Annotated in this window: 48 protein-coding genes (1 of these 48 cut by a window edge); 25 read left to right on the forward strand and 23 right to left on the reverse strand. The window is 73.4% G+C overall.

Annotated elements, in window-relative coordinates; translation table 11 throughout:
- The 3 genes from BS73_RS32120 to BS73_RS32130 all read left to right on the forward strand — a co-directional run.
- Positions 1–1,036 carry the 3' portion of a cellulose binding domain-containing protein gene (locus BS73_RS32120; RefSeq protein WP_037577871.1) on the forward strand. Its footprint begins 716 nt before the window's first position, so the window shows 1,036 of its 1,752 coding nt (coding positions 717–1,752); its start codon lies beyond the left edge, outside the window; the stop codon is at positions 1,034–1,036.
- 112 nt (positions 1,037–1,148) lie between these two features.
- On the forward strand, positions 1,149–2,606 hold the full coding sequence (locus BS73_RS32125) for an endo-1,4-beta-xylanase (protein ID WP_235215601.1): 1,458 nt from the start codon (positions 1,149–1,151) through the stop codon (positions 2,604–2,606).
- A 38-nt stretch (positions 2,607–2,644) separates the two neighbouring features.
- Entirely contained in the window at positions 2,645–5,521 is a 2,877-nt protein-coding gene (locus BS73_RS32130) for a cellulose binding domain-containing protein (RefSeq protein ID WP_084704517.1), read from the forward strand.
- A 109-nt stretch (positions 5,522–5,630) separates the two neighbouring features.
- Here BS73_RS32130 and BS73_RS32135 read toward each other — a convergent pair whose 3' ends face one another.
- The 4 genes from BS73_RS32135 to BS73_RS32150 form a co-directional block, all read right to left on the reverse strand.
- A complete protein-coding gene (locus BS73_RS32135; protein WP_037577873.1) occupies positions 5,631–6,182 on the reverse strand; it encodes a hypothetical protein in 552 nt (183 codons plus the stop codon).
- A 35-nt stretch (positions 6,183–6,217) separates the two neighbouring features.
- On the reverse strand, positions 6,218–7,078 hold the full coding sequence (locus tag BS73_RS32140; RefSeq protein WP_051941239.1) for an SAM-dependent methyltransferase: 861 nt from the start codon (positions 7,076–7,078) through the stop codon (positions 6,218–6,220).
- 156 nt (positions 7,079–7,234) lie between these two features.
- Complete coding sequence (locus tag BS73_RS32145) at positions 7,235–7,921, reverse strand: TetR/AcrR family transcriptional regulator (protein ID WP_152617800.1); 687 nt, start codon at positions 7,919–7,921, stop codon at positions 7,235–7,237.
- 121 nt (positions 7,922–8,042) lie between these two features.
- Positions 8,043–8,681 carry a helix-turn-helix transcriptional regulator gene (locus tag BS73_RS32150; RefSeq protein WP_037577874.1) on the reverse strand — a complete coding sequence of 213 codons (639 nt, stop codon included), beginning with the start codon at positions 8,679–8,681 and terminating at the stop codon, positions 8,043–8,045.
- A 71-nt stretch (positions 8,682–8,752) separates the two neighbouring features.
- Between BS73_RS32150 and BS73_RS32155 the strand changes: the two genes are divergently transcribed.
- The 3 genes from BS73_RS32155 to BS73_RS32165 all read left to right on the forward strand — a co-directional run bounded on the left by BS73_RS32155 (position 8,753) and on the right by BS73_RS32165 (position 13,851).
- Positions 8,753–11,878 (forward strand): cytochrome P450, encoded by a 3,126-nt coding sequence (locus BS73_RS32155; protein WP_051941240.1) that lies wholly within the window; start codon positions 8,753–8,755, stop codon positions 11,876–11,878.
- Positions 11,879–12,075: 197 nt separating this feature from the next.
- Complete coding sequence (locus BS73_RS32160; RefSeq protein ID WP_084704518.1) at positions 12,076–12,744, forward strand: YceI family protein; 669 nt, start codon at positions 12,076–12,078, stop codon at positions 12,742–12,744.
- A gap of 138 nt (positions 12,745–12,882) precedes the next feature.
- Positions 12,883–13,851, forward strand: a complete 969-nt coding sequence (locus tag BS73_RS32165) for an aldo/keto reductase (RefSeq protein ID WP_037577878.1) — start codon at positions 12,883–12,885, stop codon at positions 13,849–13,851.
- Between the two features lie 186 nt (positions 13,852–14,037).
- Here BS73_RS32165 and BS73_RS32170 read toward each other — a convergent pair whose 3' ends face one another.
- From BS73_RS32170 to BS73_RS32185, 4 genes are all read right to left on the reverse strand, one after another.
- Positions 14,038–15,240: a beta-1,3-glucanase family protein gene (locus BS73_RS32170; RefSeq protein ID WP_037577880.1), complete on the reverse strand. Its 1,203-nt coding sequence runs from the start codon at positions 15,238–15,240 to the stop codon at positions 14,038–14,040.
- A gap of 238 nt (positions 15,241–15,478) precedes the next feature.
- The gene (locus tag BS73_RS32175; protein WP_037577882.1) at positions 15,479–16,618 is read right to left on the reverse strand and encodes a thiolase C-terminal domain-containing protein; all 1,140 of its coding nucleotides are present in this window, start codon (positions 16,616–16,618) and stop codon (positions 15,479–15,481) included.
- Positions 16,615–17,064 (reverse strand): Zn-ribbon domain-containing OB-fold protein, encoded by a 450-nt coding sequence (locus BS73_RS32180; protein ID WP_037577884.1) that lies wholly within the window; start codon positions 17,062–17,064, stop codon positions 16,615–16,617. Before BS73_RS32180 ends, BS73_RS32175 begins: the two co-directional genes overlap by 4 nt.
- Complete coding sequence (locus BS73_RS32185; protein WP_037577885.1) at positions 17,061–17,924, reverse strand: MaoC/PaaZ C-terminal domain-containing protein; 864 nt, start codon at positions 17,922–17,924, stop codon at positions 17,061–17,063. Before BS73_RS32185 ends, BS73_RS32180 begins: the two co-directional genes overlap by 4 nt.
- Before the next feature lie 170 nt (positions 17,925–18,094).
- Between BS73_RS32185 and BS73_RS32190 the strand changes: the two genes are divergently transcribed.
- Together BS73_RS32190 and BS73_RS32195 are read left to right on the forward strand one after the other, a co-directional pair.
- Positions 18,095–19,006, forward strand: a complete 912-nt coding sequence (locus BS73_RS32190) for a TrmH family RNA methyltransferase (RefSeq protein WP_051941241.1) — start codon at positions 18,095–18,097, stop codon at positions 19,004–19,006.
- Positions 19,007–19,180: 174 nt separating this feature from the next.
- Positions 19,181–19,816 (forward strand): LysE family transporter, encoded by a 636-nt coding sequence (locus BS73_RS32195; RefSeq protein WP_037577887.1) that lies wholly within the window; start codon positions 19,181–19,183, stop codon positions 19,814–19,816.
- A gap of 31 nt (positions 19,817–19,847) precedes the next feature.
- Here BS73_RS32195 and BS73_RS32200 read toward each other — a convergent pair whose 3' ends face one another.
- Entirely contained in the window at positions 19,848–20,915 is a 1,068-nt protein-coding gene (locus BS73_RS32200) for an aminoglycoside phosphotransferase family protein (RefSeq protein ID WP_037577888.1), read from the reverse strand.
- Between the two features lie 82 nt (positions 20,916–20,997).
- Between BS73_RS32200 and BS73_RS32205 the strand changes: the two genes are divergently transcribed.
- Together BS73_RS32205 and BS73_RS32210 are read left to right on the forward strand one after the other, a co-directional pair.
- Complete coding sequence (locus tag BS73_RS32205; RefSeq protein WP_152617801.1) at positions 20,998–21,495, forward strand: hypothetical protein; 498 nt, start codon at positions 20,998–21,000, stop codon at positions 21,493–21,495.
- Positions 21,496–21,527: 32 nt separating this feature from the next.
- Positions 21,528–22,148 (forward strand): cysteine hydrolase, encoded by a 621-nt coding sequence (locus BS73_RS32210; RefSeq protein ID WP_037577890.1) that lies wholly within the window; start codon positions 21,528–21,530, stop codon positions 22,146–22,148.
- A 36-nt stretch (positions 22,149–22,184) separates the two neighbouring features.
- Here BS73_RS32210 and BS73_RS32215 read toward each other — a convergent pair whose 3' ends face one another.
- From BS73_RS32215 to BS73_RS32235, 5 genes are read right to left on the reverse strand one after another with little or no spacing between them, the layout of a single operon-like run.
- Positions 22,185–22,889: a GntR family transcriptional regulator gene (locus BS73_RS32215; RefSeq protein WP_200886746.1), complete on the reverse strand. Its 705-nt coding sequence runs from the start codon at positions 22,887–22,889 to the stop codon at positions 22,185–22,187.
- A gap of 58 nt (positions 22,890–22,947) precedes the next feature.
- Positions 22,948–23,802: an enoyl-CoA hydratase/isomerase family protein gene (locus BS73_RS32220; protein WP_051941242.1), complete on the reverse strand. Its 855-nt coding sequence runs from the start codon at positions 23,800–23,802 to the stop codon at positions 22,948–22,950.
- A complete protein-coding gene (locus BS73_RS32225; RefSeq protein WP_051941243.1) occupies positions 23,799–25,088 on the reverse strand; it encodes a CaiB/BaiF CoA transferase family protein in 1,290 nt (429 codons plus the stop codon). Before BS73_RS32225 ends, BS73_RS32220 begins: the two co-directional genes overlap by 4 nt.
- Complete coding sequence (locus BS73_RS32230; protein WP_037577892.1) at positions 25,085–26,284, reverse strand: acetyl-CoA acetyltransferase; 1,200 nt, start codon at positions 26,282–26,284, stop codon at positions 25,085–25,087. The genes BS73_RS32225 and BS73_RS32230 overlap by 4 nt, the downstream gene beginning before the upstream one ends.
- Position 26,285: 1 nt before the next feature.
- Entirely contained in the window at positions 26,286–27,896 is a 1,611-nt protein-coding gene (locus BS73_RS32235; RefSeq protein WP_037577893.1) for an OB-fold domain-containing protein, read from the reverse strand.
- Positions 27,897–28,000: 104 nt separating this feature from the next.
- Between BS73_RS32235 and BS73_RS32240 the strand changes: the two genes are divergently transcribed.
- Positions 28,001–28,837, forward strand: a complete 837-nt coding sequence (locus BS73_RS32240; protein ID WP_037577894.1) for an enoyl-CoA hydratase/isomerase family protein — start codon at positions 28,001–28,003, stop codon at positions 28,835–28,837.
- 197 nt (positions 28,838–29,034) lie between these two features.
- A complete protein-coding gene (locus BS73_RS32245; protein ID WP_063837110.1) occupies positions 29,035–30,357 on the forward strand; it encodes a CaiB/BaiF CoA transferase family protein in 1,323 nt (440 codons plus the stop codon).
- Here the strand turns inward: BS73_RS32245 and BS73_RS32250 are convergent.
- Positions 30,350–31,150 carry a CPBP family intramembrane glutamic endopeptidase gene (locus tag BS73_RS32250; protein WP_037577895.1) on the reverse strand — a complete coding sequence of 267 codons (801 nt, stop codon included), beginning with the start codon at positions 31,148–31,150 and terminating at the stop codon, positions 30,350–30,352. The two genes, BS73_RS32245 and BS73_RS32250, sit on opposite strands and share 8 nt — an antisense overlap.
- A gap of 110 nt (positions 31,151–31,260) precedes the next feature.
- The gene (locus BS73_RS32255) at positions 31,261–33,579 is read right to left on the reverse strand and encodes an acyl-CoA dehydrogenase (RefSeq protein WP_037577896.1); all 2,319 of its coding nucleotides are present in this window, start codon (positions 33,577–33,579) and stop codon (positions 31,261–31,263) included.
- 449 nt (positions 33,580–34,028) lie between these two features.
- Here BS73_RS32255 and BS73_RS32260 point away from each other — a divergent pair, with 449 nt between their 5' ends.
- From BS73_RS32260 to BS73_RS32285, 6 genes are all read left to right on the forward strand, one after another.
- Positions 34,029–34,691 carry a TetR/AcrR family transcriptional regulator gene (locus BS73_RS32260; protein ID WP_084704519.1) on the forward strand — a complete coding sequence of 221 codons (663 nt, stop codon included), beginning with the start codon at positions 34,029–34,031 and terminating at the stop codon, positions 34,689–34,691.
- A gap of 187 nt (positions 34,692–34,878) precedes the next feature.
- The gene (gene cpt / locus BS73_RS32265; RefSeq protein WP_037577897.1) at positions 34,879–35,427 is read left to right on the forward strand and encodes a chloramphenicol phosphotransferase CPT; all 549 of its coding nucleotides are present in this window, start codon (positions 34,879–34,881) and stop codon (positions 35,425–35,427) included.
- A gap of 91 nt (positions 35,428–35,518) precedes the next feature.
- Positions 35,519–35,971, forward strand: a complete 453-nt coding sequence (locus BS73_RS32270) for a pyridoxamine 5'-phosphate oxidase family protein (protein ID WP_037577898.1) — start codon at positions 35,519–35,521, stop codon at positions 35,969–35,971.
- Positions 35,972–36,069: 98 nt separating this feature from the next.
- Positions 36,070–37,287, forward strand: a complete 1,218-nt coding sequence (locus BS73_RS32275; protein ID WP_037577900.1) for an acetyl-CoA C-acetyltransferase — start codon at positions 36,070–36,072, stop codon at positions 37,285–37,287.
- Positions 37,288–37,354: 67 nt separating this feature from the next.
- Positions 37,355–39,580 (forward strand): 3-hydroxyacyl-CoA dehydrogenase NAD-binding domain-containing protein, encoded by a 2,226-nt coding sequence (locus tag BS73_RS32280; RefSeq protein ID WP_037577901.1) that lies wholly within the window; start codon positions 37,355–37,357, stop codon positions 39,578–39,580.
- Between the two features lie 150 nt (positions 39,581–39,730).
- Positions 39,731–40,354 (forward strand): TetR/AcrR family transcriptional regulator, encoded by a 624-nt coding sequence (locus BS73_RS32285; protein WP_037577903.1) that lies wholly within the window; start codon positions 39,731–39,733, stop codon positions 40,352–40,354.
- A 48-nt stretch (positions 40,355–40,402) separates the two neighbouring features.
- Here BS73_RS32285 and BS73_RS32290 read toward each other — a convergent pair whose 3' ends face one another.
- The gene (locus BS73_RS32290) at positions 40,403–41,002 is read right to left on the reverse strand and encodes a dihydrofolate reductase family protein (RefSeq protein ID WP_037577905.1); all 600 of its coding nucleotides are present in this window, start codon (positions 41,000–41,002) and stop codon (positions 40,403–40,405) included.
- 195 nt (positions 41,003–41,197) lie between these two features.
- Here BS73_RS32290 and add point away from each other — a divergent pair, with 195 nt between their 5' ends.
- From add to trpS, 3 genes are all read left to right on the forward strand, one after another.
- Positions 41,198–42,145 (forward strand): adenosine deaminase, encoded by a 948-nt coding sequence (gene add / locus BS73_RS32295; protein WP_037577907.1) that lies wholly within the window; start codon positions 41,198–41,200, stop codon positions 42,143–42,145.
- A 102-nt stretch (positions 42,146–42,247) separates the two neighbouring features.
- Entirely contained in the window at positions 42,248–42,721 is a 474-nt protein-coding gene (locus BS73_RS32300) for a carboxymuconolactone decarboxylase family protein (protein ID WP_037577908.1), read from the forward strand.
- Positions 42,722–43,027: 306 nt separating this feature from the next.
- Positions 43,028–44,131, forward strand: a complete 1,104-nt coding sequence (gene trpS, locus BS73_RS32305; protein ID WP_084704521.1) for a tryptophan--tRNA ligase — start codon at positions 43,028–43,030, stop codon at positions 44,129–44,131.
- Between the two features lie 112 nt (positions 44,132–44,243).
- Here the strand turns inward: trpS and BS73_RS32310 are convergent, their stop codons facing one another.
- Positions 44,244–45,008, reverse strand: a complete 765-nt coding sequence (locus tag BS73_RS32310) for an SDR family oxidoreductase (RefSeq protein WP_037577910.1) — start codon at positions 45,006–45,008, stop codon at positions 44,244–44,246.
- A 160-nt stretch (positions 45,009–45,168) separates the two neighbouring features.
- On the opposite strand from BS73_RS32310, the gene BS73_RS32315 reads away from it, so the two are divergent.
- Complete coding sequence (locus BS73_RS32315) at positions 45,169–45,762, forward strand: TetR/AcrR family transcriptional regulator (RefSeq protein WP_037577912.1); 594 nt, start codon at positions 45,169–45,171, stop codon at positions 45,760–45,762.
- Here BS73_RS32315 and BS73_RS32320 read toward each other — a convergent pair.
- Together BS73_RS32320 and BS73_RS32325 are read right to left on the reverse strand one after the other, a co-directional pair.
- Entirely contained in the window at positions 45,741–46,289 is a 549-nt protein-coding gene (locus BS73_RS32320; protein ID WP_037577914.1) for an RNA 2'-phosphotransferase, read from the reverse strand. The genes BS73_RS32315 and BS73_RS32320 overlap by 22 nt on opposite strands.
- 37 nt (positions 46,290–46,326) lie before the next feature.
- A complete protein-coding gene (locus tag BS73_RS32325) occupies positions 46,327–47,316 on the reverse strand; it encodes an LLM class flavin-dependent oxidoreductase (RefSeq protein ID WP_037577916.1) in 990 nt (329 codons plus the stop codon).
- 201 nt (positions 47,317–47,517) lie between these two features.
- Here BS73_RS32325 and BS73_RS41065 point away from each other — a divergent pair, with 201 nt between their 5' ends.
- The 3 genes from BS73_RS41065 to BS73_RS32340 all read left to right on the forward strand — a co-directional run bounded on the left by BS73_RS41065 (position 47,518) and on the right by BS73_RS32340 (position 52,241).
- The gene (locus tag BS73_RS41065; protein ID WP_407675107.1) at positions 47,518–47,865 is read left to right on the forward strand and encodes an effector-associated constant component EACC1; all 348 of its coding nucleotides are present in this window, start codon (positions 47,518–47,520) and stop codon (positions 47,863–47,865) included.
- Complete coding sequence (locus BS73_RS36805) at positions 47,855–49,021, forward strand: caspase family protein (protein WP_084704522.1); 1,167 nt, start codon at positions 47,855–47,857, stop codon at positions 49,019–49,021. Before BS73_RS41065 ends, BS73_RS36805 begins: the two co-directional genes overlap by 11 nt.
- 64 nt (positions 49,022–49,085) lie before the next feature.
- Entirely contained in the window at positions 49,086–52,241 is a 3,156-nt protein-coding gene (locus BS73_RS32340) for a DUF3427 domain-containing protein (RefSeq protein WP_037577920.1), read from the forward strand.
- A gap of 8 nt (positions 52,242–52,249) precedes the next feature.
- Here BS73_RS32340 and BS73_RS32345 read toward each other — a convergent pair whose 3' ends face one another.
- From BS73_RS32345 to BS73_RS32355, 3 genes are all read right to left on the reverse strand, one after another.
- Entirely contained in the window at positions 52,250–53,641 is a 1,392-nt protein-coding gene (locus tag BS73_RS32345; RefSeq protein WP_037577924.1) for a hypothetical protein, read from the reverse strand.
- On the reverse strand, positions 53,631–55,778 hold the full coding sequence (locus tag BS73_RS32350; protein WP_051941244.1) for a hypothetical protein: 2,148 nt from the start codon (positions 55,776–55,778) through the stop codon (positions 53,631–53,633). The genes BS73_RS32345 and BS73_RS32350 overlap by 11 nt, the downstream gene beginning before the upstream one ends.
- 102 nt (positions 55,779–55,880) lie before the next feature.
- Positions 55,881–57,218 (reverse strand): molybdopterin molybdotransferase MoeA, encoded by a 1,338-nt coding sequence (locus BS73_RS32355; RefSeq protein WP_322987303.1) that lies wholly within the window; start codon positions 57,216–57,218, stop codon positions 55,881–55,883.
- Between the last annotated feature and the right edge of the window lie 73 nt (positions 57,219–57,291).

A 57,291-nucleotide genomic window follows, 5' to 3' on the forward strand; every position in this document is an offset into this window, starting at 1 on the left:
CGTCCACTGGTACCCGATCAACGGGACGCCGACCGAGAGCGTCCAGTCGATCATGCAGCTGGTGGACAGGGTCCCGGCCGCGGCCGCCGAGGTGCACACCGCGCTCTCCACGTACGACCCGAAGGCCGAGTTCGTGGTGGGCGAGACCAACATGTCCAACGCCGCCAACGCGTGGAACGAGGAGCCGGTGGGCGCCCTCTTCTCCGCGGCCAACGCGATGGAGTGGCTGGCCAACGGGGCGCAGAGCATCGACTGGTGGGACGTCCACAACTACGGCTCGCCCACCGCCGACTTCGGCATGTTCTCCTCCGGCGGCAACGGCGAGCCGAGCGGGGACACCCCCTACCCGCCGTACTACGGCTACCTGCTGGCCTCCAAGCTGGCCGTCCACGGGGCCACGGTGGGCACGCTGCCGCTCGGCACCGCGGACCTGTACAGCTACTACTCCCAGCTGCCGGACGGCTCCTACGCGGTGATGCTGGTCAACGCCGGCTCGGCGGCCACCTCGGTCGGCACGGCGGACCTGGGGATCACCAGCGCTTCGGAGACCTCGTCCAGCTACTCGGCCGCCGACCCGGGGGGCATCACCTCCGGGACCGCATCGGGCAGCACGATCAGCGTTCCCGCCCAGTCGGTGGTCGTCCTCAGCGGAGCCACCGGGGCGCCGCCGACGTCCGCGCCTCCGACGACCGCGCCGCCGACCACCGCGCCGCCGACCACGCCGCCGGGCGGTAGTGGCTGCAAGGCGAGCTATGCGGTGAGCAGTGACTGGGGGAGTGGGTTCACGGCGAACGTGACGGTGGCCAACACCGGTTCTGCGGACACCAAGTCCTGGAAGGTGTCCTGGAGTTGGCCGGGGAACCAGGCGGTGCTCAACATGTGGAACGCCGTCTACAGCCAGTCCGCTACCTCGGTGACGGCCGCCTCCCAGTCGTACAACGCGGACATCCCGCCCGGCGGCAGTACCAGCTTCGGCCTGCAGGCCACCTACTCCGGCGGCAACACCGCCCCGACGCTCAGCTGCACCCCCGGCTGAGCCGGCGGCCGCCCGGCCGGGCCCCCTTCCCCCCGAAGCCCGGCCGGGCGGCCGCACCCCTCGTCCGCACCCCACGAACCTCGTCGGCACCTCACCAGAAATGAGAACGACCATGCCCAGAACGCTCAGACCGGTATGGCTCGCGGCCCTCGCGGCGGGGGTCCTCCTCGCGATGCTGGGAGCACTCGGCGTGCTGGCTCCGCGCGCCGCCGCGCAGTCCACCCTCGGCCAGCTCGCCTCCGCGGCCGGCGGCCGCTACTTCGGCACGGCCGTCAGTAACTCCGCCCTCACCTCCGACACCACCTACACCTCGATCCTGGGCAGCCAGTTCAGCGCGGTCACCCCCGAGAACGCGATGAAGTGGGACACCGTCGAGCCCAACCAGGGGCAGTTCGACTTCTCCGGCGGCGACCAGCTGGTCTCCTACGCGAAGCAGCACAACCAGCTGGTCCGCGGCCACAACCTGGTGTGGCACAGCCAGCTGCCCGGCTGGGTGAGCGGCCTGCCGCTGAACCAGGTGCAGGCGGCCATGGAGAACCACATCACCCAGGAGGTCAGCCACTACAAGGGCTCGATCTACGCCTGGGACGTGGTCAACGAGCCCTTCAACGACGACGGTTCCTACCGCAGCGACGTCTTCTACCAGGCCATGGGCACCGGGTACATCGCCGACGCGCTGCGTACCGCGCACGCCGCCGACCCCAGCGCCAAGCTGTACCTCAACGACTACAACATCGAGGGCACGGGCGCGAAGGCCGACGCGATGTACAACCTGGTGAGCTCGCTGAAGGCGCAGGGGGTGCCGATCGACGGGGTCGGCTTCGAGACGCATCTGGCGATCCAGTACGGCTTCCCCACCGGAATGCAGCAGAACCTGCAGCGCTTCGCCGCCCTGGGCGTGGACGTGGCGATCACCGAGCTGGACGTCCGGATGACCCTGCCGGAGACCAGCGCCCAGGACACCACCCAGGCCGACTACTACAGCCAGGTCACCAACGCCTGCCTGGCGGTCTCGCGCTGCGTCGGCATCACGGTGTGGGAGTTCACCGACAAGTACTCCTGGGTGCCGGGCACCTTCTCCGGGCAGGGCGCGGCCGACCTCTACGACTCCAACTACCAGACCAAGCCGGCGTACACCGCCGTCGCCAACGACCTGACCGCGGCCGCCGGGGGCACCACCGCCCCGCCGACCACCGCCCCTCCGACGACCGCGCCTCCGACGACCGCGCCTCCGACCACTGCCCCGCCGACCACGCCGCCGGGCGGTAGCGGCTGCAAGGCGAGCTATGCGGTGAGCAGTGACTGGGGGAGTGGCTTCACGGCGAACGTGACGGTGGCCAACACCGGTTCGGCGGACACCAAGTCCTGGAAGGTGTCCTGGAGTTGGCCGGGGAACCAGGCGGTGGTCAACATGTGGAACGCCGTCTACAGCCAGTCGGGTACCGCGGTGACGGCCACCTCCCAGTCGTACAACGCGGACATCCCACCCGGCGGCAGCACCAGCTTCGGGCTGCAGGCCACCTACTCCGGCGGCAACACCGCCCCCACCCTCACCTGCACGGCGGGCTGAGCCGAGCGGCCCCGACGGAAGGGAAGGGAACGACAGCGATGTCCCCCCGAGAACACGGCATCTCCCGGCGGCGCTTCGTCTCCGCCACGGCCGGAGCGACCCTGCTCGCCGCGATCGGCGGGCCGCGGACGGCGAAGGCCTGGGCGGAGGCCCCCGCCGCAGGCGCCGCCGCCACCGCCACCACCGGCAGCTGGACCGGTGTCCGGATCGGCGGCGGAGGCTTCGTCGACGGCATCGTCTTCAACCAGAGCCGGGCGGGCCTCCTCTACGCCCGCACCGACATCGGCGGTGCCTACCGCTGGGACCCGGCCGCCGGCTCCTGGGTCCCGCTGCTGGACTGGGTGGGCTTCGACGACTGGGGCTACAACGGCGTGGTCAGCCTGGCCAGTGACCCCGTCGCCCCGGACAACCTCTACGCCGCCGTCGGGATGTACACCAACAGCTGGGACCCGAACAACGGGGCCGTCCTCCGCTCCGCCGACCAGGGTGCCACCTGGGCCGTCTCCCCCCTCCCGTTCAAGCTGGGCGGCAACATGCCCGGCCGCGGGATGGGGGAGCGGCTGGCCGTCGACCCCAACGACAACCGCATCCTCTATCTGGGCGCGCCCAGCGGCCACGGCCTGTGGCGGAGCACCGACTCCGGCGCCACCTGGTCGAAGGTGAGCAGCTTCCCCAACCCCGGCACCTACGTGGCCGATCCGAGCGACACCACCGGGTACCAGAGCGACCTCCAGGGCGTGGTCTGGGTGGTCTTCGACCCCTCCACGGGCAGTCCCGGCAAGCCCACGCAGGACGTCTACGTCGGCGTGGCGGACCTGGCGAACACCGTCTACCGCAGCACCGACGGCGGCTCCACCTGGGCCGCCGTCCCCGGCGCGCCCACCGGCTTCATCGCCCACAAGGGCGTCCTCGACCCGGTGAACCACCTCCTCTACCTCGCCACCAGCGACACCGGCGGCCCGTACGACGGCAGCTCCGGTGACGTCTGGAAGTTCGGTACGCAGAGCGGGAGTTGGACCCGGATCAGCCCCGTCCCCTCCACCGACACCGACAACGACTACTTCGGCTACTCCGGGCTCACGATCGACCGACAGCACCCGGGCACCCTGATGGTCGCCACCCAGGTCTCCTGGTGGCCGGACATCATCATCTTCCGCAGCACCGACAGCGGGGCCCACTGGACCCGGATCTGGGACTACACCAGCTATCCGGACCGCAGCCTCCGCTACACCCTGGACGCCTCCGCCGAACCCTGGCTGACCTTCGGGGAAGCCCCCGCGCCGCCGGTGCCCAGCCCGAAGCTGGGCTGGATGACCGAGGCCATGGAGATCGACCCCTTCGACTCCGACCGGATGCTCTACGGCACCGGTGCCACCCTCTACGCCACCACCGACCTCACCCGCTGGGACGCCGGGGGCACCATCACCCTCGCGCCCATGGTCGCCGGCCTGGAGGAGACCGCCGTCAACGACCTGATCAGTCCCCCCGCCGGTGCCCCTCTCCTCTCCGCGCTCGGCGACATCGGCGGCTTCCGCCACGACGACCTGGCCGCCGTCCCCGCCCTGATGTACACCGCGCCCAACCTGACCACGACCACCAGCCTGGACTACGCCGAACTCGCGCCCGCGGTGATCGTGCGGGCCGGGAACATCGACCGGAGCGGCAATCCGAACGTCAACCGGGCCGGCTTCTCCTCGGACGGCGGCGCCGACTGGTGGCAGGCGGGCAGCGAGCCCGGCGGGGTCACCGGCGGCGGAACGATCGCGGTCGCGGCCGACGGCTCGGCCGCGGTCTGGGCGCCCGCCGGAGCCTCCGTCAGCCGCTCGACGGACAGCGGGAGTTCGTGGACGGCGAGCTCGGGCGGTGTCCCGTCCGGTGCGGTGGTCCGGTCCGACCGCGTCAACCCGAAGAAGTTCTACGCCTTCTCGGGCGGCACCTTCTACCGCAGCACGGACGGCGGTGCCTCGTTCGCGGCGACGGCGACGGCGGCGAGCGGCCTGCCGTCCTCCGGCACGGTCGCCTTCCGCGCGCTGCCCGGCCGGGAGGGCGACATCTGGCTGGCCGGCGGGAGCAGCAGCGGCAACGCCTACGGGCTGTGGCACTCCACCGACTCCGGCGCCACCTTCGGCCGGGTCGCCGGGGTCGACGAGGCCGACAACATCGGGGCCGGGATGCCCGCCCCCGGGGGCTCGGGCTATCCGGCGCTCTACCTGATCGGCAAGGTGGCCGGGGTCCGCGGGGTCTTCCGCTCCGACGACGCCGGCGCCACCTGGCCGCGGGTCAACGACGACCGGCACCAGTACGGCGCCATCGGTGCCGCGATCACCGGCGACCCGCGCGTCTACGGCCGCGTCTACCTCGGCACCAACGGCCGCGGCATCCTGTACTGCGACACCGCGGGGAGCGGCGGCGGCACGGGCGGCACCGGCGGGGGCACCCCGCCGCCGGCGACCGGGACGGTCAGGGTCCAGTACCGCGACTACGCCACCGATCCGACGACCAACCAGATCCGGCCCGGACTCCAACTGGTGAACACCGGCAGCCGGCCGCTCCCGCTGTCGGCGGTGACCCTGCGGTACTGGTTCACCGCCGACGCCGGCGCGAGCACCTTCAGCACCTATGTCGACTACGCGGCCCTGGGCGCCTCGAACATCTCCAGCCGGGTGGTGGCGATGGCCGCCGCCAGGCCGGGCGCGGACCACTATCTGGAGGTCTCGTTCGGCTCGGCTGCGGGCTCGCTGGCGCCGGGCGCCTCGACAGGCGAGATCCAGAACCGCTTCAACAAGACCGACTGGTCCGCCTTCGACCAGGCGGACGACTACAGCTACGCCGCCGGCGGTACGGCCTACGCGGACACCGCCAAGGTCACCGCGTACGTCGGCGGCGCCCTCGGGTGGGGCACCGAACCCGCCTGATCTCCGCCCGGGCCGGTGCCGAACGCCCCCCGGCCCGGCCCGGGCGGTGCCCGTCGTATCGCCTGGGCGAGGCGGGTCGGCGAAGGCGGGCAGGCGAACTGACGTGCAGTCAGACAGCCGGCCAGACCACTTCGTCGAGGAAGAGCTCCACCGCCGTGGCGGTCTCGCCGAGGGCGCAGGCCGAGTCCTTCAGCGGGCCGGGCAGGAACATCCGGTGGTCCGCCCCGTCCACCTCCAGGACGTGCGGGGAGAGCGAGCGGGCCACCCCGCCGTCCCACCAGTCGTCCGCGGTGCCGCCGATCAGCAGGCAGGGGGCGGTGGCCCGGCGCAGCGCGGCGACCACCTCCGGTTCGGTCAGCAGCGGGGTGAACCAGACGGCGGGGAGGCCGCGTTCGGCCGCCACCGCGGCCGCGGCGGTGCCCAGGGACTTGCCGACGAGCAGCGGTGCCACCGCAGGGCCGAGCTCGTCGACGGCCGCCGCGACCGCCGCCTGGACCCGCGGGTAGAGGTCCTTCTGATCGCCCGGTCCGTACCCGACCGGGTAGGCCCCGGCCCCCCGCTGCTCGGCGGCGGCCGCCGCGAACATCAGCAGCGGCCCGTCCGGACCGTAGTTCCCGCCGGGTGCCAGCACCGCGGCCCGAGCGCGATCGTCAACCGTCATGGGCGCATGCTAGGTCGGACGGTTCCACCGCGTCCTCACTTCTCCGCGTCCTGTGCCGCGGCGGCCCGGCCGGCCTTCGGGCCGCCGGGCTTGCGGGCCACCCCGCCGTACAGCGCCACGTCCGCGAGGGAAGGGGCCGCGCCGTCGGCGGCCGTGCGGCGCCACTGGGAGACCGGCACCAGTCCGGGGTCGAGCGGTTCCAGCCCCTCGAAGAAGCCGGCGCACTCCGCCGGGGTGCGCATCCGCACCGGTATCCCGGTGTCCGCGTACCGCTCGGTGGCCTCCACCTGCTCGGCGGGCGGCCGGTCCTCGGCCCACAGCGAGATCATCAGCATGCTGCCCGGCGCCAGCGCGTCCATCAGCCGGCGGACGATCCCCCGCGCCTCGTCGTCGTCCGGGACGAAGTGGAGGATGGCCAGCAGCATCAGCGCCACCGGCCGGTCCAGGTCCAGGGCGGCCTTCAGCTCGGCGGAGGCCAGGATCGACTCCGGGGAGCGCAGGTCGGCGTCCAGGTAGCCGACGGTGCGGTCGCCCAGGTCGGTGAGCCGGGCCCGGGCGTGGGCCAGCACCATCGGGTCGTTGTCCACGTAGAGGACGCGGGACGAGGGGTCCACGGCCTGGGCGATCTCGTGGGTGCTGCCGGGGGAGGGCAGGCCGGTGCCGATGTCCAGGAACTGGCGGATCCCGTGCTCGCGGGCCATCGCGTCCACCCCGCGGCGGAGGAAGGCCCGGTTCTCCCGGACCGTGGCCAGCACGCCGGGGCGGGCCTCGGCGACCCGCTGGGCGGCCTCCCGGTCGACCGGGAAGTTGTCCTTGCCGCCGGCCCACCAGTCGTAGATCCGCGCCGAGTGCGGAGTCCCGGTGTCGAACTCCGGCGGTGACCAGTCAGCGCACACGGACGGCTCCTGTCCTCGAGGTCTCCGCTGCCACCGGTTGTGCGTCGCAACGGAGTTCGTATTCTTCCCGATCACGCCCGGAGGAATCCAGCGATCGCGCGACGAGGAGGGCGCCCCCGCCCACCCTTACGTCTGCGCCTGCGCCCGCGCCTGCGCCTACGCCGCTCGCCGCCCGCCCGGCGTCGCGCCGGAGATGCCGCCGAGGCAGAACCGCCAGACCTCCTCGGCGGTCAGCGGCTCCGCCGCGCTGCCGGCGCCCGGGGTCTGGGCGGCCAGCAGCGCGGTCTGGACGACCAGGGAGGCCGTCCGGTGCGGGTGTCCCGCCTCGATCGCGCCGGCGTCGGCCGCCTCCCGGATCAGGTCGGTGAAGAACCCCAGCAGCGGCTCGTGCGCCGTGGCCACCTGGTCCGGATGCCGGACCAGCAGGTGCAGCGCGAAGTCGGTGAAGAGCGGGCCCTGCCCGTCCGCCCGCGGCCGGGACCGCTCGTAGAGCGACTCGACCGCCGTCCTCAGGCGCTTGATCGGGTCCTGCTGCCGGGCGGCCGCCTCGCGCAGCTGGACCGCGGTCCTGGAGAGCGAGTCCTCGAAGAGCGCCAGCAGAAGCTCGTGCTTGCCGTCGAAGTGCTGGTAGAAGCTGCGCAGCGACTGCTTCGAGCGCTCGACGATCTCCTGCACGGTGAAGTCGATGGTGCCCTTCTCCGAGATGAGCTCCTGGGCCGCGTCCAGGAAGCGCTGGATGCGCTGCTCGGCGCGGCGCTTGGCGGCCGCGGTGGAGCGCTCGACGGCGCGCTTGCGCCACGCCGGCTCGGGGATCTGGGGCTGCTCTGCGGGGAGTGTGCTCACCTCCGGAACGATACTCCGCTGAGACGGAAAGACGCCCCGGGCCCTTTGCTGAACGCTGCATGTCAGAAGGGGTGAACAGCGTTCTCGCGGGAGGGGCTCGCGGGAGGGGGGAGCCCGCCCTTCAGGCCGGGCGGGGCGGCCAGCATCCGGGGGCGAGGGCGCCGCAGGCGTAGCCGCGGGCGACCAGCTCGGTGCGGTTGGCCGCGCCCCAGCGGGCGGAGAGCCGGCGGAGGTGGTAGGTGACGCCGTCCCGGGTGAGGCCGAGGGCGCGGGCCGCCTGGTCGGTGGTGGCGCCGCCGGCCAGCAGCGCCAGGGTCTGCGCCTCGATCGGGCTGACCTCGCCGCCACCGGCGGCGGCCCGCGCCGGCTCCGTCTTCCCGCCCTCCGCGAACCGGAGTTGGACCAGCAGCGAGGGCACCTCCTGCACGCTGTCGCTGACCGGGTCGACGCTCACCTCGGCCCGCCTGGCCGTGCCGTCCGCCGCCGTCCAGACCACCGTGACCGGGTAGCGGGAGCGCCGGCGCAGCCGGATCGCCTCCGTGATCCGGCGCAACTGCGCCCGGTCCACCGGTTCGAAGAGGGTGAGGAGGTCCACCCCGCGCAGGGCTCCCGGCACCGTCCCGCACTCGGCGGCCAGCGCGGCGTTGCAGGCCCGTACGGTGCCGTGGGCGTCGCAGATCGCGATCGGCTGCGGAAGCCGGTCCAGCAGCATGAGGAACCGGTTCCGCCACGTCACCGCGTCCTGGTGCAAGTCCGCCACGCCGATCGATACTACATGTTCGTGTAGTACGGGCGTCCGGACCGGGCCGCGGGCCGCCGGAGGATGGTGCCATGCACATCCCGGAGATCGACGTCACCGCAATGGGCCCGACCCGTACGCCCATCCAGCGCGCCATGGAGCTGATCCGCGAGCACGGACCGGTGCTGATCCGCCGTCAGGGGAACTGGCGGAACCTGCTGGTGAGCGACCTCGACCTGGTCGCCGAGCTCTCCGACGAGGACCGCTTCGCCAAGCATGTCGGCCCCGCCCTGGAGAACGTCCGCGAGTTCGCCGCCGACGGGCTCTTCACCGCCTACAACGACGAGCCCAACTGGGGGCGCGCGCACGACATCCTGATGCCCGCCTTCGCCATGGGCTCGATGCGCGCCTACCACCCGGTGATGCTGGACGTCGCCCGCCGGGTGATCGACTCCTGGGACCGGGCCGCGCGGGACGGCGCCCCGGTCGACGTCCCCGGGGACATGACCAGGATGACCCTGGACACCATCGGCCTGGCCGGCTTCGGCTACGACTTCGGCTCCTTCGACAGCCGGGAGCCCCACCCCTTCGTCGCGGCCATGGTGCGCTGCCTGGAGTGGAGCATGACCAGGCTCGGCCGCCGCCCCGACGCCTCCGCCGCCGAGTCGGCCGCCTACGCCGCCGCCGACCAGGCCTTCCGCGCCGACGCGGACTTCCTGGCCGGCGTCGTCGACGAGGTGATCGCCGCCCGCCGGGCCGCTGCCGGCACCGGGGCCGCCCGCCCGGAGCGGGAGGACCTCCTCGGCCTGATGCTCAGCGCCCCCCACCCCTCCGACGGCCGCCCGCTGGACGACGCCAACATCCGCAACCAGGTGATCACCTTCCTGATCGCCGGCCACGAGACCACCTCCGGCGCCCTCTCCTTCGCCCTCTACTACCTGGCCAAGCACCCGACCGCGGCCCGCCTGGTGGAGGAGGAGGCGGACGCCCTGTGGGGCGGCACCGCGGACCCCCTGCCGGGCTTCGAGGAGATCGGCCGGCTGCCCTACACCCGGCAGGTGCTCAACGAGGCCCTGCGGCTCTGGCCCACGGCGGCCGCCTTCAGCCGGGAGGCCCGCGAGGACACCGTGCTCGGCGCCGGCCGCTGGGGGGAGGACGGCCGGGGGATCCCGCTCCGCGCCGGCGAGGGCGTCACCGTCCTCAGCCCGATGCTCCACCGGCAGCCGGTCTGGGGCGACAACCCGGAGCTCTTCGACCCGGACCGGTTCACCCCGCAGGCCGAGGCGGCCCGCCCGGTGGACGCCTACAAGCCGTTCGGCACCGGCGAACGCGCCTGCATCGGCCGGCAGTTCGCCCTCCACGAGGCCACCATGCTGCTCGCCCTGCTGGCCCACCGCTACCGCTTCCTGGACCACGCCGACTACCGGCTGGACGTCAAGGAGACCCTCACCCTCAAGCCCGAGGGCTTCACCCTCCGGCTCAGGCCGCGCACCGAGCGCCACCGTGCCGGGACCGCCGCGGCGACCGCCGCCCGCCCCGAGAACGCCGCCACCGGACGCCTCCGTGCCGGCACCGGCGTCCTGCTGCTGCACGGCAGCAACTACGGCACCTGCCGCGAGCTGGCCCAGCAACTCGCCCTGGACATCGAGGAGCTGGGCGGGGAGACGGAGACCGCCGCACTGGACGCCTACCCGCCGGAGCGGCTGCCCGCCGACCGTCCTGTGGTCATCGTCGCCGCCTCCTACAACGGCCGCCCGACCGACGACGCCGCCGCGTTCGTCGCCGCGCTGGAGGCCGCGGACGGCGGATGCCGGGCCTCCTACGCCGTCCTCGGCGTCGGCGACCGCAACTGGGCCGCCACCTACCAGCGGATCCCCACCCTCATCGACGCCCGGCTCGCCGAACTCGGCGGCATCCGGCTGACCGACCGCGCCGCGGCCGACGCCTCCGGCGATCTGGGCGCCACGGTACGGGAGTTCGGCGGCGCGCTGCGCAACGCCCTGCTCGACCGGTACGGCGACCCGGACGCCGTCGCCGCCCCCGTCCCGGCGGAGAGCGGCCGCAGCGTCCGCGTCCTCCCCGCCGGCCCCCTGGACGCCCTCGCGGCCCGGCACCGGCTGGCCCCCTTGCGGGTCCTGGAGGCGCGCGACCTCACCGCCCCCGAGCATCCGCGCACCAAGCGCTTCCTGCGGCTGGCCCTCCCCGAGGGGGAGACCTACCGGACCGGCGACCACCTCGCCGTCCTCCCGGCCAACGACCCGGACGCGGTGGAGCGGCTGGCCAAGGGGCTCGACCTGGACCTGGACGCGGTGCTCGACGTCCGCGACCGCCGGCTGCCGGTGGACCGGCCGCTGACCGCCCGCGCGCTCCTCACCCGCCACCTGGAGCTCAACGCGCGGCTGAATCCCGGGCAGTTGGAGCTGCTCGCCGCCGCCGACCCCTGCCCGCCGGAGCGGGCCGCGCTGGCCGCGGGCTCCCCCTCCGGCACCCTCGCCCAGCTCGCCGAGCGGTACCCGGCCCTCCGCGGGGCCGTCGGCTGGGAGCTGCTGCTGGAGCTCCTCCCGCCGCTGCGCCCCCGCCACTACTCGATCTCCTCCGCCCCGGGCGACCGGCCCGGCGAGGTCGACCTGATGGTCTCGCTGCTGGAGCGCGCGGACGGCTGCGAGGGCACCGGCTCCGGCTACCTGGCCCGCCGGGTCCTGGCCGGCGACACCGTCCTGGCCGGGGTTCGGCCCGGCCGCGAGGCCTTCCGGATCCCCGCCGAGGAGGCGGCGGAGCGGCCGGTGGTGATGGTGGCGGCCGGCACCGGGCTGGCGCCGTTCCGCGGGGTGGTCGCCGAGCGGGCCGCCCTGGCCGCCCGGGGCGCCCGGCTGGCCCCTGCCCTCCTCTTCTTCGGCTGCGACCGCGAGGACCGGGACTTCCTCCACGCCGGGGAGCTGCGCGCGGCCGAGGCGGCCGGGGCGGTCGCGGTCCGCCCGGCCTTCAGCGAGGCCGGCGACCCGGTCCGGTTCGTCCAGCACCGCATCGCCGCCGAGGCCGAGGAGCTCTGGCCGCTGCTCGCGGCCGGCGCCCGGGTGCACGTCTGCGGCGACGGCTCCCGGATGGCCCCCGCGGTCCGCGCGGCCTTCCGCGACCTGGCCGCCCGGCACGGCCGGCCGGACTGGCTGGAGGCGGCCCTCGCCGCCGGCGACTACCAGGAGGACGTCTACACCGGCTGACCTCCGGCCGGGCGGCGGCGGTCTGGGCCACGACGGCCCGGGCCACGACGGCCCGGGAGCCGCCAAGTCACCTGCCGATGACGGAAGGTGACGCCACGACGGTTCCCGGGTGGGCGCCGTGGGGATTCGGGGAAGTCGGGTGAGGGGCTCGGGACCAAGATTGCGGGGAGCTGGCCGCGGGGTGTAGCTGTGTTGTCATGGTCAGTCTGTTTCACCGCAGGTCGGCGTCGCGAGTCGTCGCCGACCAGGGCGGATACGTGTCGCCGGGGAGCCCGTCGGCAACCCTGGAACGCCCCGGGGAACACCGGGGGCCGGCGCCCGCCGACCTCTCCGGCCTCACCGGGGAGTGGATGGTCGACCCCGGCCACAGCCGGATCGGCTTCTCCGTCCGCCACGCCATGGTGACTACTGTGCGTGGTGCCTTCACCCGCTTCGAGGGGCGGCTGCTGCTGGACGGCAGCCGGCCCGAGCGCTCCCGCGCCGAGGTCTCGGTGGAGATCGACAGCGTGGACACCGGCGTGGAGCAGCGGGACGCCCACATCACCGGCCCGGACTTCCTGGACGCCGCCGCCTACCCCCGGATGACCTTCGCCAGCACCGGCGTCGAGGTGTCCGGCCCGGACACCTACCGGATGGCCGGCGAGCTCACCCTCCGGGACGTCACCCGGCCCGTCGTCCTCGACCTGGCCTTCCTCGGCCACGTCATCGACCCCTTCGGCTACGAGCGGGCCGGCTTCGACGGCACCACCACCATCAACCGGGTGGACTGGGGCCTCACCTACAACAACCGGCTGGCCGACGGCGGAGCGCTGGTCAGCGAGCGGGTCCGGCTCCAGCTGGACCTGGCGGCGATCCGCAGCGCCTGACCCGGCGGCCGCGCGGGCGGTGGGGCCCCTTGGTCGGCGTCGCACCGGGCAAGTAGGTTGGCTGATCGAGCAGCAACCGCAGCGCTCCACCGCACCACCGCTCCCGCAGGAGGTCACGTGACGACGCCCAGCACTGAGATGGAGTACGTGAAGCTCGGCAGCACCGGGCTCGACGTCTCCCGGATCTGCCTCGGCTGCATGAGCTTCGGCGAGGCCGGCCGCGGTCCGCACGAGTGGACCCTGGACGAGGACGCCTCCCGGCCGATCATCCGCAGCGCCATCGAGGCCGGCATCAACTTCTTCGACACGGCCAACGTCTACTCGCACGGCTCCAGCGAGGAGATCGTCGGCCGCGCGCTGGCCGAGTTCGCCCGCCGCGACGAGATCGTCCTCGCCACCAAGGTGCACGGCCGGATGGCGCCGGGGCCGAACGGCGCGGGCCTCTCCCGCAAGGCGATCATGGCCGGCATCGACGCCAGCCTGGCCCGCCTCGGGACCGACTACGTCGACCTCTACCAGATCCACCGCTGGGACCCGGCGACTCCGATCGAGGAGACCATGGAGGCCCTCCACGACGTGGTCAAGGCGGGCAAGGCCCGGTACATCGGCGCCAGTTCGATGTACGCCTGGCAGTTCTCCAAGGCCCAGTACACCGCCGCCCTGCACGGCTGGACCCGCTTCGTCTCCATGCAGGACCACTACAACCTCCTCTACCGCGAGGAGGAGCGGGAGATGCTGCCGCTCTGCCAGGACCAGGGCGTCGGCGTGCTCCCCTGGAGCCCGCTGGCCCGCGGCCGGCTGACCCGCCCGTGGGGCGAGGACACCGAGCGCAGCCGCACCGACCGCTTCGGCAGCAGCCTCTACCACGAGGGCGACCGCCGGATCGTGGACGCGGTCGGCCGGGTCGCCGAGGAGCGCGGGGTGCCGCGCGCCCAGGTGGCGATGGCCTGGCTGCTCGGCCGGTCCGCGGTGACCGCGCCGATCGTCGGCGTCACCAAGCAGCGGCACCTGGACGACGCGGTCGCCGCGGTCGGCCTGGAGCTGAGCGACAAGGACGTGGAGCTGCTGGAGCAGCACTACGCCCCGCACCCGGTCGCCGGGCACTGAGCACTGCGCCGCGGGGCGCGCCCAGCGACCAACGGCGCCGCAGCCGGGTACGGAGTCCGGGTGGCAACCCAGGCGCCGTTACCGGGTGCGGCGCAGTGGTCGGCTGGGCGCGCGGTTCCCCGCGCCCCTGGGTTCGCGGCTCCGCCGCGACACCCCAGGGCCCGGCCTCGTTCGAACGGGTGGGGTTCAATCCGTGAACGAGGTCAGGTCGACCGTCATCGCCGTCGGCGCGGTGTCCTGGACGTAGGCGGCGAAGCTCTCCGCGTCGTCGAAGGGGAAGCCGTAGGCCTTGCCGTCCACCGTGTGCTGGTGCATCACCTGCGAGTAGACGTTGGTCGGCGCGGACAGGTAGAACTGCCCGGCGTCGGTGACCGGCTGGGTCGGGTGGGTGAGCAGGGTGGAGCGGTTGAAGGCCGCGCCCAGCTGCGCGGCCAGCGGTCCGGAGATCCCGGCCCCGGGCGCCAGCGCGCCCGCGCAGTAGAACACGTCCGAGGTCTTCGGCTTGCCGAAGCTGGCCGCGCCGCCGTCGAAGACCAGCGAGCCGCCGCTGACCCGCCCGGTGTGGGCGGTGCCGGAGACCGTGACGGACAGGTCCTCGCCGGCGTACTGGGACCACACCTGGTCGATGTAGGAGTCGTAGTAGCCGCTGGGGAAGACCCCGGTGTCGATGCCGTGGCCGGGCGCGATCACCCGCAGCCTGTCGCCGACGATCAGCTTGGACCAGCTCGGGTCGGACTGCCCGGCCAGCGCCGAGAAGATGCCGTCCCGGCCGCCGGGGACCAGCTGGCCGGTCGTCTGGGTGCCCGAGCCGCCGGTCAGCTTGATGCTCAGCGGGATGCTGAACATGTCCACCATGGTGGTGTTGCAGTACATCCCGGTGTCGTTGAAGGTGAACTCGATCCAGTCGTGGAGGACGTTGTAGCTGGGGTCGCCGCTGACCCAGCCCGCCGGGTACTGGAGGGCGTTGTTGCCGTTGCCGTCGGTGACGACCTTGAACTTCAGCTTCTCGCCCAGGGAGAAGTAGATCCGCCCGGACATGTTGGGCAGCGACAGCGTGGTGTCGCCGGAGGCGGCGAACGGGATGGAGAGGTCGGCGTAGCCGTCGGAGCCGTTGAGCGACGGGCTGACCGGGACCAGGGTGCCGTCGGCGCGGACGTAGCACTGCTGGCCGCCCGGCGCGACGCCGACCACATACGCCCAGGCCTGGTTGTCGGGGTAGGAGCCGGTCTGGTTCTGGAAGGTGACCGGCAACGTTGTCGCGGCGTGCGCGGAACCGCCGCCGCCGAGTCCGAGGTCCAGCAGCGTGCCGCCGGCTGCGGCGGCGGCCGCCGCCCCCAGCACTCCGGCGCTGCGGGCGAGGAAGCTCCTTCTACTGTGCTGTGCAGGCATAGTGACGCCTCGTGGGGAGAGACAGTAGGACAGCCGGAGCGCGGCCGTGGGGGGCGCGTAAGCGGAATTGGCCTGTACCACTCCGGCACGGCCCGCAGTCAAGCACTGATGACAAGGACCCGTCAACGGGCGTGCAGCGTTCAAGAACCGACGGCTGCGCGGGCAGCGGGAACGCGGGACGGCGCCGCCGGAGCGACCGCCTCCGACGACGCCGGGTCCCGTCCCCGGGCCGCGCCCGCTACGGCTTCCGGTTCGCCAGCACCAGCGTCGCGGCGGCGGTGAACATCCCGCCGACGCCCTGCACCACGCTGGTCTCCACCCCCGGCACCTGCCGGAAGGCCTCCCCGCGCAGCTGCCGCACCGCCTCCTGGATGGCGAACATCCCGTACATCCCGGTGTGGGTGTAGCGGAGGCCGCCGCCGTTGGTGTTCATCGGCAGCCGGCCGCCCGGCGCCGTATGGCCCTCGGCGACGAAGGCGCCGGCGTCCGCCCGGTCCACGAAGCCCAGGTCGGCCAGCATGTAGAGGGGGAGGTGGGCGAAGGCGTCGTAGGCCATCAGATGGTCCACGTCCTCCTGGGTGATCCCGGCCTCGGCGAAGGCCGCCGCGCTGGACTCGCGGAAGGCGCGCGAGGAGGTGAGGTCCGCCATCACCGACACCAGCGGCGACTCGCCGGCCTCGCCCGAGCCCAGCAGGTACACCGGCGGCCGGGGCCCGTCCTCGGCCCGCTCGGTCGAGGTCACCACCAGTGCCCCGCCGCCGTCCGTGCGGAGGCAGCACTCCAGCTTGTGGAAGGGGTAGGCGATCAGCTCCGAGTCCAGCACGTCCTGGACGCTCACCCGCTGCGGCCGGCCGGCCCGCGGGTTTCCCTCCCCCCACCGGCTCTGCACGGCGGCCACCGCGGCCAGCTGCTCGTGGGTGGTGCCGGTCTCCTTCAGGAAGCGCATGGCCGGCAGGGTGAACCGGTTGAACGGCGCGGTCACCCCGTACGGCTGCTCGAACTGCCCGGCCACCGAGTCGGCCGCCATCCCGCGCGGCGGGCGGCCCACTCCGGAGCGCCCCGACTCGCCGTGCAGCACCAGCACCGTGGAGCAGTAGCCGGCGGCGATCGCCGCGGCCGCGTGCCGCACATGCACCAGGAACGAGCAGCCGCCCACACTGGTCCCGTCGTACCAGGTGGGGGAGATGCCCAGATAGTGGGCGACGTCGATGGGGGACTGCGACGCGCTGGTCACCCCGTCGACCTGATCCAGCGTCAGACCGGCGTCGGCGAGGGCGAGTCGGGCCGCCTCGGCGCGCAGTTCCAGCTCGGTCAGTTCGGGCACCCTGCCGATCCGGCTCTCCGCCGCGCCGCGGATGGCCACCGTTCCGGGCTTCATGCGGGCACCCCGTCCTCTGTGGTCGTCGGGCGGAAGACGGGGACCGCTACGGCCTCCTCGCCCTCCCCGCGCTGCTCGAACTCCACCCGCAGCGGCATGTCCAGCACCAGCCGCTCGGGGTCCGGTGCGACGCCGACCAGGCTCGCCAGCATCCGCGGGCCCTCGGCCAGCCGCACGATCGCGATCACGTACGGCGGCTCGAAGCCGGGCGCCGGACGGTGGTTGATCACGTACGAGTCCAGCGTCGCCCGCCCGCTGACCCGCACCCACTCCAGGGTGTCGGCGGCGCCGAAGGGGGAGTGGGCGCGCGGGTAGAAGACGTACTCCCCGGTCTCCGCCGAGCGCTGGAGCCAGAGCTCCCCGCGGGCGGCGGCCTCCCAGTACGGGCGGGTGGTGGCGGTCGGCACCGGCACCGGCTTGCCGCGGTGCGGGCCCGCCGGGCTCATGCGCCGCTCCCGGCGCCGTCGCGCAGCGTCAGCAGCCCGCGGTCGAGCACCACCGCGCCCTCCGAGTCGGAGGTGCGGAACCAGTGCCGGCCGCCCTCGCTCCACACCTGGACGGTGAGCTTCTCGCCGGGAAGCACCGGCTTGGTGAAGCGGCCGGTGACGGAGGCGCAGTCGCGCGGGTCGGCGCCGACCGCGCGCAGCAGCACCCGCACGGTGGTCCCGTAGGTGCACATCCCGTGGAGGATCGGGCGAGGGAATCCGCCGCGGGCGGCGAAGCCCGGGTCGGAGTGCAGCGGGTTGCGGTCCCCGCTCAACCGGTAGAGCAGCGCCTGGTCGTGACGGATCGTCACGGCGGTCGCGTGGTCCGGGTCCCGTTCCGGCGGCGCCCAGGGCGGGGAGGGCGTCCGCTCCCCGCCGAAGCCGCCCTCGCCGCGGATGAAGACCGAGGACTCGGAGGTGAAGAGGGCCTCCCCGGTCTCCGGGTCCTCGGCCGTGGTGGCGGAGGTGACCAGGGCCCCGGAGCCCTTGTCCTGGATCCCGGTCACCTCGGCCGTGAGCCGGACCCGGCCGGCCACCGGCAGCGGCCGGTGGAGGGTGAGCGCCTGCTCGGCGTGGACCAGCTTGCTGCGGTCGAAGTCGCCGAGGTCGGTGTGGGGGCCGCGCTGGCCCAGGACGATGGCGTAGGAGGGCAGCACGCGCTGCTCGATCCCGGCGGTGTTCTCGGTGGTCAGCTCCAGCTCGGCGAGCGGGTCGTCCTGCCCGGCGCCGACGCCCAGGGCGTACAGCAGGGCGTCGGTGGAGGTCCAGGAGACCTCGGTCGGTCCGGCGGTGCGACCGACGGCGTCCAGATCCAGACTCATGCCGGGGCCCCTTCGTCAATCGTGGTCGTCATGTGGGCGTCATGGTGACGGGCTGACTGAACGATCGTTAAGTAACCTGCATGGCAGGCTAAAGCGGCCCCGGCCGGCGCGTCAATCATGCGTACCGGAGCGTTCCGGCCGAGGCCACGCCGGTTGCTACCATCCACTCCATGTCCGATCGGCCCACCCACCAGGCCCGTCGTCCGCGAGCGCCCGGCCGGTCCGGACCCGCCCGGCCCCGCCTGGTGACCACGCGCAACGCCCAGTTCCAGACCTGGCAGGCGCTGCTGACCAACCGCCAGAAGCGGCAGCGGCTGGGCCGGTTCCTGATCCAGGGCGTCCGCCCGATCACCGTCGCCGCCGACCAGGGCTGGCCGCTCGACCAGCTCCTCCACCCGGCCGGCCGGCGGCTCTCCGCCTGGGCCCGCGAGCTCCTCGACCGGCGCCCGGGCGGCGCCGAGCCGATCGCCGTCGCCCCCGAACTCCTCGCCGAGCTGGGCGAGCGGGACTCCGAAAGCGCCTCCGCCCCCGAGCTGATCGCCGTGGGCGCCGTGCCCCCCGACGATCTGGGCCGCATCCCCGCCGACCGGCCGGACTTCCTCGGCGTGGTCTTCGACCGGCCGACCCAGCCCGGCAACATCGGCACCCTGATCCGCTCGGCGGACGCCCTCGGCGCCCACGGCCTGGTCGTCACCGGCCACTCCGCTGACGTCTACGACCCCAAGTCGGTCCGGGCCAGCACGGGTTCGCTCCTCCGGCTGCCCGCGGTCCGCACCGGCGCGCCGGCGGAGGTCGGCGACTGGGTCCGGGCCCGGCGCGCCGCCGGGGTGCCGCTCCGCATCGTCGGCACCGACGAGGACGGCGACACCCGCATCGACCGCTGCGACCTCACCGGCCCCGTCCTGCTGGTCGTCGGCAACGAGACGGCCGGGATGAGCCGTGCCTGGCGCGAGCTCTGCGACGAGACCGTCTCCATCCCCATCGGCGGCGCCGCCAGCTCGCTCAACGCCGCCAACGCCGCCACCCTGGCGCTGTACGAGGCGGCCCGGCAGCGCGGCTTCCCGGGCCAGGGGGCGGACTGACGGCCCGGGACCGGGCGGCGCCGGGCTAAATCGGTTGCCGGGAGGCCGGCGCCGAAGCCACGCTCTGCGCATGACCCTGAAGAGCGTTGCCCCGCCGCCGTCCCGCCTCGCCCTCGGCGGGCGGAGCCGACAGCAGCGGACCGGCCGGCGGCGGGGGGCGATCCCGGCGCTGCCGTGATCGCCGCGCTGGTCGCGGGGCTGCTGGCCGGGTACGGGATCGCGGTTCCGGTGGGCGCCGTCGGGACGTACCTGGTCGCCCTCACCGTGCGGACCTCGCTGCTGGTCGGCGCCTGCGCGGCGCTCGGAGTCGCCACCGCGGACGGTGTCTACGCGCTGGTCGCCCAGGCCGGGGGCGCGGCGCTGGCCCGGGGGATCCAGCCCGTGCTGACCCCGCTGCGCTGGGCGTCGGCGCTGGTCCTGACCGCCCTCGCGGTGCGGGGCGCGGTCCTGGCGCTGCGCCGGTACCGCCGGCGGGACGCGCCCGTGCTGGACGGCGGCGGGGCGGCGCTCGGCCCGGCCCGCGCGTACCTCGGGCTGTGGGGTGTCACCATGCTCAACCCGCTGACCGTGGTCTACTTCGTCGCCCTGGTGCTGGGCGGCCAGGCGGCCCCGGCGGCCGACCGGATGCGGCAGGCCGCCTTCGTGCTGGCCGCGTTCGCCGCCTCGGCGAGCTGGCAACTGCTCCTCGCGGGCGGCGGCGCGCTGCTCGGACGGACGCTGACCGGGCCGCGCGGGCGGCTGGTGACGGCCCTGTGCTCAAGCCTGGTGATGGCCGTGCTGGCCGGCCGCCTGCTGCTGGCGAGCCCCTGAGGCGCGGACCACCCCGGGTCCCCGATGCGGCCTACGGGCGCCTGGCCGGGAGCGGTTCGAGGCCCGGCCAGCGGGCGAGGATCCGCTCGCGCATGGCGGCGGAGAGGACGGCCAGCCGGGCCAGCGGCCCGTCGGCCGGGGCGGTGCGGGCGACCACGCCCAGGCGGTGGGCCAGCCGCTGGCGGGCGGTGGCCAGGCCCCATTCCCAGTCGCCGCGGGGGAGTCGGGCCAGATGGTCGGCGGTGCCCCTGAGGGCCCTCTCCACCAGGGCGTCGCCCCGGATCAGCCAGCCCGCGCAGGCGTCCGTGAGGTCGCCGGTCACCTCGGTGCCGGCCGCCGCGCGCCAGGCCGCGCGGTACGCGGACTCGGCCGCGTCGAGGATCGGCCGGGGCACCGCCATGGAGCCCCAGCAGGTGGGGAAGCCGATCCGGAGATAGGCGAGTTCGACGACGCCGTCGCCGAGCGAGGCCTGCTCGAAGTCGATGAAGCGGATTCCGGCGGGGGTGTGGAGGTCGTTGCCGGGACAGGGGTCGCCGTGGAGGAGGGCGCCGCCGGGGAGGTCCGCCAGCCGGGACAGCAGGTCCTCCAGTTCGGTGCGGGCGCCCGGCGGGACGGCGCAGCCGAGGGTGCCGGCCAGGGCGAGGAAGGAGTCGACGTCGGCGCCGGTCGGCCCGGACCAGGCGGGAAGCGCGCCGTCCGGGGCGGGGGCGCCGCCGGCGGTGGCCGCGTGCAGCCGGGCCAGCGCCTCCGCGTAGGGGACCACCCAGTCCTCGGCGAACTCCCCGCGGTGCTCCAGGTGCTCCAGGACCAGCAGCCGTTCGGAGGGATCGGTGCCGAGCAGCCGCGGTACCACGGGCGGTTCGACCCGGCCCGCGAGCCGCAGCGCGGCGACCTCGCGGGCGTACCGCTCGGCGGCCTCGGGACCGGTGCCGACCAGCTGCTTCACCACCACCGGCATCCCGGAGAGCTCGGCGTACCAGACGCGCGAGCGCGGACTGCTGTCCAGCGGCCGCGGATGGCGCGGGACGCCCAGGCGCTGCCGGAGCTCGTCACCGAACGGGGGGCGGCCGGACGGGAGGAACGGGAGGGGCGAGGTCACCGGCGCATCCTCGCAGCCCGGCGCGCGCGGGCACCAGCGAATACCGGGTAGGGGGGCGGCCGGCGGGGGTAGGGTCGCCGCCGTGGTGACTGATACGGGGGCCGGGCGGAAGCCCGGGATGCTCGCGCCGGTGGCGCATCGGGGCTGGTGGATCTTCTGCGGCCTGCTGCTGCAGATCGCGGGGGTCGGCGGGCCCCTCGTCCATGTGCTGACCAAGGCCAGGCACGAGGACATCGGCGGGGTGGTCTCGGTCGCCACCTTCCGCCTCGCCTGGCACGAGTCGCTGCACGCCAGGGCCGGCGTCCTGCTGCCGGCGGCCGGGACGGCGGTGTTCGTGGCCGGCTGCGTGCTGCTGGCCAGGCCGTTCGTCGGGCGGAGGCGGACACTGCTGATCGCGGTGCCGCTGGCCGCGGTGGTCGGGGTGCTGGTGGCGGGGGTGGCCGCGATCGTGGTCGCCCTGGTCGTCGTCGCCTTCGAGAGCGGCGGCAGCGGGGGCGGCGGCGGAGGAGGCGTCGGCAACCTCGACTTCGACCTCCCGAGCGGCTCCAGGCGCCGCGCCCGCAAGCAGAACGTCGGCTGAGCCGCCGTACCCGACAGGAAGAGGACCCCGCCATGCCCCACTCGCTGGCCGACCTCGTGGACCCGCCGACGACCGTGCTGCTGACCCAGGAGGTGCAGCGCGGGGTGGTCGGCAGGGACAGCGCGCTGCCCGAACTCGCCCGGGCGGCACGGGAGTCGGGGGCGCTGGCCAATATCGGGCGGCTGGTCGCGGCGGCGCGGCCGGCCGGGGTGCAGGTGCTGCACGCGATCGCGGTCCGCCGCGCGGACGGGCGGGGCGCCAACCGCAACGCGCGGCTGTTCCGCTTCGCCGAGCGCAGCCCGGTGCAGCAGCTGGTGGGCTCGGAGGCGGTGCGGACGGCCGAGGAGATCCCGGAGGACGCCCGCGACCTGGTCAGCACCCGGCTGCACGGGCTCTCGCCGATCGCCGGCACCGACGTGGACGCGCTGCTGCGCAACCTGGGCTGCCGGACGCTGGTGGTCACCGGCGTCTCGGCGAACATCGCCATCCCCAACGCCGTCTTCGACGCGGTCAACCTGGGCTACCAGGTGGTGGTGGTCAGGGACGCGGTGGCGGGCGTCCCGCCCGGCTACGCCGACCAGGTGATCGAGCACTCCCTCTCGCTGGTGGCCACCGTGGCCACCACCGAGGAACTGCTGGCCTGCTGGCGGTAGCGGGCGGGCGGCGGCCGGCGGCCGGTCCCCCGGCCCCTAGGCCGGCACCCGGGCCGCCGCCTGCTTCCGCCAGAGCTTGACGACCGCCGCGCCATGACGGTCCATCAGCTCGCCGAAGCGGGCGGCGGCGGCCTCGCCGTCGCGCTCGCGCAGCGCGCGGGCGATGTCGGCGAGCGCCTTCTTCTGGGCCGTGCGGCTGCCGGCGACCTCGGCGAAGAAGTTGCCGGGGACGAGGTTCCCGAGCTGGCGGGAGACGGCCTTGAGGCGGGTGGAGTCGGCCAGGTTGAACATCTGGCGCAGGAACAGGTCGTTGCGCCGGTAGAACTCGTCCACGTCCCGGGCCGCCGCGGCCTGCCGCTGGAGCTCCGCCAGGCGGTCCAGGCCGTCCGCGTCCGCGCGCTCGGCCGCCCGCCGGGCCACCAGCCCGTAGAGGGTGCCGATCAGCGCGTAGTGGTCGACGATGGTGCGTTCGTCGAGGCCCTGGACGAAGGCCCCGCGGTGCGGCTCGATGGAGATCCAGCCCTCCGCCTCCAGCGCGATCAGCGCCTCCCGCACGGGGATCCGGCTCACCCCGAGCTCCGCCGCGATCTCGTCCTGCCGGACGTGGTCGCCCTGCTGGAGGCGGCCCTGGAAGATCAGGCCGCGCAGGTGCTCGGCGACCTGATCGCCGTTGCTCGGGCGCTGGAGGCGGGCGCCCGGGTAGCCGTCGTCGCCCATGGGGCGGCGGGTGCGGTGTGCCATGGGTGGCGATCCTGTTCGGGTATGCGGTGCCGGAATGGATCAACTATACAAAGCACGGTCACACCCCGCGGAAGCGCGGCGGCCGGCGTTCGACGAAGGACCGGACGCCCTCCTGGCTGTCCCAGGTGCGGGAGAGGGCGTCCACCGCCCAGGCCTCCTCCTGCGCCAGCACCTCGCGGCCGACGTCGAGGGAGTGGTTGAGCATCCACTTGTTGACGGCGTGGGCGCGGGTCGGCCCGTCCGCCAGCCGGCGGGCCAACGCCTCGGTGGCGGCGGCGAGTTCGCCGCCCGGGACGACCCGGTTGACCAGGCCGGCCCGGAGGGCCTCGGCCGCCGGGAGGTCCTCCGCGAGCAGCACCAGTTCCTTCGCCCGCCGCAGTCCGACCAGCCGCGGCAGCAGCCAGGCGCCCAGCCCGTCGGCCGCGAGCCCCCGGCGGGCGAAGACCTCGATGAACCTGGCCTCCTCGGCCGCCACCACCAGGTCGCAGGCCAGGGCGAGATGCGCGCCGATCCCGGCGGCGGTGCCCTGGACGGCGGCCACCACCGGGCGGTCGCAGTCCAGCACGGCGCTGATCAGGCGGATGGCGCCGCCGAGCAGCATCCGCCGCACCTCGCCGACCGGCCTCTCCTGCCGGGCGGGCGGGGCCGCGTCCCCGGCGCCTGACCTCGGCCCGCGCAGGTCGGCCCCGGTGCAGAAGAACCGGCCCTCGGCCCCGAGGACCACGCAGCGGGTCGACGGGTCCTCGCTCGCCCGCTCCAGGGCGCCGATGATCCGCTCGCGCGCGGCGGCGTCGATGGTGTTGGCGGCCTCCGGGCGGGCGAGGGTGATCCAGGAGACGCCGTCCTCGACGCGCACCCGGACGCCGTCCTCGGCCGGCTTCCCCCCGTCGATCGCCGCAGCGGTGTCGCTCACTTCGCCCTCTCCCTCTCCTCGGCCGGTGCGGGGCCCGAGGCGCCGAGCGCTCCCGCCGACCGCAGCTCCGCCAGGCGCGCGTCGTCGTAGCCGAGGAGTTCGCGCAGCACCGCCTCGGTGTGCTGGCCCACCTCGGGGGCGCGGGCCGGATGCGGCAGCTCCTCGCCGACGAACCGCAGGGGGGTGGGCAGTTGGTCGGCGCCCAGCTCCTCCTTGGGCAGCAGCGGCATCCTGGCCTTCAGCTGCGGGTCGTCGAGCAGCGTCCGCGGGGTGTTGACCGGGGCGATCGGGACGTTCTCCCGCTCCCCGAAGTCGATCCACTCGGCGCTGGTGCGCCCGGCGAAGATGTCCCGCAGCTCCTCGCGCAGCTCGGTGTTGCCGCGGGCGTGGTCGCCGTACTGCGAGCCGGGCCAGCGCTCGAAGAAGTCCGGGCGGCCGACCGCCGTGCAGAAGTTCCGCCAGAGCGAGCGCTCGGAGGCCATGAAGAGGACGAAACCGTCCTTGGTCCGGTAGATCTGGTACCGGACGCCCTCCTTCATCCCGGCGATGCCGGGCGCCCGCCGCTGGTAGCCGTCCGCCGCGTTGCCGGTGACCTCGGACTCCGGCCGCTCGTACGCCTTGTAGGTCTCCGAGCGCAGCCAGTCGACGGCGGCGGCGGAGTCCGACTGGGCGATGTCGATCTCCGCCCCGACCCCTGTCTCCCGGGCCCGCAGCAGCGCGGCCAGGATGCCCAGCGCCCCGTACAGCGGGCCGGCGTTGATGCCGATCGAGGTGTGCTCGGAGATGTAGGTGTGGCCGTCCTCGGTGACCCCGGGGGTGACGATCCCGGCCCAGGTGTCGTACGCGATGCCGTGGCTGGGCAGGTCGCGGTACGGGCCGGTGGCGCCGTAGCCGGAGATGGTGCAGAACACCAGCCGCGGGTTGACCTCGAGGAGTCGCCGGTAGCCGACGCCCCGGCGCTCCAGGCCGCCCGGGCGCATCGCCTCGACGACCACGTCCGCGCCGGCGACCAGCTCCTTGAAGACCGCGATCCCCTCCGGGGTGCGGAGGTCGAGGACGACCGACCGCTTGCCGCGGTTGACATGGAGATGGAGGAGGGAGGTGCCCTCGACGATCGGCCAGGTCATCCGGCGGCCGTAGTCGCCCTGCGGGGGCTCGACCTTGACCACCTCGGCGCCCAGGTCGACCAGCGCCGAGGTGACCGCGGCCGGGCCGAGCATGGAGCACTCGATGATCCGCACCCCGGCCAGCGGAGGGGCCGGGGCCTGCTGGGGGTGCGCCGTCATGCCGAATCCCTTTCGGTGCCGAGGATGGAGACGAAGGAGACCATGTCGCCGGGGTAGCCGCCGAGGTTGTGGGTGAGGGCGAGCCGCCGGCCGGTGTCCGGGATCCGCCGCTCCTCCGGCGCCTCGCCGCGGAGTTGCAGCCAGGCCTCGAACATCATCCGCAGGCCGGAGGCGCCCACCGGGTGGCCGAAGCTCTTCAGCCCGCCGTCCGGGTTGACCGGCAGCCGGCCGTCCAGGTCGAAGGCGCCGGCCAGGACGTCCTTCCAGGCGGTGCCGCGCTCGGCGAAGCCCAGGTCCTCCATCAGCACCAGTTCGGTGGGGGTGAAGCAGTCGTGGACCTCGGCCATCGCCAACTCGGCCGCCGGGTCGGTGATCCCGGCCTGGCGGTAGGCGTCCCGGGCGGTGGCGGCGATCTCCGGGAAGTGGGTGTAGTCGTAGTCGGGGTCGATCACCCCGGAGCCGTTGCCGGCGATCAGCGACAACGCCTTGATGTAGAGCGGCCTGTCGGTGTAGCGGTGGGCGTCCTCGGCGCGGACCACGACCGCGGCGGCGGCCCCGTCGGCGACCCCGGCGCAGTCGAAGACCGTCAACTCCCCGGCCACCCGCGGCATCGCGGAGATCTTCTCGGGGGCGATCTCCCGGCGGAACTGGGCGCGCGGATTGCGGGCGCCGTTGCGGTGGTTCTTGGCGGCGATCCGGGAGAGCACCTCGCGCATCTGATCCGTCGTCAGGCCGTAGCGCCGCGCGTACGCGGGGACCACCAGCGCGAACATGGCGGCGGCGGTGAGGGTGCGCTGGGTGCCGTCGCCGGGGATGTGGACCGGGCTCAGGCCCTGGTAGCCGCTGTCCTTGACCTTCTCCACGCCGACCGCGAGCGCCGTGTCGTACGCTCCCGAGGCGACCGCGTAGGCCGCCTGGCGCAGGGCCTCCGAGCCGGTGGCGCACATGTTCTCGACCCGGGTGACCGGGCGGTCGCGGAGCTGGAGCGGCCGGGCCAGGGTGCCGCCGGACAGGCCGGAGCCGACCGTGCCCAGCCAGTAGGCGTCGATCTCCTGCTTGTCCAGTCCGGCGCCGGCCAGCGCCTGGCCGGTGGCGTCCAGCAGCAGGTCGTCGGTGCCCTGCTGCCAGTGCTCGGCGAAGCGGGTGCAGCCCATGCCGACGATGGCCACCCGGTCGCGGATTCCGTGCGAGCCCATCTCAGTCCTCCGCCGGAGTCTCGGCCGCGCGTATCGGGCGGGCCTTCCAGAAGTAGTTGACGATCCCGTCGGCGCTGCCCAGGCGGCGGAAGGCGGGCTCGACCCGGTCGCCGATGGCGACCTGCCCGGCGTCCACGTCGGTGAGCTCGACCGGCAGCCGGCCGCCCCCGTCGAAGTCCACCACCGCCAGCACCACGGGCGGGCTGGGCGACCAGGCCATGCGGTCCACGGTGAAGGTGCGGACGGTGCCGGCGGCCTCGGCCATCGGGGCCGGGTCCATCTCGTCCTGGGCGTCGCCGCGCATCGAGACCCGCTGCGGCGGGAGGTGGACGGCGCCGGAGGAACGGTCCCGGGAGCCGGTGAAGCCGTACTTCCACTCGACGGACCGGGCGGCCGCGGAGGAGGAGGTGCGGGCCGGCTCGGGGCGGCGCGGGGGCTCCGGGCGGAGCTCGCCGCGCCAGGCGAGGAAGCGGCCGTAGGGGATGGCACCGCCCGTGGCGATCTGCGCGTCCACGCTGCGGGCCGGCCGGTGGGCGGCGAGCGCCGGGGTGGTGCGGAAGAGGAGGACGTCGGCGCCGTCGGCGAGGAGGACGAGGGCGAGGACCCGGTCGGCGGGGGCGGCACCGGAGCCCGCCGGGCCGGCGCCGGAGCCCGCCGGGCCGGCGCCGGAGCCCGCCGGGCCGGCGCCGGAGCCCGCCGGGCCGGAACCCGCGGGGCCTGAACCGGCCGGGCCGGAGCCCGCCGGGCCGGCCGCGAACCGCTCCAGCTCGCGGGCCAGCAGGAGGCCCGGATGGGCGGCGCCGGTGACCCCGGTCAGGGCCTCCAGGCCGTCGGCGAGGGCGCCGTCCGGCACGCCGAGGCTCCGGCGCAGGCCCGCCACCGCCCGGGCGTGGAGGCCGGTGACGAGGACGCGGTCGACCTGATCCGCCGTCAGGCCGGTGGCCTTGAGGGCGTCCTGCCAGGCGCGGCGGCCGGCGGCGAGGTAGCGCTGCTCGCCGAAGCGCTCCTCCCACAGGGAGGAGTGCCGCTCGCCGGGGGCCCGCCAGCGGTCGGTGAACTCGGCGGTGACGGTGGCCCCGCCGAGGTACGCGGCCAGCAGCGGCCCGTCCGCCTCACCGCCGATCAGCAGCGCCGATCCGCCGTCGCCCCCCGCGGACTCGTCCGGACCGCCGGGCCGGCCGGTGCGGATGTCTCCCGCGGCCACCAGCGTGCAGCCGGGGGCGGCGCCGGCCGCCGGCCCGCTCTCCAGAGCCAGCCGCAGCAGCCCGGTCGCCGCCCGTACCGAGCCGGCCGCGTCCATCGCGGGCGCCGCCGCGTCCAGGCCGAGGACGGCGTGGACGGCGGTGGCGTTGGTGCGGTCCGCGTAGGCGGGGGAGGAGGTGGCGAAGAGGAGCCGGCCGACCGCCGGGCCGGGCGCCGCGCGCAGCGCCAGCCGGGCCGCCTCGGCCGCCATGGTGGTGCTGTCCTCGTCGTAGGAGGCCACCGAGCGCTGCCCGCGCCCGCCGCCGCCACCCGCCACGGCGGCGATCGCCGAGCGCTCCAGCCGGCGGTACGGGACGTACCCGGCGAAGCCCAGCAACCCTCGTACAGAGGTCTCCTGACGTTTCGTCATCTACCGACTCTCCCTACCGCCGTGCGCCGACTTAGGTCGGATAATGTATATACATCGCCCGCCGCTCTGGTCCCCCAGATTGGATATAATCTACGTTAGGGAGGGTGACCAACGACTACAAGACCATCCGCTACGAGGAGCGCGACCGGGTCGCCTGGGTGACCCTGGACCGCCCCGAGGTGCACAACGCCTTCAACATGGAGATGCTCCGGGAGATCCGGCACTGCTGGCGCTCTCTCCGGGACAACGACGACATCGGGGCCGTCGTGGTCACCGGGGCGGGCGACAAGGCCTTCTGCGCCGGCCTGGACCGCGCGGACATCGCGGACCCGGACGGCGTCCGGGACATCCCGGAGCGCACCGAGATCCGGGTGCACGGCCACACCCCGCTGCACTTCGACGACCCCAGCGACTGGATCTCCCCCAAGACCGGCGCCGACCTCTGGAAGCCGATGATCGCCGCGGTCAACGGCATGGCCTGCGCCGGCGCCTTCTACCTCCTCGGCCAGGTGGAGTTCATCATCGCCTCGGACGACGCCACCTTCTTCGACCCGCACACCGCCTACGGCATGCCCGCCGTCTACGAGCCGATGTCCATGCTCCAGCGGATGCCGATCGGCGAGGTGATGCGGATGACCCTGATGGGCGACCGCGAGCGGCTCTCCGCGGCCCGCGCCCACCAGATCGGCCTGGTGCAGGAGGTGGTGCCGAGGGAGCGGCTGCACGAGGCGGCCCACCGGGCCGCGGCGATCATCGCCGACCAGCCGGACCTCGCCGTGCAGACCACCGTCCGGGCCGTCTGGTACGCCCAGGAGATGGGCTACCGCCAGGCCCTGGACGTGGCCCGCACCCTCGTCCAGCTCGGCACCGGCGACGAGGCCCTGGCGGAGGGCCAGCGCCGGTTCGGCAGCGGCCGGCGCCCGCCCTGGACACTGCGCTGACACCCGGCCCCGCCCTCCCGCCGGGGCGCCGACCTCAGCCGACGCGACCGCAGTCCGACCCGCAGTCCGACCCGCAGTCCGACCCGCAGACCGACCCGCAGTCCGAGCCGCGGACCGGACCGCAGACCGACCCGCAGTCCGAGCCGCGGACCGGACCGCGGACCGACCCGCAGACCGATCCGAAAGGCGACCACCGCATGCGCATCGGAGAGACCGCCAACGACCGGGCCGCCGCCTGGGGCAAGCCCCTGGACGGGGTGCGGGTCCTCGCCCTGGAGCAGATGCAGGCCCTCCCGTACGCCACCCAGCTGCTGGCCCGGCTGGGCGCGGACGTGGTGAAGGTCGAGCCGCCGCGGACCGGCGAGTCCGGGCGCGGCTCGCTGCCCGCGATGCTGGACCCGGAGGGCCGGAAGGTCGGGATCACCTTCACCCGCAACAACTTCGGCAAGCGCAGCATCGGCGTCGACCTCAAGCGGCCCGAGGGGCGGGACCTCGTCCTGCGCCTGGCCCCCCGCTTCGACGTGGTCGCCGAGAACTTCAAGCCCGGCACCGCCGACCGCCTCGGGCTCGGCTACGCCGACATCGCGGCGGTCCACCCCCGTGGGGTCTACCTCTCCGTCTCCGGCTTCGGCAACGGCGACTCCCCGTACCGGGGCTGGCCGGCCTACGCGCCGATCGCCGAGGCGATGGCCGGGCTCTACGACTTCAAACGGGACCCGGAGACCCCGCCGGTGGTCTCCCCGCTCGGCGCCCTCGGCGACACCGGTGCCGCGCTCTTCGCGGTGATCGGCGTCCTGGCGGCGCTGCGCCACCGGGAGCGGACGGGGGAGGGGCAGCACGTCGACATAGCGATGTACGACGCCATGGTCGCCTTCGGCGACGCCGGGCTGAACTACTGGTCGATGGGTCTGGAGCGGCCGGGGAACGCCCCCGGAATCAACCACTCCTTCCGCTGCGCGGACGGCTTCTTCATCCTCCAGTGCGGACGGCCGCACATGTTCGAGCGGCTGGCCCGGACGGTCGGCCGGCCGGACTGGACGGCGGATCCGCGGCTGGCCGGACCGCAGGACTGGTTCGACCGGCTGGAGGAGCTGATCCGGCCTGGGATCGAGGAGTGGGCAAGGGAGTTGACGGGACGTCAGGCCACTGCGGCGCTGGCCGCGGCGGGCGTGGCCGCTGGACCCGTGCAGTCCCCGGCGGCGGTCGCCGCCGACGAGCATGTGCGCCGGCGCGCCATGCTGGTCGAGTACGACCGCCCGGACGGGGTGGACCGCCCGATCCTCTCCCCGGGCAATCCGGTCAAGCTCTCCAGGATGACCGAGGGCCCGCTGCGCCGGATGCCCTGGCTCGGCGAGCACACCGCGACCGTGCTGCGCGAGGAACTCGACCTGGACGAGGCGGAGTTGCACCGGCTGGCCGAGTCCCTCACGATCGGCGGCCCGGGCGTGGCCGCCGACCGCCCCGGCGTGGCCGATGACCGCCCCGGCATACCCGACGGTCCCGGATCGCGCCTCAGTTGAAGGTCCAGTGGAGGACCACCATCAGGGCCACCACGCTGAGCATCGCGGCCAGCGCCAGCTGCGTCCCGGCGGAGCCGTAGTGCGGGAGACAGGCCCCGCAGAGGTTGAGGGTGGCATGGCACAGGACGGCCGGCAGCGCGCTGCCCACCCCCGCCCAGAGCCGGACGATCACCACCCTCGCCGCGACGGTGGAGACGAACCAGCCGAGCGTCCACGCCGCCGAGCGACCGGCCTCCGCCAGCGGCACCAGATGCCAGACCGCCCAGGCCACGCCGAGCAGCAGCGCGGTCGGCAGCAGGCCGATCCGCCGGCGCAGGCCCGGAGTCGCGTACCCGGTCCAGCCAGCCTCCTCGCAGCCGGCCGCGAGCACGAAGACCAGCGCCAGCAGCGGCAGTTGCCCCGGCCGCGCGGCCCCCGGGCCGGTGGCCTCGGGCGAGCCGGCCCAGCGGAGATACCCGTACGCCGCCACCGCCGCCGCCGGCACCACCAGCACGCTGACCGCGTACCAGCCGGCCGCCCGGGACGACCCCCAGCGGGGCCGGAAGACCTCCGCCAGCCAGCGGCCGCGGGACCCGCCGGGGAGCGGGCGCAGCACGATCAGCGCGGCCGCGAGAGGGCAGACGAACTGCAGGGCGCTCACCGGCAGGCCCATCGGCAGGCCCGCCGGGCGGGACACCGCCGCGCCCGCGACCCAGAAGGGCAGCGAGAGCAGCAGCACCCAGCAGAAGAAGCCGGGCAGCCCGCGCGGGCCCGGTGACCCGCGTTCCCCCCGCACCACCGGCGACGGCCGCATCGATTCGCATCCCCCTCGACTCGCCGTCAGCTTCCGTGGCCGTGGAGCGCCGTGTCAACAGGGGACGGAAGCGGGCGGGGGCGCGGACGGCGGCGCGCACCCGGGCGGGTTCAACCGCGCGGAAGCCCCAGGACGCGCTCGGCTATCACATTGAGTTGGATCTCCATGGTCCCGCCGCCGATCAGCCGGCTGGGAAGGAGCAGCTCGACACCGGCCGCGTCCACCGGCCCGCCGCCGCCCTCGAAGCCGCCGTCGCGGCCGTCGCGGCCGTCGCCGGGGCCGCCGTCGCCGGGGCCGCTGTCGCCGGGGCCGCCGCCGTAGCCCGCCGGCCGTACGGCCGCCTCGGGGCCGGCCAGCGCGAGGGCCGCCTCCGCGGCCTCGCGGTCGAGTTCGGCCGCCGCCACCTTGCTGAGGCTGGCCCCGGCACCGGGCTGCTGCCCGTCCAGGCGGCGCAGCGTCTCCCGCAGGTTGAGCGCGGCCAGCGCGCCCGCCCTGGCCTCGATCCGGCCGAGGGCGCGCAGTCCGGCCTCGCGGGCCGGGCCCCCGGCGTCGGCGACCAGCCGGCGGATCGGCTCGGTCAGTCCGCTGCTCATCGAGGAGCTGATGGTCAGCCGCTCGTTCCCGAGGGTGGTGAGGGAGGCCCGCCACCCGGCGCCCGGCTCGCCGACCAGGCAGTCGTCCGGTACGAACACGCCGTCCAGGAAGACCTCGTTGAAGCCGGACTCCCCGGTGGCCTGCCGCAGCGGGCGGACCTCGACCCCGGGGGCGGACATGTCCACCAGGAAGCAGCTCAGCCCGCGATGCCTGGGCGCGTCGGGGTCGGTCCTGGCCAGGCAGAAGCCCCAGTCGGCGGCGTGCGCCCCGGAGGTCCACACCTTCTGCCCGTTCAGCAGCCAGCCGCCGTGGGTCCGCTCCGCCCGGGTGGCGAGTCCCGCCAGGTCGGAGCCGGCCCCGGGCTCGCTGAAGAGCTGGCACCACCGCACCCCGGCCCGCAGGGTGCCCGGGACGAACCGCTCGATCTGCTCCGGACTGCCGTGCGCCAGCAGGGTCGGCAGCACCCAGGCGCCGATGGCGAGCGAGGGCGCGGCAAGCCCCCGGCGCTCCAACTCCTCGGCCACCACCAGCTGCTGGACCGGGGTGGCGGCCAGCCCCCAGGGCTTTGGGTAGTGCGGGGCGACCAGGCCCGCCGCGGCCAGCCGGTCGCGTCGCGGGCCGAAGTCGGCGCCGAGGTGGCCTGGGGAGTCCGGGGGGAGCTCGCGGACCTCGTCGAGGACCTCGGCGACCCGGGCGCGGAACGGGGCGGTCCGCCGCTCCTCGTCCTCGTCCAGCGCGATGCGGTGCCGCCTGCGCTCCGTCAGGGCGGCCTCGCCGAGCCGCCGCTGCCAGATCTCCGGGGCACCGGCCAGCGCGGCCAGACTGATCGCCCGGCGCCAGTAGAGATGGGCGTCGTGCTCCCAGGTGAAGCCGATGCCGCCGAGGGCCAGGATGGTGTCCAGCAGCGCCCCGGCCGCTCGGCCCTGGGCGGCCAGGGCGGCGCCGGCCACCGCGATCCGCCGCTGCCCCGCAGGTTCGCCGAGGGCCTGGACGGCGTCCCAGGCCGAGGCGGCGGCCAGTTCCGCGCCCACCCGCAGCCTGGCCAGCCGGTGCTTGACCGCCTGGAAGGAGCCGATCGGGCGGCCGAACTGCTCGCGCACCCTGGCGTGTTCGACGGCGGTCTCCACGCCCCAGCGCATCACCCCGGCCGCCTCGCAGGCGGCCAGCGCGACCGCGGCGGAGGCGGCGAAGTCGGCGTACTGCGGCGGGAGTTCGCCGAGGTCGGCGGCGGTGGCGGGGACGCCAGCGGCGGGCAGCCGCAACCGCCCGATGTCCCGGGTGAGGTCGACGCCGGTCTCGGGAACCCGCCGGAGCCCGAGGGGGCCCGCCGCCTCCGGGTCGACGCGCAGCCACCGGATGCGCCCGGTGGCGCCGTCCGCGACCCCGACGATCAGCAGCTCGGCGGAGAGGAGGCCGAGCACCGGTGGGCCGTCGGCGTCCTCGGCGCCGTCCCCGCCCGCCGGCGGCACCAGCGCCGCCGTCGCGCCTCCGGCCAGCTCCTTCAGCAGTTCCGAGCGGGCCTCGCCGGCCGGCAGCCGTACCGCGAGGGCGCCGGCGACTGCCGTCGGCAGCAGCGGTCCCGGCAGCAGCCCATGGGCGGACTGCTCCAGGACGACGGCCAGATCGGCGAGGGTGCCGCCCTGGCCGCCGACCTCCTCGGGGAGGTGGACGGCGTGCAGCCCCTGCCGCAGCAGTGCGTCCCAGTGCGCGGGCCGCCCGCCGCGGGCCAGCCGGTCGAACGCCGAGCGGGTGTCGGCGAGGGCGGCGTGCCGCCCGACGAAACCGCGTACCGCGTCGGCGAGTTCCCGCTCCGTGCCGCTGAGGGCGATCCCCATCGTGGTCAGTCTCCGTCCTGGGCCGAACGCTTCGAGAGGAACAGGCCGTTGTCGCGCATCACGCTCCGGTATGCGGCGGGCTCGATTCCGATCGGCGCTGGCTCCGACGCCTAGCCGAAACTAGACCTGGAGTCTTAGTCTGGTCAACTGTGGCGTGTATCTGATACTCCATCAAATGTGTTGTATAACAAGCATTCTGACGCAGCGTCAGGTAAATAGCTGCCGAATGAAGGGGCGGAGAGGCCGCTCCCCGGCGGCTCTCGCTCACCCGGCAACGACTGCCACCGGCCGTGGTCGTCTCCGCCAGGTCCGGCGACGGCCGCCGCGCGGCCGCGGTGGACGCGGTTGACGCGGTTAACCTGGTGCCGCCCCGGCACCGGCGACCAGGACGCCCCGCCCGGGATGCTCAACTCCCCAGCAGCGCAGGTCCCTTCACCCCGAGGCGAGCCATGACAGAGCAGCAGGCCCCGCGGACGGCGGCCGCCCGGCCCGCCGCCGGCGGAGACGGAGGCAACGGTGGAGGCGGAGGCCACCTCCCCACCGAGGGGATGCCGGACTGGCAGCTCGCCCGCCGGCGCCGGATCGTCGAGGCGGCCCTCCGGGTCCTCACCGCCCGCGACTACGACCGGATCCAGATCACCGATGTCCTCGCCGAGGCCAAGGTCGCCCGCGGCACGATGTACCGCTACTTCGCCTCCAAGGACCACCTCTACGCGGTGGTGCTCAGCGAGTGGGCCGGGATGGGCGCGGAGGGGCGGGCCCCGGCGCGGCTCACCTCGGCCACCGCCGAGGCGGAGACCCGGGCCCGGGTCCGGGGGATCGTCCGCGCCTTCGAGCGCAAGCCGCAGTTCTTCAAGGCCTTCGTCGACCTCCAGGACAGCCCCGACCGCAACGCCGTCGCCGCCATGGCCGACCTCAACAAGGCCGCCACCCGCGACCTGGCCCGCTACTTCGCCGCCCTCGGCGACGAGCGCGCCGAGGACACCGCCAACATGCTCTGGTCCATGATCGGCAACCTGCTGATCCGTGCCGTCTACCACGACGGCACCATGGCGGACGTCTACCGCCTGGCCGACCGCTTCGTCGACTTCGCCGCCCAAAGCCTGCGCTGAGGCCGAGCGGCGGCCGGCGCGCCGAGGGGCGGCCGGCGCGCCGAGGGGCAGGCGCGCCCCGCCTCGGGCTCCGCGCCGTCGCCGTCGCCGTCGCAGACCGTATCGCGACCGGGACCTCCGCCGAGCCCGGCCGGAGGGGCGCCGGAAATCGGTCGGCGGGCCGCGTGGCCGGGCATAGCCTGGGCCGATGGCGACTCAGGTGATCGTGCTCAACGGGGGCTCCAGCTCCGGGAAGTCGGGGATCGCGCGCTGCCTCCAGGCGGTGCTGCCCGACCCCTGGCTGGCGCTCGGCACGGACGTCCTCGTCGAGGCGATGCCGGCCGCCATGCGGTCCTCCGAGGGCGGGATCGAGCTGGCCCCGGACGGGGAGGTGACCGTCGGGCCGGAGTTCCGGAGCCTGGAGGCGGCCTGGATCGACGGGGTGGCCGCGATGGCCAGGTCCGGCGCCAGGATCGTGGTGGACGAGGTCTTCCTCGGAGGTTCGGAGTCGCAGCGGCGCTGGCGGCAGGCGCTGGACGGGCTGCGGGTGCTGTGGGTCGGCGTCCGCTGCGAGGCGGCCGTCGCCGCCGGCCGGGAGACCGCCCGGGGCGATCGGGTTCCCGGGATGGCCGCCCGCCAGGCCGAGCTGGTCCACCGGGGAGTCCACTACGACCTGGAGGTGGACACCACCCGTACGGAGTCCCTGGAGTGCGCCCGGATCATCGCGGCCCGGATCATCGCCGCCCGGGTCGGCTGAGGCGCGAACGCGAAGGCGAACGCGAACGCGAAGGCGCGGGAGCCGCCGTGTGCCGCCGGGATTGTCAGACCCCCTTGGCAGACTCCCCTCCATGGCGACATGGGAGCGGTTCGAGAAGGAGGCCCCGGAGCTCGCGAGGGTGGTCCGGGCCCGGTTCGAGGCGGCGGAGACGCATGTGCTGGCCACCCTGCGGAAGGACGGCTCACCGCGGGTGAGCGGCTCCGAGGTGGACTTCCGGGGGCCCGATCTGTCCTTCGGATCGATGCTGGGCGCGAGGAAGGCCCACGACCTGCAGCGGGACGGCCGCTGCGCGATCCACGCCCATCCGAGCGGGGACGGGGACGCCAAGGTGGCCGGGGTGGCGCTGGAGGTGGTGGACCCCGGGGAGAAGCGGGACTACACCACAGGCAGCGAGCCGCCGGGCGACTTCCACGCCTTCCGCCTCGACCTCACCGAGGCGGTGCTGACCGCGGTGGAGAACGACGAGCTGGTGATACGGGTGTGGCGTCCCGGCCGCGCCGTGGAGACCCTCCGCCGCCGATGAGCGCGGCCGCCGGGCTGACGGGGTGTTGACGTGGCGCTGTGACAAAGTGACACTCGCCGTATCACCATGGCCGGTCGAGCTGAAGGGCGCCAACCACCGTGACTTCCGAAGCCTATCTGTACGAGGCCGTCCGCACCCCGCGCGGCAAGGGCAAATCCGGTGGCGCCCTCCACGGCACCAAGCCGATCGACCTGGTGGTCGGGCTGATCCACGAAGTACGGCGCCGTTTCCCGGAGCTGGACCCGTCGACCATCGACGACATCGTCCTCGGCGTGGTCAGCCCGGTCGGCGACCAGGGCTCGGACATCGCGCGGACCGCGGCGATCGCGGCCGGCCTGCCGGACACCGTGGCCGGGGTCCAGGAGAACCGCTTCTGCGCCTCCGGCCTGGAGGCCGTCAACCTGGCCGCCGCCAAGATCCGCTCCGGCTGGGAGGACCTGGTGCTGGCCGGCGGCGTGGAGTCGATGTCCCGGGTGCCGATGGGCTCCGACGGCGGCGCCTGGGCGGTCGACCCGATGACCAACTACGAGACCGGCTTCGTCCCGCAGGGCATCGGAGCCGACCTGATCGCCACCCTGGAGGGCTTCACCCGCCGGGACGTCGACGAGTACGCCGCCCTCTCCCAGGAGCGGGCCGCGGCGGCCTGGAAGGCCGGCCGCTTCGACCGCTCGGTGGTGCCGGTCCGGGACCGCAACGGTGTCGTGCTGCTGGACCGCGACGAGCACATCCGCCCCGGCACCACCGCCGACTCGCTGGCCGCCCTCAAGCCCTCCTTCGCCGGCGTCGGCGAGCTCGGCGGCTTCGACGCGGTGGCGCTGCAGAAGTACCACTGGGTGGAGCGGATCGACCACGTCCACCACGCCGGGAACTCCTCCGGCATCGTGGACGGCGCGGCCCTGGTCGCCATCGGCAGCGAGGAGGCCGGCCGGCGCAACGGGCTGACCCCGCGGGCGCGGATCGTCTCCGCAGCGGTCACCGGCGCCGAGCCCACCATCATGCTCACCGGCCCTGCCCCGGCCGCCCGCAAGGCCCTCGCCAAGGCCGGTCTCGGCATCGAGGACATCGACCTGGTCGAGATCAACGAGGCCTTCGCGGCGGTGGTGCTGCGCTTCGTCAAGGACATGGGCCTCGGGGGGCTGGACAAGGTCAACGTGAACGGCGGCGCCATCGCCATGGGCCACCCGCTGGGCGCCACCGGGGCGATGATCCTCGGCACCCTGGTCGACGAGCTGGAGCGGCGCGACCTCCGCCGCGGCCTGGCCACCCTCTGCGTGGGCGGCGGCATGGGCATCGCCACCATCGTCGAACGCGTCTGACGCCCCGTCACGTCACCACCCCCGCCGCAGCGCACCTCAGGCCCGCACCTCAGGAGACCCCAAGAGCATGAGCAGCAGCACCGAGACGATCCGCTGGGAGCAGGACCGGGACGGCGTGGTCACGCTGACCCTGGACGACCCCACCCAGTCGGTCAACACCATGACCGAGGCCTTCACCGCCTCCCTCGAATCCGCCGTGGCCCGCCTCCAGGAGGCCCTGGGGGCGGGGGAGTTGACGGGGGTTCTGGTCACCTCCGGCAAGAAGACCTTCTTCGCCGGCGGCGACCTCCGCCTCCTCTCCAGCGCGGGGCCGGACGCCGCCGCCGAGGTCACCGAGGCCGGGATGCGGGTCAAGCGCGCCCTGCGGACCATGGAGACCCTCGGCGTCCCGGTCGTGGCGGCCGTCAACGGCTCCGCCCTCGGCGGCGGTCTGGAGATCGCCCTCGCCTGCCACCACCGGGTGGTGTTCGACGACCCGTCGATCAAGCTGGGCCTGCCCGAGGTCACCCTCGGCCTGCTGCCGGGCGGCGGCGGGGTCGTCCGCACGGTGCGGATGCTGGGCCTGGCCGACGCGCTGACGAAGGTGCTGTTGGAGGGCAAGCAGTACCGTCCGGCCGCGGCGCGGGAGCTCGGCCTGGTCGACGAACTCGCCGCCGACCGCGAGGAACTGCTCGCGAAGGCCAGGGCCTGGATCGCCGCCCACCCGGAGTCCCGGCAGCCCTGGGACGCCAAGGGCTACCGCATCCCCGGCGGCACCCCGGCCGACCCCCGCTTCGCGGCCGGCCTCCCGGCCTTCCCGGCCAATCTGAAGAAGCAGCTCAAGGGCGCCCCCTACCCGGCCCCGCGGAACATCCTGGCCGCGGCGGTCGAGTCGGCCCAGGTGGACGTGGAGACCGCGTTCCGGATCGAGGCCCAGTACCTGACCGAGCTGGTGCTCGGGCAGACCGCCAAGAACATGATCCAGGCCTTCTTCTTCGACATGCAGGCGGTCAACTCCGGTGCGAACCGCCCCCAGGGCGTGGCGCCGCGGAAGGTGCGGAGGGCCGCCGTCCTCGGCGCCGGGATGATGGGCGCCGGCATCGCCTACTCCTGCGCCCGGGCCGGGATCGAGGTCGTCCTCAAGGACGTCTCGGTGGAGGCCGCCGAGAAGGGCAAGGGCTACTCGGCCCGGCTGGTGGCCGAGTCCGTCGAGCGCGGCCGCAGTTCGCAGGCCGACGCGGACGCCCTGCTGGCCCGGATCACCCCGACCGCGGACCCCGCCGACCTGGCCGGCTGCGACGCGGTCATCGAGGCGGTCTTCGAGGACCCGGCGCTCAAGCACAAGGTCTTCCAGGAGATCCAGGAGGTCGTCGCCCCCGACGCGCTGCTCTGCTCCAACACCTCCACCCTGCCGATCACCCTCCTCGCCGAGGGGGTGCGGCGCCGGGAAAACTTCATCGGCCTGCACTTCTTCTCGCCGGTGGACAGGATGCCGCTGGTCGAGATCATCAAGGGCGAGCACACCGGCGACGAGGCGCTGGCCCGCGCCTTCGACCTGGTCCGGCAGATCCGCAAGACGCCGATCGTGGTCAACGACTCCCGCGGCTTCTTCACCTCCCGGGTGATCGGCCAGTTCATCAACGAGGGGGTGGCGATGGTCGGCGAGGGCGTCGACCCGCAGTCCGTCGAGCAGGCCGCCGCCCAGGCCGGCTACCCGGCCAAGGTCCTCTCCCTGATGGACGAGCTGACCCTGACCCTGCCCCGCAGGATCCGGGACGAGGGCCGCCGGGCCGCCGAGGCCGCGGGCCGGCAGTGGACCGAGCACCCGGCGGACCGGGTGATCGACCGGATGGTCGACGAGTTCGGCCGCCCGGGCCGCAGCGGCAGCGGCGGCTTCTACGAGTACGGGGAGGACGGCCGGCGGAAGGGCCTGTGGCCGGGCCTCCGCGAGCACTTCACCGCCGCCGCCAGCACCGCCGCCGCCACCGCCGAGGCCGCCGCCGACGGGCCCGGGGCCGGGATCCCGTTCCGCGACATGCGGGAGCGGATGCTCTTCGCCGAGGCTCTGGACTCCGTCCGCTGCCTTGAGGAGGGCGTGCTGACCTCGGTCGCGGACGCCAACATCGGCTCCATCCTCGGCATCGGCTTCCCCGGCTGGACGGGCGGCGTCCTCCAGTACATCAACGGCCACCAGGGCGGCGTGGCCGGTTTCGCCGAGCGGGCGAGGGAGCTGGCGGCCGCGTACGGCGAGCGCTTCACCCCGCCCGCGCTGCTGGAGCGGTACGCCGCGGAGGGCCGCGAGTTCCGCGACTGAGCCGGCCGCCGCGCCCGGAGGCGCGCTGCCCCGGCGCCGCCGAGCGCCGGGGCGGTCATACTTCTCCAGGGGCGCACAGCAGGAGCACGCAGCGGACACGGCCAGGCCACGGCAGGAATCAGGCCGCGGCAGGAATGGGGAGCCGACACGATGGCGAACACAACCGAGGGGGCGTCGCTGCTCGCGCGTGCGCTGGACGCCGACCCGAGGGTCGAGGAGGACCCGGCCGCGGACCGGATCCTGGACGCGGCGCTCGAGCAGTTCGTCCGCTTCGGCCTCCGCCGCTCCACCGTGGACGACGTGGCCAAACGGGCCGGCGTCTCCCGGGTCACCGTCTACCGCCGGTTCGGCAACAAGGACGGCCTGGTCTCGGCCTGCCTGATGCGCGAGTCCCGGCGGTTCCTGGACGAGCTGGACGCCGCGGTCGGCGGGCTGCCGCGGATGGAGGACCGGGTGGTGGAGGGGTTCGTGGTGTCCCTCCGCGCCATGCAGTCGCATCCGCTGATGGGCGGTCTGCTGCGGCTGGAGCCCGAGGTGGTGCTGCCGTTCCTGACCACCGAGGGCGGGGCGGTGCTGGTCGCGATGCGGGAGTATCTGGTCCGCCACTTCCGGGAGACCAGCGACGTCACCGCCGACCCGGGGCCGGTGGCCGAGCTGATGGTCCGGGTCGTGGTCTCCTTCCTCCTCAACCCCGAGAGCTGCATCGAGGTCACCGACGACGACCAGGCCCGCACCTTCGCCCGCCGCTACCTGGCCCCGCTGCTGCGGCAGTAGCCGGGCGGCTGCCGCGCGCGCCCGTGTCGAGTGCCGGATGCCGCCGCGTCAGCGCCGCACCCGATAGAGGAGATGCAGTACCCGGTCGCCGGGGATGACCACCTCGGGGTCCTCCAGCATCAGATGGCCCTTGGCGAGCGAGCCGAAGTAGGGCTTCCCGCTGCCGAAGACGACCGGCACCACGTCGATCGCCACCCGGTCGATCAGCCCCAGGGCCAGCGCCTGCCCGCCGATGTCGCCCGCGGTCACCGCGATCTCCCCGCCGTCGGCCAGCTCCTCGGCCTTCGCCATCCCCTCCTCGACCGAGCGGGCGAAGTGGTACGGCGCCTCCGGGCGCCAGCCCTCGGGGCGCGGCCGGTGCGAGACCACCACGACGTGATCGGCGGCCGGCGGCTTGCCCTCCCAGCCGTCGGTCAGGTCGAACAGCCGCCGCCCCATGACCGCGACCTTCTGCCGCGCCCACATCCCGCGCACGTACTCGGCCGAGGCCGCCGAGACCCGGAACGGCGAACCGCCGTGGAGCTCCGGCCGGTCCACGTCGACGATGGGGTGGTCCCCGTTGAAGTACCAGTCGTGGAGCGGCCCCACGCCGTCGTCCTCATGGGCGATGTAGCCGTCCAGCGATGCCACCGCATGCAGATATCTCATACCCCTACCGACTCCTCTCGCCGCCCGGACTCATCGGGGACCGCGCCGATCGCGCGGACCGCGCCGATCGCTCCGACCGCTCCGACCGCTCCGACCGCGCCGATCGCTCCGTTTCCTGTGGACGGCATCCGTACCACCGCTCGTGCCCCTCGAATCCCTCCGGCGGCGGCGCCGACTCCTCTACACTCCGGACCGGTGAAGGACGTCCGCACGCTCCCCAAGGCCCATCTCCACACCCATCTCGAGAGCACCGTCCGTCCCGGCACGATCCGCGACCTCGGCGGCGAACCCGCCGTCCAGCAGCGGCCGTTCGGCAGCTTCCGGGAGTTCGGCGACGCCCGGGCCGAGGTCCGGGCACTGCTCCGCGAGCCCTCGCACTTCCGCCGGATCGCCGAGGAGTTCTGCGCGGACGAGGCCGCGCAGGGCGTCGGCCACGTCGAGGTCAGCTTCACCGCCGCCGCGCACGGCGAGCGCCTCGGCGATCCCGAGATGCCGCTGGCCGCGGTGCTCGAAGGGCTGGCGGCCGGGGCGGAGCGGTACGGCATCAGTACCGCGGTGATCCTCGACCACTCCCGCCGCCGCCCGGTGGAACGCCTCCGCAGCAGCCTCCGGCTCGCCCTCCGGCACCGGCCGCAGGTGGTCGCCATCGGGCTGGCCGGCGACGAGGCGTACCCGGCGGAGCCGTTCGCCGAGGTCTGCGCCGAGGCCCAGGAGGCCGGCGTCCACCTCGTCCACCACGCGGGGGAGGCGGCGGGCCCGGAAAGCGTCCGCGAGGTGCTGACCCTCGGCCGCGCCGAGCGGATCGGCCACGGCATCCGGGTTCTGGAGGACCCGGACCTGGTGGCCGAACTCGCCGCCCGGCGCGTCCCGTTGGAGGTCTGCCCGACCTCCAACCTGCTCCTCGGCCTGGTCCCCTCGCTGGCCGAGCACCCGCTCCCGCGCCTCCTCGCGGCCGGCCTGCTGGTCACCCTGAACACGGACGGCGAGACGGCCCTCGCGGACGAGTACCGGCGCGCCCGCGACCACCTCGGCCGCACCGACGCCGACCTGGCCGCCCTCGCCCGCGCCTCGGTAGCGGCCTCCTTCGCCCCCGCCGAGGTCAAGGCCGCCCTGCTGGCCGGGATCGACGACTGGGCGCGCTGAGACGCGGGTCACAGGGCGGCGTGTCACAGGGCGGTGGGCCGTCTCGTCTCAAGGGTGTCGGCAACGGCGACCCAGACCCGCATCCAGACCCAGGAGCACACCATGGAAGCCCGTATCAACGTGATGGCCAGCCCGGTCGCGGCGAAGGCCCTGAAGCACCTGATCGCCGCGGGGCAGGTACTCGCCGAGTCCACCGTCCCCTCCGCGACGCTGGAACTGGTGAAGATCCGCGCCAGCCAGATCAACGGCTGCGCCGGCTGCATCGACATGCACACCAAGGAGGCCGCGGCGGCGGGGGAGACCGCGGTCCGCCTCAACCTGGTCGCCGCCTGGCGGGAGGCCACGGTCTACACCGAGGCCGAGCGCGCCGCGCTGGAGCTCGCCGAGGAGGGCACCCGCATCGCCGACGCGGCCGGCGGCGTCCCGGACGAGGTGTGGGCCAACGCCGCCAAGCACTTCGACGAGGACGAGCTGGCCGCCCTGGTACTGCAGATCGCCGTCATCAACGCCTTCAACCGGGGCAACGTCCTCACCCGCCAGCCGGCCGGCCACTACGAGGTCGGCATGGTGCACTAGGGGGCGTTCCCTGGCCCCTGCCATCCGCCTTCCTTCCGCCTGTCGGGGGTCCGGACCCCACCGGCCGAGCACCCGGGGCAGCGGCCGGGAAACCCTCCCGGTGCCGTTCCGATGACGGTATTCTGAGGCCATGCCTCACATGTCAGGTCTGAACTGGTGGCGCTCCAGGTAGGAGCGGCCACCACTCGGACATGACCAGAAGGGCCGTTCGGACGGACGGCCCTTCTTCGTGTTCCTGGACCCGGGGCGCGTCGTCCGGCGGCTCGCGACATCACACCTACCGCGATTCCGGACCTGGGAGACGCCATGACGCAGGCTGTCGAGACCGCCCCCGCCCCGACCCTCGAGGAGCGGGTGCTCCGCGACCCCGGACGGTTCCGGGTGCTGACCGGGGACCGCCCCACCGGGCCGCTGCATCTGGGCCACTACTTCGGGACGCTGCGGAACCGGGTGCGGCTGCAGAACCTCGGTGTGGAGGTGTTCGTGCTGCTCGCCGACTACCAGGTGCTGACCGACCGGGACGTCGCCGAGAACCTCGGCCGGCACGTCGAGGAACAGGTGCTGGACTACCTCGCCGTCGGCATCGACCCGGCGCGCAGCACCGTCTTCGCGCACAGCGCCGTGCCCGCCCTCAACCAGCTGATGCTGCCCTTCCTCAGCCTGGTCTCGGTCGCCGAGCTGCACCGCAACCCGACCGTCAAGGACGAGATCGCCCACTCCCGGCAGTCCGCCGTCAGCGGGCTGATGCTGACCTATCCGGTGCACCAGGCCGCCGACATCCTCTCCTGCAAGGCGGGCCTGGTACCGGTCGGACAGGACCAGCTGCCGCACCTGGAGCTCACCCGCACCATCGCCCGCCGCTTCAACGAGCGGTACGGGGGCGGTGGCGGGGGCGCCGCCGGCGGTGCCGGTGTAGGTGGCGGTGTCGGTACCGGTGCCGGTGTCTTCCCGGTGCCGGAGGCCCTCCTCTCCAGCGCGCCACTGCTGCTCGGCACGGACGGCGGGAAGATGAGCAAGAGCCGCGGCAACGCGATCGCCCTCGGGGCGAGCCCGGACGAGACGGCCCGGCTGCTCCGAGGTGCCAGGACGGACGCCGACCGGCACATCACCTACGATCCGGCGAACCGCCCCGAGGTCTCCTCGCTGCTCCTGCTTGCCGCCCTCTGCTCCGGCCGGACCCCCGAGGAGATCGCCGCCGAGACCGGCGCCGCGGGCGCGGCCGCGCTGAAGCGGACGGTCACGGAGGCGGTCAACGAGTACCTGGCGCCGATCCGGGCCCGGCGGGCCGAGTACGCCGCGGACCGCGCCCACCTGCGCCGCGTACTGGCGGAGGGCAACGAGCGGGCGCGGGCGGTGGCCGAGACCACCCTCGCCGAGGTGCGCGCGGCCATGGGGAGCGACTACCGCTGACCCGCGCGGCGGGGCGGGGCCCCGCTGACCCCGCCCCGCCGGGTGGCCGCCCTCAGCGGCGACGGCGGACGCCGCTCACTGCTCGCCGCTGGACCGTCGGCCGGGCCACGATTCACTGCTGGGCCGTCGGCCGTACCACGATCTCGTTCACGTCCACCTCGCGCGGCTGCTCGATCGCGAAGCGGATCGCCCGGGCCACCGCCTCCGGCGGGATCGCCTTCCGCTTCATCTCCTCCAGCCGCTCGCGCAGCGCCGGGTCCTTGACGTGGTCCGCGAACTCGGTGGCCACGAAGCCCGGTGACACCATCGACACCCGGATCGACGGGCCGGCCTCCTGCCGCAGCCCCTCGGTGAGGGTCCGCGCGGCCGTCTTCGACGCCGAGTAGACCACCTGCCCGGGGACGGTCCGGTACGCGGCGGTGGAGACGGTGTGGACGAACTGCCCGCCCTCGGGCTGCTCCCGGAACACCGGCAGTGCGGCCGCGATGCCGTACAGCAGGCCCTTCACATGGACGTCGATCATCGCCTCCCAGTCGTCCACCGGCAGGTCGTCCAGCGGCGCCACCCGCCCGATCCCGGCATTGCCGACCAGCACGTCCAGCCGCCCGAACCGCTCCCGGGCCGTCGCCACCAGCGCCGCGAGGTCCTGACGCCGCGTCACATCGCAGACGCTGTAGACCGCCTCGCCGCCCTCCGCGACCAGCTCGCCGACCAGGTCGGCGAGCCGATCCTCACGGCGCCCGGCCAGCACCACCCTGGCCCCGCCCTCGGCGAGGAGGCGCGCGGTGGCGGCACCGATCCCGCTCCCGGCGCCCGTGATCGCGACGACCTTTCCGCGGATCCCGTCGGTGCCGCTGCCCTGCCGCACTGCTGTCATCACCGTCACCCGTCCCTGCTGTCGTCCGCCCGGGCCGGAAGCCGTAGACTTCCTGCAAGCCACTAGGCGGACACGTGTCCGCTAAAACTGCCCCCACCCTAGCGGACATATGTCCGCTTAGTCGACCGCCACCGCCGCCCGCCTTTCCTCCGGAGTCCGCATGGCCACCCAGCCGCGCCGCCGCGCCCCGCGCTCGGACGCGCAGGGCAACCGCGCCCGCATCATCGAGCTCGCGCGCGAGGCCTTCACAGAGAACCCGGGGGCGACCCTCCAGTCCATCGCGAAGTCGGCCGGGGTCGGCCAGGGCACCATGTACCGGCACTTCCCGCACCGCGAGGCGCTGCTGATCGCCGTCTACCGGGAGGACGTCGAGGCCCTGATCGAGGCGGCGCCGCGGCTGCTCAGCGCTCACCGGGACGACCCGGTCGAGGCGCTCCGCCGCTGGCTCGACCTCCTCGCCGCCTACGGCCGCATCAAGCACGGCGCCTCGCTCGCCGTCGAGGCCGCCACCCGGGCCGACCTGGGCAGCCAGTACTACCCGCCGGTCATCGAGGCCCTCGGTTCCCTCCTGGCCGCCGGGCAGCGGGCCGGCCGGCTGCGGCCGGACCTCGACCCGGACGAGGTCCTGCTCCTCGTCTCGTTCCTCTGGCGCGGCGACAACGGCCCCGACTGGCAGCCCCGTACCCGCCACATGCTGGACCTGGTCCTCGACGGACTGCGGGTACGCCCGCCTCAGCCCTCCGGCGCCAGGTAGGCCGGCGGCACCGCCTCGACCAGCCACACCCCGTTGGCCGACACCTCGAATCGGTAGCCGTCCCGGGCCATCCGGGCCGCGTCCACCCGCAGCACCACCGGCCGGCCGCGCCGGGCGCCCACCCGGGCCGCGCTCCCGGCCTCGGCGGAGAGGTGGACGGCGTGCCGCGTCATCGGCCGCAGCCCCTCCCGCAGGATCGCGTCCACCGCCCCGCCGTGCGTCCCGTGGAACAGCAGGTCAGGCGGCACGGCCGGCGCATACCCCAGCTCCACGGCCACGCTGTGCCCTTGGCTGGCCCGGATCCGCGCCGTCGCGCCCGTCCCCTCCACCTCGAACCGCCGCTTGTCGTTGGTCGCGACGATCTCGTCCAACTCCGCCCGCGACAGCGGCCGTCCATCCTCCGCGAGTGCCGCCAGCAGCCGGTCGACCGCCACCCAGCCGGCGGAGTCGAGTTGGATTCCCACCAGCTCGGGCCGATGGCGAAGGACCAGAGCCAGGAACCTGGACGACGGGGCACGGCGGGGCATCCCCGGACGATAACAGCGGGGTGCGGCCGCGGGCCCGCTATTTCAGCCGGGGCAGCACCCGCTCCGCGAACAGCCGCAGGCTGCGCCACCCGTCCTCCACCGGCATCCCGCCCACCAGCGGATGGAGGATCACCGAGCCCAGCGGCCCCTGGGCCTCCGCGTCCGCCACGCACTCGTCCGGCGTGAGGCAGCAGTACACCCCCTCCGCCCGCAGCTCCTCCACCGTGCCGGTCGCATGCGAGGCCACCGCCGAGCTGATCTCGGCCCGCTGCCAGGAGGCGTAGGTCCGGGCCTCGTGGAGGAAGTACTCCCCGTACCGCGCCCACGCCTGCTCCGGATCCTCCGTGCAGTAAACGAACTTGGACCGCTCGGGCGGCAGCAGCGCGAAGCCGCCGTCCCAGCCCGCCTCGGCGCTCAACTTCTGGTACGCGTCGGCCAGTTCGGGCAGATTGTCGGCCGAGAAGAACGGCAGCCGCAGCCGTACGGCCCGCTTCACCGCGGCCATCGACGTCCCGCCGACCAGCAGCGGCGGATGCGGCTCGGTGTACGGCGGCGGAGTGATCCGCACCGTCCGCCCCCGGTACTCGAACGGTGACCCGGTCCAGGCGGCGAGCAGCGTCTCCAGCACCTCGTCCTGGATCCTGCCCCGCCGCCTCCACTCCACCCCGAACGCCTCGTACTCGGCCGGCCGGTACCCGATCCCGGCCACCACCGTCAGCCGCCCGCGCCCGATGTGATCGAGGACGGCGATCTCCTCGGCCAGCCGCAGCGGGTCGTACAACGGCGTGATCAGCGCCGACACCATCACCGCGATCCGCTCGGTCCGCCCGAGCACCGCCCCCGCGGTGGCCAGCGGAGCCGGACTCCACCCGTCCTCCGCGCAGTGATGCTCCTCCAGCGTCACCAGGTCCACCCCGGCCTCTTCGGCGAACGCCGCCATCTCCACCGTCGCCCGATACCGCCCCGAGACATCCCCCCGCCCCAGCCCGGGCGCCACTTGGTTGAACCGCACTACGGTGCTCGCCATACCGGGCCTTCCCATCATCTGACGGTACGTCAGAAACTGGGTGTATCACTCCCCGATCGAGACAGCAAGCGTCGTACTTCCCCCGGGTTTCACCAGTTTGGTCAAGTCGCCACCACCGCAAGGTAGTTGCTGGCAGCATTCATCCTCGTTCCAATCGATCAGCCTCCGGCGGGAGCCGGGAGATCAGCGTCTGGGGGGTACGTGGAGGCGGAGATCCGACTCGTTGATGCGGACGGTTCGAGCAGCTTGGTTGATCTTGGCCGATGGCTGAGTGGTCAGCGCGGTCTAGTTGGCAGGGTTCGACAAGTACGTGGAGCGGTTGGTGAGCAGGAGCTGAGTGGTGGGGCCGTAGAGCTCCTCATGGTGGCTGTGGGGTCCGGCGGTACAATCTCCGTCCTGTCCAACGCGTTGAGCGCCTGGCTGGGAAGCCGGAACGAGACCATTCGCATCGCGAACGGAGATACGACGGCGGAATTTCCCGCAGGCACCGATCCGCAGACGTTGGAGAAATACCTCAACTTGCTCCGGAGTGACGCAGATGGCGGGTGAAGTAATCGACTTCGATCGGTCTCGAGCCATCCTCATCGGCGTCGCTCACTACGACGATAAGAGATTCCGCGAGATTCCAGCCGCCGAAAATAGCGTTGCTCGCATGCATGCAGTGCTGACTGACCCTTCCTTGGGTGGCTGGCCGGAGCCGCGAGTTTCGGTCCATGTGGACCCGCGTGCTACTGGCTCCTTCGCGGCAGATCTGGCCGATCTCGCTGTGACCGCTGAGGAAGCCCTATTTTTCTACTTTGTGGGCCACGGGGCACTTAGTACCATGAACGAGTTATGTTTGGCACTCAGTGACACACGCTGGGATCACGTGGAACCGACGGGCTTGCATTACGCCGCAGTAAAGAGAATCCTCAAGCATAGCGCCGCACGCCTTAAGGCCGTGATTCTTGATTGCTGCTACTCCGGCCAGGCAATAGAGGCGCTTAGTGGAAATGTGATCGATAGCCTTGCGCTATCAGGAAGCACCGTTATCACCGCGGCTGACCAAGCCGCACATGTAGTTCCGCTGGAGCAGCAGGCCACGGCGTGCACGTCGTTCACTCATCATCTGTTGAGCATCCTCGAAGAGGGGCGCTCGCATGGTCCGGATGTGCTCACGTTGCAGGAGGTCTATCCGATCCTGCAGAATCGGCTTCGCGAGCATGATCTGCCAGCCCCGAACCAGCGCACGACTGAGTCCGCTGGACTCTTTCCGCTCGCTCGGAACCGTGCTGTAGCTATAGCGTCGCTGAGGGTGACTGCAACGGCCGCGCAACTTCCAGTCGGCGAGCGATTTGCCTTGGTTATCTGGCGAACTAGCAGTTCCTATCTAGTCGATGCCGACGGCCGACGTTACGACGAAACGGACGACGACGAGGAAGCCCTGCTTGAGGATGACCGCCAGTGGTGGTCCATTGCCCGTTGGCGGACGCCAAATCTCAAAGCTTTGGTTGTAGTCACCGACGGCAGGGTCGGACGCATCCGCGAAGTGCAGGGGGTGGACGAGAAAACCACCGCCGCGGGCAGGAATAGCAAACTCGTGCTGATGGTGAGTCCGCCGCTGGACTCAGACGGCGTGGTGCGGGCTCTGCCGGGGCTACCCTTCGCGCTCGGCGACGCGTACCCGGCCGTCCAGGGAAAACTGCGAGAGTACATCACTTTCTGAGGCCGACCGGATGTGGTAAGCATCAGAGGTACGGGAAAAGACCAAGAGGAAATCAGGAGTTGCTGTGACCGACGCTCTCGACGGGCGCGAGCCAGTGGCCGGCGTGTATGAGCAACTGGTGACCGATGTGCTTGAAGCACAGGTCGGTCCGCTGCGGGAGACCGGCTGGCAGATCGTGGAAGGGGCGGTCGGCCAAGAGTCGGTTCCGCATGTATTGGCTCGACATGTCGGACGGCGTACGGCGCGGGCGCTGGGAGCGCTGCCTGCGGAACGGCGGGTCGAAGTGGCCAACCGTTTGCTGCGGCTGCTCCAGGAAGCGGCAGAAGATGAGAGAGCTGAGCAGATCGTCGAGGGTCCGCGGCAGTTGCTTGCTCTTGCTGAGAAGGAAGCGCCTGGTGTTTATGCGATCCGCCCGGCGACGCCGCTTTCTGAATCGGCGCTCCTCACCAACGCCCCGGAGGACCCGAGCCTGGGGACAGAGTTGCGAGCCGAGCTTGCCACGGCAGACCGGGTTGATCTGATCTGCGCCTTCGTCAAGTGGTACGGCCTGCGCGTGTTGGAGGAGTCTCTGCGCGCAGTGGCGGCTCGCGGAGTACCCATTCGTGTGGTGACCACCACCTATATGGGTGCCACTGAGCGCCGTGCCCTGGACCGGTTGGTCCGTGAGTTTGGCGCAGAGGTGAAGATCAACTATGAGCTTCGCTCTACCCGGCTGCACGCCAAGGCTTGGCTCTTTCGCCGCGGCAGCGGTTTTGACACCGCCTACGTTGGCAGTTCCAACCTATCCCGAGCCGCCCTGCTCGACGGCATGGAGTGGAACGTCCGGCTGTCCTCGGTGAGTACTCCTGACGTCCTCAAGAAATTCGAAGCCACCTTTGACTCGTATTGGAGTGAGTCGTCTTTCGAGACCTATCATCCGGATCATGACGCGGAGAGACTGGACGACGCACTAGCGTCCGCGTCGGGGCGAACGCAGGCCGGTGCCGAGTCGGGGTCGAGAAGCATCAGTCTCTCGGGTCTGGAAGTGCGTCCCTACAAGCATCAAGAGGACATGCTCAGCCAATTGGCCGCAGAGCGGGACATCCACTCGCGGCACCGAAATCTGCTGGTCGCGGCGACCGGCACGGGCAAAACGGTGATGGCAGCACTCGACTACCGTGGGCTGCTCCGCAAGCTCGGCCGAAGGCCGGATCAGCTCTCGCTGCTCTTTGTGGCACACCGTCAGGAAATTCTGCGGCAGTCACTGCGTACCTACCAGGACGTGCTAATCGACGCCAACTTCGGTGAGCTGCTGGTGGATGGTGAGGAACCGAGCAATTGGCGGCACGTCTTCGCCAGTACGAGGTCGCTCAATCCTGCCCGGCTGGAGGCCCTCGCCTCTGACCACTTCGACGTCATCGTCATTGATGAGTTCCATCACAGCGTTGCTCCCACCTACCGTCGGATTATCGACCACTTTCAGCCGATGGAGCTCTTGGGTCTGACTGCGACTCCCGAGCGCGCTGACGGTCGGCACGTTCATCTGGAGTACTTCGACGGCCGAATTGCCGCCGAGATGCGTCTCTGGGAGGCGTTGGAGAACGACCTGCTTAGCCCCTTCCACTACTTCGGGATCGCAGACAACACCGATCTGTCCGCAGTGGCCTGGCGTCAAGGAGCGTACGATGCTGCCGATCTCGACCGGCTATTCACCGGGAACGAGGCTCGCGCCAGGCTAATTGTGAAGGCATTGCACGACAAGGTCAGTCAGCCGCAGCAGATGCGCGCCCTGGGTTTTTGTACCTCGGTCGGCCACGCGCGCTTCATGGCCGCGTACTTTCAGCGAGCGAATATTAACGCGGTCGCATTGGACGGCACCACCCCAAGCAGGGAACGGAAGCAGGCTTTGGAGCAGCTACGAAACGGGGCTCTGCAAGTTCTGTTCTCCGTGGATCTATTCAATGAGGGCCTGGATATTCCGGACGTCGATACCCTGCTGCTGCTCCGGCCCACGCAGAGCGCAACGGTCTTCTTGCAGCAGTTGGGGCGTGGACTTCGTAGGACCGAAAACAAGCCTGTGTTGACCGTCCTTGATTTCGTCGGCCATCATAGGGCGGAGTTTCGCATCGAGGAGCAATTTCGGGCGCTGACCAACCTGACGCGACGTCGACTGGAAGAGCACGTTAAGCTGGATTTCCCACAGTTGCCTTCGGGCTGCCAGATCATTTTGGATCGGAAGTCGAAGGAAGCAGTTCTCGAGAACATTCAGGCGCAACTGAAACTGGGCATCAAGGGCTTGACCGCCGAAGTGCGCGAGTATGCACGACCCGAGATGGCCGACTACCTACTCGAAAGCCGTCGGGAGCCGGCCGATCTCTACCGGGGGAGCAGCAGTTGGACGGTACTGCTGAGGCGGTCAGGGCTACTTGAGGGGCAAGCGCCGGAGGGCGAAGCGGCGCTGCTCAAGCGGATGCCCGCGTTTCTCCATGCTGCGGACCCTTTGAGGGTCTCGGCCTATACCGAGCTGCTGGAGGACGATGCGCGCCCGTACGGCGAGTTGACGGAGAAAGAGCAGGGATTCGCCCGCATGCTCTTCTTCACGCTCTGGCCGACCGGAGGTGGCTTCGCCGACTACCAAGCGGGATTCGAAAGTCTCCGCGAGCAGCGGGCCTTCCGTAGCGAAGCACGGCAACTGCTGGCGTGGAACCTTGACCATACACGGCGTCCCACTTACCCGCTCCTTGGAGCGCACGCCACGGTCCCACTCGCGGTGCACGCAGACTACTCACGTGAGGAGATCTTGCCCGCTCTGGGAGCCTCTCAGCTCGGCGGTTTTCTGCCGGGGACCTTTCGGGAGGGGGCGAAGTGGTGCTCGGCCACCGACACCGATGCGCTACTAGTCACGCTTACCAAGGACGAGAAGGATTTCAGTCCGACCACACGCTACCGCGATTACGCGCTCAGTCCGAAACTGTTCCACTGGGAGTCCCAGAACAGCACATCTCCAAGCTCTGGTGTTGGTTTGCGCTATCAGCACCATAAAGAGCAGGGGACCCATGTCCTGCTCTTTGTGCGGCGGTTCAAGAAAACCGACTCCGGCGGTCCCCAGCCTTGGACGCTTCTCGGGCCGGTGGATTACAAGTCACATGAGGGCAGTAAACCGATGGCTATCGTCTGGCAACTGCACCGGGAACTACCGCCGGACATCGAGCTCCTCTCGGCGGTTGCGGGGGTCGGTTGATCGTCGGCCTAGCGGTTCCCCCGGTTGATGCGGGCCGGTAGGCCGTCTGGGCTGGTGGCGGGGATGAGGGAGCCGTAGCCGGTGGCGGACCAGGGGCTTCGGGCGGGGGGGAGTTCGAAGTACGGGGTGGGGGTGCCGTCGGCGGCCTCGTCGGTGAGGACCTCCGGGGCGCGGTGGCTGCGGAGGGCGTCGGCGCACGGGGGGCAGGTGGCCACGTCGAGGTGGTCGCGTCGGCCCAGGGGGCGCCAGTTGATGAGTTCGGCGGCGCGGCCGTGGAGGGGGTTGAAGAAGCAGAGGGGGAGGGCCTCGTCGGGTTCGATGCCCGGGTCGAGGGCGTCGTGGCCGGTGGTGACGAGGGAGAGGACGCCGGCGAGGTCGGGGAGGCCGTGGGCAGTGTCGAGCACCTTCTCGGCGGCGGCGTAGGAGTCCAGGGCGAGTTGGAGGTGGGGCGTCCGCGCGGGCGCGGCCTGCTGGATGGCCTCGCCGAGGGCGAGCACCTCCGCCTCGGCGTGGCGGCGGAGTTCCGTCGCGTCGGCGTCCCTGGCGGCGGCGAAGACCGCCCGGGGGAAGGTGAACGGCTTGGCGTCCCGGCGGGAGCGGCCGGTGGCCACCCCGCGGCGGGCCCTGGTCTGGATCCGGCGCAGCGTCAGAAGCAGGGCGAGGACCAGCAGTACGGCGACCACGATGCCGCCGGCGACCAGGGAGGAGGTGGAGCCCTTGCGGCCGCCGGCGGAGTGGGAGGAGGCCGAGTCGGAGCTGCCGGAGTCCAGCGAGGCGGTGGCCTGCTGGTACACCTTGGTGCCGTCGCCCTGCTTGATCAGCTGGACGGCCTTGGCCACCCGGTCGGCCAGCCCGGCGTTCTGGTAGGCGGGGAGGAAGCCGACCGCGCTGACCGCGTCCGCCGCCTGATACTGCCCGTACGGCCAGGAATGGCCGTTGAGTTCGTCGTTGCCCAGATCGCCGAGGGTGATCACCACCATCGGCGTGCGGCTCATCCGGTCGTGGACCACCTCGGCGAGGTTGTCGGGGGAGCCGTTGAAGGAGTCGCCCTTCACCAGGGGGAGGAGGACGGCGTAGATAGGGAGATGGGTGGCCCGGATCTGCTGGGCCAACTGCCGCTGCCGCGCGGGCGGCACGGCGCTGGCGAAGGACGGGTCCACGTAGACGGGGTCGCCGCGGAGGGCGTCCGCGATCCGCTGGCCGGGGCTGACGGAGCCTGGAGCGGAGGCGGGGACGGAAGCGGAGGCGGGGCCGGCGGCCGGGGCGTGCGAGGGGGAGGGGGACGCGGCAGCGGCATCGGCGCCGGCAGCGCCGCCCAGCGCGAGCCCCGACCCGAGCCCCAGTGTGAGCGCGAGCCCCGAGAGCAGCCGGACGAGGCGGCGGACACGGTCATTGGACACTGGCCGATTCCCTTGCCTTGGAGATCAGTTGGGGGATTCCGTCCCGGACGGCCCGCAGGATGCCGGGGGGCTCCAGGTAGGGGACGCGCTGGGAGAGCGGGGCGCCGGGCGGGGGCGGCAGCGTGAGTCGGCCCCGGCCGGTCGCTTCGCTGCCGGCGTTCGCGCGGCAGGCGGCGCAGCTCCGCGCGCGCCGGACGCCCTGGGCGGTGGGGCCGTGCAGCGGGTTGACGGTGCAGCAGCGGTCGTACGCGTCGCCGCGCAGCGCGGAGGTGCCGGCCCGGGCCAGGACGATGGCGGCCAGCAGGTCGGCGGGGGCGGCGTCGGGGTCCACCTGGCCGTCGGGGTCGCGGTCGACGAGGAGGAGGGCGGCGTCCAGGCAGTCCCAGGCCCGGTTCCGGTGGGAGGGAGAGGGAGATGTCGCGGAGGCGGACGCGGACGGGGACGGGGACGGAGGAGGGGACGGGGACGGGGACGCGGCGGGCGAACCGGCCGGTCCGGGGGCGTCGGCGGCGGCCAAGTCCTCACCCAGGGCGTCGAGTTCGTGTTGGGCGGTGGTGCGGAGCCAGCGCACGGAGGGCGCGGCGGGAGCCTTGTGGGCGGGCACGGCACCGGCGGCGGCGCCGTCCCCCGCGGCCCCGCCCTCGCCCGGCGCCGGCCGGCCGGCCGGTCTCCGCGCCAGCCGTAGGCCGCCGGCCGCCAGCAGCCGCAGCGCCAGCGCCGCGAGCACGCCCACCACCGCGCCGCCCGGGAACTGGCCGCTCCAGAGGGAGGGCAGCACGTGGTCGTCCAGGGGCGGCGGCGGGGTGTCCAGCCCGCGCTCGACGCCGTCCGTGAGCGGCAGCCGGGACAGGAAGACCGTCAACTGGTCCAGCCGGGGCCCGAGTCGGGAGTCGCCCGCCGAGGCGGCCTCGGCGGGCGGGGCGGTGATGGAGTCCGGCAGATCGAAGAGGATCTGCAGGCCGCTGATCCGCAGCCCGTACGCGTCCGCGGTGATCTCACCGGTCAGCGGGTCGGCCAGGACGTAGACGGCGGGGCGGCCGAGCCTGTGGTGGAGGGCGCTGAGGGTGGCTTCCTCGTCGCCTTCCGACTCGTCGTCCAAGAGCGAGGGGATCAGCGCGAACAGGATCGGGCCCGGCTTGAACGCGCGTGACCGGCGCTCGAGTTCGGCGGTCTGGGCCGCGGTGAGCGTATCCGGCGACTCGGGGTCGGCGTAGACCGGCGACCGGCTCAGGCCGGCGGCGACGCGGTCGAGACGGGCGTCGAGGTCGGCTCGGGTCGGGGTGGGGGCGGCGCTGTCCCGGGTCTGGTCGAAGACCTGCCCGGCGCCGAAGGCCACCGCTCCGGCCAGCACGGTCGCCACCGCGCAGGTGATCGCGAAGCCCCGGCGGCCGGAGCGCGCTGGGCCGGAGCGGGCCGGGCCGGGTCGGCGCGAGCGCCGTACCAGCCCGCTGAACAGGAGCACCGCGACCGGCGTCCCGACCACCAGCAGACCGGTGGTGAACTGCTGGTTGCCGCGGTCCGCCCGGTCGGGATAGGTGTACTGGCCGACCCGCGCGCTGGGGTGCCGCTGCTCCCGCTGGGCCAGGGCGGCGGCCTTGGCCGGGCCCAGGGCGACGGTGTCGGCGAAGACCTGGAACTTGCGCAGCGGCCCGGCGTCGTAGGTGACCGCGTAGGTCACCACTGTCTGGGCGTCGTCCGCGGGCGCGGAGACCCCGAAGGTCTGGGCGTCGTCGAGGGACTGCGGCCCGACGAGGACGTAGAGCCCCGGCCGGCCGAGCCGGTCGTGGACGGCGCTGAGCAGCCCGGTGGGCTGCCCGTCCGGCAGGACCAGTACATACGTCGGAACGCCGGTGCGCTTCGCCGCCGCGGCGAAGCTCGGGGCGAGGGACCGGGGTACGGTGCGCGGCAGCTGGTCGGAGAGGTAGATCGGGTTCCGCCGGAGGAGGGCGGCCAGTCGCTGGGACTGCGGGCCCGCCGCCGCCGAGGGCCCGGCCGCCCGGGCCCCGGGGGCCGCGGCGACCGTGATTCCGAGCACCAGCAGTACCAGCAGCACCAGCGTCAACAGCAGCGCCAGGGCCGCGGCGAGGCGCGTGCCCGCGCCCCCGCCCCCGCCTCCGCCTCCGCCCCTCGTGCGCACAGCCGTCGCAGCCACCCCGTACCGACCCCCGAACTCGGACACCACGCCTTCGCGAGCTGTCACCCTACCGATCCGGAGGCCTCCGGCCCAGCGGCAGCACCCTCAGCCCAGCAGCGGCAGCACCCTCGGCCCAGCAGCGGCCGCGCCGCCCTCAGCGCGGCAGCGGCAGCACCGCGAGCGCCGCCCCGCCGCCGCGCCCCCGGGCGGCACCACGGCCAGGCCGTCGGCCAGCGCCGCACCGCGCAGCATCGCCGGGCCGTCGTGGGGAAGGGGCTCGAGCCGGCCGTCCAGCATCCGCGCCGGGCTCAGCCGGGTGTCGTACGGGTGCCCGGGGAACGCGGTCGCGGCGGGCAGCAGCGCGGGCGGCGCCGGATCGGCGTGCCCGGCAAGGCGGCGAATCACCGGTGCGGCCAGGGTGAGGAGGCCGGCGAGGGCGGCGAGAGGGTTGCCAGGGAGGCCGACCAGCAGCCGCGGCCGGGCGGAGGTGCGGGTGCCCGCCCGCGGCGGCAGCTCCGCCAGCAGCATCGGGTGCCCCGGCCGGACGGCGACGCCGTCCACCAGCAGCCGGGCGCCGAGCTCGGCCAGGACCCCGTGCAGCAGGTCCGCCTGGCCGGCCGAGGTGCTGCCGGTGGTGAGGAAGAGGTCGGGCTCGGCGGCGAGCAGCTCCGCCCGCAGCGGTGCCGGGCTGTCCTCCAGCAGGCGGGCCCCGCCCCCGAGCACCCGGGCGCCGAGCGCGCGGAGGGCGGGCAGCAGGGCGGGGCTGAGGGCGTCCCGCACCCGGCCGGCCTGCGGGATGCCGGACTCCACCAGTTCGTCCCCGGTGACCAGCAGCCGTACCGCCGGCCGGCGGTGGACCCGCAGCCGGTCGTGTCCGGCCGCGGCGGCCAGCCCGAGGGCGGCGGGGGCGAGGGGCGCTCCGGCCGGCAGCAACGGGGCCCCGGTGCGGCACTCCTGGCCGCGCGGGCGGATGTCCTTGCCGGGGGCCAGCGGTTCGCGCGAGCGCAGCAGTCCGTCGGCCTCGGCCTCGAAGCCGTGCTCGACCCGGAGCACGGCCGTGGTGCCGGCCGGTACGGGGGCGCCGGTGGCGATCCGGTGGGCGGTTCCGCCCGGCAGGGGCGCGCCGAGTTCGCCGGCCGGCAGCAGCCCCGGACGGATCCGCCAAGGCCCGGCGCCGGCGACGGCCCAGCCGTCCATCGCCGCGGTGTCGAAGGCGGGCAGGTCGGTCAGCGCGGTCAGGGGCTCGGCGAGGGCGTGGCCGACCGCGTCCGCGAGCGGGCGGAGCACGGCGGGCAGCGGGGCGGCGGCCGCCGCCTCCCGCGCGGTGTGGTGGGCGAGTCCCCAGGAGAGCCGCCGGACCTCCTCCCGGGCCGCCGACGGGCGGAGCGGGGTCCGGCCCGGGGCTCTGGCCGAAGTCGCCGACGCTTGCGCGGTGTTGGGCACGGGGTCCTCCGGTCGTCTCGGCCGCCCTCTGGACATCCAGCGCTTCCGGCGCCAGGATTAAGTCTACTCCATA

The organism is Phaeacidiphilus oryzae TH49, assembly GCF_000744815.1.
Classification (GTDB): domain Bacteria; phylum Actinomycetota; class Actinomycetes; order Streptomycetales; family Streptomycetaceae; genus Phaeacidiphilus; species Phaeacidiphilus oryzae.

Coding starts and splice junctions, on each gene's coding strand:
- BS73_RS32255 (WP_037577896.1), bottom strand. CDS start 33,579: ATGGGGATCGCCCTCAGCGGCACGGAGCGGGAACTCGCCGACGCGGTA.
- BS73_RS32290 (WP_037577905.1), bottom strand. CDS start 41,002: ATGAGATATCTGCATGCGGTGGCATCGCTGGACGGCTACATCGCCCAT.
- BS73_RS32235 (WP_037577893.1), bottom strand. CDS start 27,896: ATGACGAAACGTCAGGAGACCTCTGTACGAGGGTTGCTGGGCTTCGCC.
- BS73_RS36805 (WP_084704522.1), top strand. CDS start 47,855: ATGGCGGGTGAAGTAATCGACTTCGATCGGTCTCGAGCCATCCTCATC.
- BS73_RS32285 (WP_037577903.1), top strand. CDS start 39,731: ATGGCGAACACAACCGAGGGGGCGTCGCTGCTCGCGCGTGCGCTGGAC.
- BS73_RS32270 (WP_037577898.1), top strand. CDS start 35,519: ATGGCGACATGGGAGCGGTTCGAGAAGGAGGCCCCGGAGCTCGCGAGG.
- BS73_RS32170 (WP_037577880.1), bottom strand. CDS start 15,240: ATGCCTGCACAGCACAGTAGAAGGAGCTTCCTCGCCCGCAGCGCCGGA.
- BS73_RS32230 (WP_037577892.1), bottom strand. CDS start 26,284: ATGGGCTCGCACGGAATCCGCGACCGGGTGGCCATCGTCGGCATGGGC.
- BS73_RS32280 (WP_037577901.1), top strand. CDS start 37,355: ATGAGCAGCAGCACCGAGACGATCCGCTGGGAGCAGGACCGGGACGGC.
- BS73_RS32190 (WP_051941241.1), top strand. CDS start 18,095: ATGTCCGATCGGCCCACCCACCAGGCCCGTCGTCCGCGAGCGCCCGGC.
- BS73_RS32135 (WP_037577873.1), bottom strand. CDS start 6,182: ATGACGGTTGACGATCGCGCTCGGGCCGCGGTGCTGGCACCCGGCGGG.
- BS73_RS32325 (WP_037577916.1), bottom strand. CDS start 47,316: ATGGCGAGCACCGTAGTGCGGTTCAACCAAGTGGCGCCCGGGCTGGGG.
- BS73_RS32310 (WP_037577910.1), bottom strand. CDS start 45,008: ATGACAGCAGTGCGGCAGGGCAGCGGCACCGACGGGATCCGCGGAAAG.
- BS73_RS32185 (WP_037577885.1), bottom strand. CDS start 17,924: ATGAGTCTGGATCTGGACGCCGTCGGTCGCACCGCCGGACCGACCGAG.
- BS73_RS32155 (WP_051941240.1), top strand. CDS start 8,753: ATGCACATCCCGGAGATCGACGTCACCGCAATGGGCCCGACCCGTACG.
- BS73_RS32315 (WP_037577912.1), top strand. CDS start 45,169: ATGGCCACCCAGCCGCGCCGCCGCGCCCCGCGCTCGGACGCGCAGGGC.
- BS73_RS32260 (WP_084704519.1), top strand. CDS start 34,029: ATGACAGAGCAGCAGGCCCCGCGGACGGCGGCCGCCCGGCCCGCCGCC.
- BS73_RS32215 (WP_200886746.1), bottom strand. CDS start 22,889: ATGGCACACCGCACCCGCCGCCCCATGGGCGACGACGGCTACCCGGGC.
- BS73_RS32245 (WP_063837110.1), top strand. CDS start 29,035: ATGCGCATCGGAGAGACCGCCAACGACCGGGCCGCCGCCTGGGGCAAG.
- BS73_RS32300 (WP_037577908.1), top strand. CDS start 42,248: ATGGAAGCCCGTATCAACGTGATGGCCAGCCCGGTCGCGGCGAAGGCC.
- BS73_RS32160 (WP_084704518.1), top strand. CDS start 12,076: ATGGTCAGTCTGTTTCACCGCAGGTCGGCGTCGCGAGTCGTCGCCGAC.
- BS73_RS32320 (WP_037577914.1), bottom strand. CDS start 46,289: ATGCCCCGCCGTGCCCCGTCGTCCAGGTTCCTGGCTCTGGTCCTTCGC.
- trpS (WP_084704521.1), top strand. CDS start 43,028: ATGACGCAGGCTGTCGAGACCGCCCCCGCCCCGACCCTCGAGGAGCGG.
- cpt (WP_037577897.1), top strand. CDS start 34,879: ATGGCGACTCAGGTGATCGTGCTCAACGGGGGCTCCAGCTCCGGGAAG.
- BS73_RS32130 (WP_084704517.1), top strand. CDS start 2,645: ATGTCCCCCCGAGAACACGGCATCTCCCGGCGGCGCTTCGTCTCCGCC.
- BS73_RS32165 (WP_037577878.1), top strand. CDS start 12,883: ATGGAGTACGTGAAGCTCGGCAGCACCGGGCTCGACGTCTCCCGGATC.
- BS73_RS32210 (WP_037577890.1), top strand. CDS start 21,528: ATGCCCCACTCGCTGGCCGACCTCGTGGACCCGCCGACGACCGTGCTG.
- BS73_RS32175 (WP_037577882.1), bottom strand. CDS start 16,618: ATGAAGCCCGGAACGGTGGCCATCCGCGGCGCGGCGGAGAGCCGGATC.
- BS73_RS32180 (WP_037577884.1), bottom strand. CDS start 17,064: ATGAGCCCGGCGGGCCCGCACCGCGGCAAGCCGGTGCCGGTGCCGACC.
- BS73_RS32125 (WP_235215601.1), top strand. CDS start 1,149: ATGCCCAGAACGCTCAGACCGGTATGGCTCGCGGCCCTCGCGGCGGGG.
- BS73_RS32225 (WP_051941243.1), bottom strand. CDS start 25,088: ATGACGGCGCACCCCCAGCAGGCCCCGGCCCCTCCGCTGGCCGGGGTG.
- BS73_RS32250 (WP_037577895.1), bottom strand. CDS start 31,150: ATGCGGCCGTCGCCGGTGGTGCGGGGGGAACGCGGGTCACCGGGCCCG.